Source organism: Citrobacter sp. Cpo142, assembly GCF_030332425.1.
GTDB classification, from domain to species: domain Bacteria; phylum Pseudomonadota; class Gammaproteobacteria; order Enterobacterales; family Enterobacteriaceae; genus Citrobacter; species Citrobacter portucalensis.
The window spans coordinates 403,701-447,514 of record NZ_JAOWHW010000126.1; the positions used below are offsets into that span (position 1 = coordinate 403,701).

At 50.6% G+C, this 43,814-nt stretch carries 39 protein-coding genes, 1 tRNA gene and 2 pseudogenes (1 of these 42 only partly in view); 22 read left to right on the top strand and 20 right to left on the bottom strand.

The annotated features are described in order from the left end of the window. The 4 genes from OGY18_RS16830 to OGY18_RS16845 all read left to right on the top strand — a co-directional run. Positions 1-634 carry the 3' portion of a Cu(+)/Ag(+) sensor histidine kinase gene (locus tag OGY18_RS16830; protein ID WP_063941362.1) on the top strand. Its footprint begins 818 nt before the window's first position, so 634 of the gene's 1,452 nt are visible here — the last part of the coding sequence; its start codon lies off the left edge, out of view; its stop codon occupies positions 632-634. A 125-nt stretch (positions 635-759) separates the two neighbouring features. Beyond that, positions 760-1,086, top strand: a complete 327-nt coding sequence (locus OGY18_RS16835) for a PcoE/SilE family metal-binding protein (RefSeq protein WP_063941361.1) — start codon at positions 760-762, stop codon at positions 1,084-1,086. A gap of 373 nt (positions 1,087-1,459) precedes the next feature. Beyond that, the gene (locus tag OGY18_RS16840; RefSeq protein WP_286553703.1) at positions 1,460-1,963 is read left to right on the top strand and encodes a hypothetical protein; all 504 of its coding nucleotides are present in this window, start codon (positions 1,460-1,462) and stop codon (positions 1,961-1,963) included. Between the two features lie 83 nt (positions 1,964-2,046). Next, positions 2,047-2,850, top strand: coding sequence for an MBL fold metallo-hydrolase (locus OGY18_RS16845; RefSeq protein WP_286553704.1), 804 nt, complete (start codon positions 2,047-2,049; stop codon positions 2,848-2,850). Between the two features lie 69 nt (positions 2,851-2,919). On the opposite strand, the gene OGY18_RS16850 is transcribed toward OGY18_RS16845, so the two are convergent. After that, positions 2,920-5,364, bottom strand: a complete 2,445-nt coding sequence (locus OGY18_RS16850; protein WP_286553706.1) for a trimethylamine-N-oxide reductase 2 — start codon at positions 5,362-5,364, stop codon at positions 2,920-2,922. Positions 5,365-5,384: 20 nt separating this feature from the next. Continuing rightward, positions 5,385-6,479 carry a NapC/NirT family cytochrome c gene (locus OGY18_RS16855; protein ID WP_286553707.1) on the bottom strand — a complete coding sequence of 365 codons (1,095 nt, stop codon included), beginning with the start codon at positions 6,477-6,479 and terminating at the stop codon, positions 5,385-5,387. A 530-nt stretch (positions 6,480-7,009) separates the two neighbouring features. Here OGY18_RS16855 and uspF point away from each other — a divergent pair. After that, on the top strand, positions 7,010-7,438 hold the full coding sequence (uspF, locus tag OGY18_RS16860) for a universal stress protein UspF (RefSeq protein WP_079938314.1): 429 nt from the start codon (positions 7,010-7,012) through the stop codon (positions 7,436-7,438). 55 nt (positions 7,439-7,493) lie between these two features. On the opposite strand, the gene torD is transcribed toward uspF, so the two are convergent. From torD to torC, 3 genes are read right to left on the bottom strand one after another with little or no spacing between them, the layout of a single operon-like run. Beyond that, the gene (torD, locus tag OGY18_RS16865) at positions 7,494-8,108 is read right to left on the bottom strand and encodes a molecular chaperone TorD (RefSeq protein WP_286553709.1); all 615 of its coding nucleotides are present in this window, start codon (positions 8,106-8,108) and stop codon (positions 7,494-7,496) included. Then, the gene (gene torA, locus OGY18_RS16870) at positions 8,105-10,645 is read right to left on the bottom strand and encodes a trimethylamine-N-oxide reductase TorA (protein ID WP_286553711.1); all 2,541 of its coding nucleotides are present in this window, start codon (positions 10,643-10,645) and stop codon (positions 8,105-8,107) included. Before torA ends, torD begins: the two co-directional genes overlap by 4 nt. Further along, positions 10,635-11,813 carry a pentaheme c-type cytochrome TorC gene (gene torC, locus OGY18_RS16875; RefSeq protein WP_003831126.1) on the bottom strand — a complete coding sequence of 393 codons (1,179 nt, stop codon included), beginning with the start codon at positions 11,811-11,813 and terminating at the stop codon, positions 10,635-10,637. The genes torA and torC overlap by 11 nt, the downstream gene beginning before the upstream one ends. A gap of 131 nt (positions 11,814-11,944) precedes the next feature. Between torC and torR the strand changes: the two genes are divergently transcribed. Next, positions 11,945-12,637, top strand: a complete 693-nt coding sequence (gene torR / locus OGY18_RS16880; protein WP_286553744.1) for a two-component system response regulator TorR — start codon at positions 11,945-11,947, stop codon at positions 12,635-12,637. Here the strand turns inward: torR and torT are convergent. Then, a complete protein-coding gene (gene torT, locus OGY18_RS16885; protein ID WP_286553713.1) occupies positions 12,610-13,641 on the bottom strand; it encodes a TMAO reductase system periplasmic protein TorT in 1,032 nt (343 codons plus the stop codon). The genes torR and torT overlap by 28 nt on opposite strands. Before the next feature lie 82 nt (positions 13,642-13,723). Between torT and torS the strand changes: the two genes are divergently transcribed. The 4 genes and pseudogenes from torS to OGY18_RS16905 all read left to right on the top strand — a co-directional run bounded on the left by torS (position 13,724) and on the right by OGY18_RS16905 (position 19,698). After that, positions 13,724-16,489: a TMAO reductase system sensor histidine kinase/response regulator TorS gene (gene torS / locus OGY18_RS16890; RefSeq protein WP_286553715.1), complete on the top strand. Its 2,766-nt coding sequence runs from the start codon at positions 13,724-13,726 to the stop codon at positions 16,487-16,489. Positions 16,490-16,774: 285 nt separating this feature from the next. Further along, positions 16,775-17,137 (top strand): GtrA family protein, encoded by a 363-nt coding sequence (locus OGY18_RS16895; RefSeq protein WP_286553717.1) that lies wholly within the window; start codon positions 16,775-16,777, stop codon positions 17,135-17,137. Continuing rightward, positions 17,134-18,066 (top strand): glycosyltransferase family 2 protein, encoded by a 933-nt coding sequence (locus tag OGY18_RS16900; protein ID WP_286553719.1) that lies wholly within the window; start codon positions 17,134-17,136, stop codon positions 18,064-18,066. The genes OGY18_RS16895 and OGY18_RS16900 overlap by 4 nt, the downstream gene beginning before the upstream one ends. 20 nt (positions 18,067-18,086) lie before the next feature. Beyond that, positions 18,087-19,698: pseudogene (locus OGY18_RS16905) on the top strand (DUF6056 family protein). A 272-nt stretch (positions 19,699-19,970) separates the two neighbouring features. Here the strand turns inward: OGY18_RS16905 and OGY18_RS16910 are convergent. After that, positions 19,971-21,070 (bottom strand): IS3 family transposase gene (locus OGY18_RS16910; RefSeq protein WP_286553721.1). Its coding sequence is split into 2 segments (ribosomal slippage): positions 19,971-20,815 and positions 20,815-21,070, totalling 1,101 coding nucleotides; the frame shifts between segments, so codons are not numbered across the junction. Positions 21,071-21,305: 235 nt separating this feature from the next. On the opposite strand from OGY18_RS16910, the pseudogene OGY18_RS16915 reads away from it, so the two are divergent. Continuing rightward, positions 21,306-22,469 (top strand): annotated as a pseudogene (locus tag OGY18_RS16915) (integrase). Positions 22,470-22,484: 15 nt separating this feature from the next. Here OGY18_RS16915 and OGY18_RS16920 read toward each other — a convergent pair. Together OGY18_RS16920 and OGY18_RS16925 are read right to left on the bottom strand one after the other, a co-directional pair. Further along, positions 22,485-22,561, bottom strand: a tRNA-Arg gene (locus OGY18_RS16920). Positions 22,562-22,600: 39 nt separating this feature from the next. Then, positions 22,601-22,780 (bottom strand): hypothetical protein, encoded by a 180-nt coding sequence (locus OGY18_RS16925; RefSeq protein ID WP_149384093.1) that lies wholly within the window; start codon positions 22,778-22,780, stop codon positions 22,601-22,603. Between the two features lie 34 nt (positions 22,781-22,814). Between OGY18_RS16925 and fimW the strand changes: the two genes are divergently transcribed. The 3 genes from fimW to fimZ all read left to right on the top strand — a co-directional run bounded on the left by fimW (position 22,815) and on the right by fimZ (position 25,736). Further along, positions 22,815-23,408 (top strand): fimbria biosynthesis transcriptional regulator FimW, encoded by a 594-nt coding sequence (gene fimW / locus OGY18_RS16930; protein WP_008784010.1) that lies wholly within the window; start codon positions 22,815-22,817, stop codon positions 23,406-23,408. Positions 23,409-23,794: 386 nt separating this feature from the next. Beyond that, on the top strand, positions 23,795-24,517 hold the full coding sequence (gene fimY / locus OGY18_RS16935; protein WP_126955890.1) for a fimbria biosynthesis regulator FimY: 723 nt from the start codon (positions 23,795-23,797) through the stop codon (positions 24,515-24,517). A 586-nt stretch (positions 24,518-25,103) separates the two neighbouring features. After that, positions 25,104-25,736 (top strand): fimbria biosynthesis transcriptional regulator FimZ, encoded by a 633-nt coding sequence (gene fimZ, locus OGY18_RS16940; protein ID WP_003831119.1) that lies wholly within the window; start codon positions 25,104-25,106, stop codon positions 25,734-25,736. 49 nt (positions 25,737-25,785) lie between these two features. On the opposite strand, the gene sfmF is transcribed toward fimZ, so the two are convergent. The 6 genes from sfmF to fimA all read right to left on the bottom strand — a co-directional run bounded on the left by sfmF (position 25,786) and on the right by fimA (position 31,855). Beyond that, entirely contained in the window at positions 25,786-26,280 is a 495-nt protein-coding gene (gene sfmF / locus OGY18_RS16945) for a fimbria assembly protein (RefSeq protein ID WP_187392937.1), read from the bottom strand. A 34-nt stretch (positions 26,281-26,314) separates the two neighbouring features. Continuing rightward, positions 26,315-27,322 (bottom strand): type 1 fimbria D-mannose specific adhesin FimH, encoded by a 1,008-nt coding sequence (fimH, locus tag OGY18_RS16950; protein ID WP_126318946.1) that lies wholly within the window; start codon positions 27,320-27,322, stop codon positions 26,315-26,317. Between the two features lie 4 nt (positions 27,323-27,326). Continuing rightward, a complete protein-coding gene (locus tag OGY18_RS16955) occupies positions 27,327-29,948 on the bottom strand; it encodes a fimbrial biogenesis usher protein (protein ID WP_279275085.1) in 2,622 nt (873 codons plus the stop codon). A 7-nt stretch (positions 29,949-29,955) separates the two neighbouring features. Beyond that, positions 29,956-30,648, bottom strand: a complete 693-nt coding sequence (fimC, locus tag OGY18_RS16960; RefSeq protein ID WP_003831115.1) for a type 1 fimbria chaperone FimC — start codon at positions 30,646-30,648, stop codon at positions 29,956-29,958. A gap of 41 nt (positions 30,649-30,689) precedes the next feature. Continuing rightward, positions 30,690-31,223, bottom strand: coding sequence for a type 1 fimbrial protein subunit FimI (gene fimI, locus OGY18_RS16965; protein WP_003831114.1), 534 nt, complete (start codon positions 31,221-31,223; stop codon positions 30,690-30,692). Positions 31,224-31,300: 77 nt separating this feature from the next. After that, positions 31,301-31,855, bottom strand: coding sequence for a type 1 fimbrial major subunit FimA (gene fimA, locus OGY18_RS16970; protein WP_032934356.1), 555 nt, complete (start codon positions 31,853-31,855; stop codon positions 31,301-31,303). A gap of 575 nt (positions 31,856-32,430) precedes the next feature. Here fimA and folD point away from each other — a divergent pair. The 3 genes from folD to OGY18_RS16985 all read left to right on the top strand — a co-directional run bounded on the left by folD (position 32,431) and on the right by OGY18_RS16985 (position 34,161). Further along, positions 32,431-33,297, top strand: coding sequence for a bifunctional methylenetetrahydrofolate dehydrogenase/methenyltetrahydrofolate cyclohydrolase FolD (folD, locus tag OGY18_RS16975; protein ID WP_003831112.1), 867 nt, complete (start codon positions 32,431-32,433; stop codon positions 33,295-33,297). A gap of 1 nt (position 33,298) precedes the next feature. Beyond that, positions 33,299-33,511: a ribosome-associated protein YbcJ gene (gene ybcJ, locus OGY18_RS16980; protein WP_003831111.1), complete on the top strand. Its 213-nt coding sequence runs from the start codon at positions 33,299-33,301 to the stop codon at positions 33,509-33,511. Between the two features lie 125 nt (positions 33,512-33,636). Continuing rightward, the gene (locus OGY18_RS16985) at positions 33,637-34,161 is read left to right on the top strand and encodes a metal-dependent hydrolase (protein WP_003831110.1); all 525 of its coding nucleotides are present in this window, start codon (positions 33,637-33,639) and stop codon (positions 34,159-34,161) included. A gap of 77 nt (positions 34,162-34,238) precedes the next feature. Here the strand turns inward: OGY18_RS16985 and cysS are convergent, their stop codons facing one another. Further along, complete coding sequence (gene cysS / locus OGY18_RS16990) at positions 34,239-35,624, bottom strand: cysteine--tRNA ligase (RefSeq protein WP_003831109.1); 1,386 nt, start codon at positions 35,622-35,624, stop codon at positions 34,239-34,241. Positions 35,625-35,797: 173 nt separating this feature from the next. Between cysS and ppiB the strand changes: the two genes are divergently transcribed. The 4 genes from ppiB (at position 35,798) to purK (ending at position 38,829) form a co-directional block, all read left to right on the top strand. Further along, entirely contained in the window at positions 35,798-36,292 is a 495-nt protein-coding gene (ppiB, locus tag OGY18_RS16995) for a peptidylprolyl isomerase B (RefSeq protein WP_003021875.1), read from the top strand. A 2-nt stretch (positions 36,293-36,294) separates the two neighbouring features. Continuing rightward, complete coding sequence (gene lpxH / locus OGY18_RS17000) at positions 36,295-37,017, top strand: UDP-2,3-diacylglucosamine diphosphatase (RefSeq protein WP_003831108.1); 723 nt, start codon at positions 36,295-36,297, stop codon at positions 37,015-37,017. Positions 37,018-37,255: 238 nt separating this feature from the next. After that, positions 37,256-37,765 carry a 5-(carboxyamino)imidazole ribonucleotide mutase gene (gene purE / locus OGY18_RS17005; RefSeq protein WP_008784000.1) on the top strand — a complete coding sequence of 170 codons (510 nt, stop codon included), beginning with the start codon at positions 37,256-37,258 and terminating at the stop codon, positions 37,763-37,765. Beyond that, on the top strand, positions 37,762-38,829 hold the full coding sequence (purK, locus tag OGY18_RS17010; RefSeq protein WP_286553728.1) for a 5-(carboxyamino)imidazole ribonucleotide synthase: 1,068 nt from the start codon (positions 37,762-37,764) through the stop codon (positions 38,827-38,829). The genes purE and purK overlap by 4 nt, the downstream gene beginning before the upstream one ends. Before the next feature lie 35 nt (positions 38,830-38,864). Here the strand turns inward: purK and OGY18_RS17015 are convergent, their stop codons facing one another. From OGY18_RS17015 to OGY18_RS17030, 4 genes are read right to left on the bottom strand one after another with little or no spacing between them, the layout of a single operon-like run. Beyond that, the gene (locus OGY18_RS17015) at positions 38,865-39,758 is read right to left on the bottom strand and encodes a carbamate kinase (RefSeq protein ID WP_286553731.1); all 894 of its coding nucleotides are present in this window, start codon (positions 39,756-39,758) and stop codon (positions 38,865-38,867) included. A 3-nt stretch (positions 39,759-39,761) separates the two neighbouring features. Further along, positions 39,762-40,571 (bottom strand): oxamate carbamoyltransferase subunit AllH family protein, encoded by an 810-nt coding sequence (locus tag OGY18_RS17020; protein ID WP_286553733.1) that lies wholly within the window; start codon positions 40,569-40,571, stop codon positions 39,762-39,764. Between the two features lie 11 nt (positions 40,572-40,582). After that, positions 40,583-41,842, bottom strand: a complete 1,260-nt coding sequence (locus OGY18_RS17025; protein WP_003831103.1) for a YlbE family protein — start codon at positions 41,840-41,842, stop codon at positions 40,583-40,585. A gap of 9 nt (positions 41,843-41,851) precedes the next feature. Continuing rightward, the gene (locus tag OGY18_RS17030; RefSeq protein WP_286553736.1) at positions 41,852-43,513 is read right to left on the bottom strand and encodes an acyl-CoA synthetase FdrA; all 1,662 of its coding nucleotides are present in this window, start codon (positions 43,511-43,513) and stop codon (positions 41,852-41,854) included. Positions 43,514-43,544: 31 nt separating this feature from the next. Here OGY18_RS17030 and OGY18_RS17035 point away from each other — a divergent pair. Next, positions 43,545-43,814: IS5/IS1182 family transposase (locus OGY18_RS17035; protein WP_032256280.1), on the top strand; the 270-nt coding region annotated here is incomplete at its 3' end.

The following is a 43,814-nucleotide window of genomic DNA, read 5'->3' on the forward strand; positions in this document are numbered from 1 at the left end:
CCGCACGCCAATAACTAATCTCGTCACCCAAACGGAAATTGCGCTCAGCCAGACCCGCAGCCAAAAAGAACTCGAAGATGTGCTGTATTCTAATCTCGAAGAGTTTGGCCGTATGTCGAAGATGGTGAGTGATATGCTGTTTCTGGCGCAGGCGGATAACAATCAGCTGATCCCAGAAAAAAAAGCGCTCAATCTGGCTGATGAGGTCGGTAAAGTATTCGACTTTTTCGAAGCCTGGGCTGAAGAGCGTGAGGTTGGTTTACGTTTTGAAGGACGTGCATGCTGGGTTTCTGGCGACCCATTAATGTTACGCCGGGCAATGAGTAATCTGCTGTCAAATGCCATGCGCTATACGCCAAAAGGCGAGTCGGTAACCGTGCGGGTGAAAGAGGCGGATGGCCAGGTGCAGATAGTCGTTGAGAATCCCGGAAACCCCATTCCCCCGCAACATCTTCCGCGACTCTTTGACCGCTTTTATCGAGTGGACCCTTCACGACAACGTAAGGGCGAAGGCAGCGGCATTGGTCTGGCGATTGTGAAATCGATTGTGACTGCCCATCAAGGAAAAGTCTCGGTGACTTCCGACCCTCATGCCACTCGCTTTATTCTGACGCTGCCCAAGCACGCGATGTAATTTATGGTGATGACGCTTATACCCGTCATCACCTGTTGTCTGACACAACCGTCATAATCCTGTCACGCCACTGACAGCCCCTATTAATTATACTTTCTTCCATAAACCCAAACAGGAGAAATATGATGAATAAGATGTCCTCTTTTTTAGCTATCGCGTTTTTTATTTCAGCTGGCGTTAATGCGGCAGAAACACCCAAAATGCATCAGCAGGCCGCAATGGCTCATGAAATGATGAATAACAGCGATGCCCCTGCACATCAACAAATGGCACAAGCACATGCCGCGCAGGCAAATAATTCATCGTCAACATCAACCAATGCGAAATCATTTTCACAAATGAATGAACATGAAAAAGCGATGGTTGTTCACCAATCGGTAAACAACGGCCATTCATTTGCTCATGAGGTACAGGCCGAGCAGCACCGCGCGCAGATTTCCACTCAGGGGTAAAGACGAACTATATTGACAACGACATCCATAAATACGCGAAGTTTGAATATTGTGGACTATTCTCCCCACGCGGGCCTGTTTATATACAAGCCCGCGACCTACTTCATCGTTAATGTCAATATTAATAATTCATTAAATCCTTCTTCTAAAAGTAAATACATCTTAGTTCTCTACCCGGATTGTATAAAATAAGTAAATAAACAGCTTATTATGTTGCGTATTACAGCATTGATCACCCCACCCTAATTATAAATTAGGATTCCCCCTGGTATGCTTCATTAATATTTAATGGGAGACTGCCGTCGTCGTAAACATGACAATCCAAAAGTTCGCATTCCTATAAATAAATTTAATGATGATAGTGAGTAAAAAAATGAATAAACGTCTGTTAACCCTCCTGGTCCTTGGTCTGACAACTGCCACAACAGCATGTGCAATTACCCCGGCAATGCAGAAAAAGTATGAACATTCAGGTTGTACGCAGATGAGTGAACTCAATGGCTGCGATGTGAATAAATCCTATCAGTGGAACCGCGATCATGGCTTTATTGAGAACAGCAACGGCCAGCAGAATCGTCATCATCATGGTGAAAAACAGCAAAATACCACTAACACGGATAACCACGATAATGCCGGTATTGATGGCAAATTCAGCGGAAATTACGTAGCCAAATTTGCCAATGGTCAACGCAGCGTTGATATTCACGTGGAAGATTCCGGCGTTTACGTCAATGGTAATGAAGTGCGTGACGTAAATACCTATAAGGATACGATGACCTTCCGTGTCGGCTATGCCACCTATACGATTAAAACAAATGGTCACGGTAGCTGGAATGACAGCGATGCAGGAAACGCAGGCAAAATTGTGCGTGAATGACGGATAACGTTAAAGAGCGCTGAGATCACAGCGCTCTCAAAACCGATGCATTACAATATGCCGTTTTAATACGGGAGTCAGGCATGGCTTTAACCCTCACGGTGCTGCTTGAAAACCGACGCGCTGCTGGCGCTGGAAAATCATTACTGGCCAAGCCTGGATTAAGTCTGTTAGTTCAGGATGAAACAACCACAATATTGTTTGATACCGGGCCGGATGGCAGCTTCATGCACAACGCTACGCAAATGGGCGTAGACCTGACCCAATTAACCGCCGTAGTACTTTCGCACGGTCATTATGATCACTGCGGCGGCGTGCCGTGGCTTGCGGATAACAGCCGTATCATTTGCCATCCTCAACTGGCCTGCGAGCGTTACGCATCGATAACGGTTGCGGGAATACCACGAAAAATTAAAAAACTCTCGCGAGATAACAACTACTCTCGATTCATAATGGAATACACCCGCGAGCCGCTGGCTATCAGCGATCGCTTTTTGTGGTCCGGAGAAATTAGCGTCCCCACGCCACAGTCCTATGGCGTGATTAGCGAGAAAAAACTCCAGCCAGATTACATCAGTGACGAAGGCGTATTGATCTATAAATCTGCACGCGGGTTAGTCATCATTACCGGTTGCGGGCATCGGGGAATAGAAAACATCGTACGCCATTGCCAGAAAATCACCGGGGTTAACAAAATTTATGCCCTCGTCGGTGGGTTTCATTTACGTGCAGCCTCCCCCGCTAAGCTATGGCGGACCCGACAATTTATTAAGCAACAACACCCCGAAAAACTGCTTGGCTGTCATTGCACCGGTTCGTGGGGGCGATTGTGGCTACCGCGAACTGACGCCCCGGCAACGGGAGATGTGATTGAGCTGGCTGAGTAACAACAGTAAAGCGTTGCCCAAACAGCAATAAAAAACGGGAGCCTTACGGCCCCCGTTTATCAGTCATCATTACATGGTGACAATTGCTGGTTCATCAAAGACGGTGAGTTTTGGCGCTTCACCGGTGTATTTTTCTGCGTATACCAGGCTGGTATTCCCGGCACAACCATTCGCCAGTCTTGAAGTCGGGATATCCGCCGTCAGCACGTTCGCACCGCCATTTTTACAGATACCGTTTTCAATATCCGGCCATGCGCCTTCATGAATACAGATGATGCCCGGTTTGATGCCGTCGCTGACATGCGCCCCAACCAGAACCTGTCCGCGAGCATTCCATACGCGGACCAGATCGCCCTCGGCAATCCCTCTGGCTTTCGCGTCATCCGGATGAATCGTCACCGGTTCACGATTGGCAATCGCGTACTCTTTACGCAGCGACGCGTAGTTCAGCTGGCTGTGCAGACGATGTGCCGGGTGCGCCGTCAGTAGCTGCAGCTGATCTTTATCCGCCGTTCCTTTCCATTCATCCGGTTCAATCCAGGACGCATGCGGCGGACAGTCTTTATACTGATAGCCTTCAATCGTTTTCGAATAGATTTCTATCTTGCCGCTCGGCGTTCCGAGTGCGTTCATCACCGGATCGCTGCGGAAATCCGCGTAGCGCACATATTTGTTATTCTTTTCATTCTCACGCATTTCGATCAGTTTATTCTGCTGCCAGAACGCGTTGAACTGAGGCATGGCAACGCGCTGGGCGCGGGCGGCTTTTTGCGCGGCATCGTAGAACTGCTTCAGCCACGCCATTTCGTCTTTGCCTTCGGTGTAGACAGCTTTCCCCCCCGGCTTGATCATCTCGGCCAGATCGGCAAATACATCAAAGTCACTACGCGCTTCAAACTGCGGCTCAATGACCTGCTTCATCGGCACCAAATGCTGGTTACTGTAATCACCGGTCATGGTCAGATCGTTACGCTCAAACGAGGTGGTGATTGGCAGAACGATATCGGCGTGTTTGGCCGCTGCGGTCCAGTAGCACTCAGAGATGACAACCAGCTCAGGCTTCTGCCAGGCTTTGATTAAGCGGTTGGTATCCTGATGATGGGTAAAGTTAGCGCCGCCCGCCCACCAGATCATTTTGATATCCGGGAAGGTTTGCTCTTTACCGTTATGCTGATATTTGCCGCCAGGGTTTTCCAGCGCTTCAACAATTCGCGCTACCGGCAGGCTGGTCACCGCATCGGAAACCGCCCAGTCATTACCTGCCGATGACCCACCCTCAATTTTGGCGGAGATCGCCGGTAAGACTCCACCGGTGCGCGTTGGGTTACCGCCGTTGGAATAGTGATAAGAGAACCCGAAGCCGCCGCCTTCGGTACCAATTTGCCCCAGCATCGCCGCCAGAGTCACCAGCATCCAGTGTTTTTGCTCACCGTATTGCTGGCGCTGAATCCCCCAACCTGCCATGAGCATGGTTTTGTTGCTGGAGAAAATTTCCGCCAGCTTTTCCAGTTGCTCAGCAGGCACGCCACACACGCCAGATGCCCACTCGGCGGTTTTCTCTACTTTATCGCTCTTGCCGAGCAGGTACTCTTCAAACTGCGGATATCCGGTGGTGTATTTTTCCAGGAAGGCTTTGTCGTGAAGGTTTTTCTTCACCAGCGTATGGGCTATCCCTAACATCATTGCCACATCGGTCCCCATATGTGGCGCAATCCAGGTCGCGTTATCACCAAAGAACTCGATAGTTTCAGAACGCATCGGATCGATGGCGATGACGCTTTTCCCTGATTTCTTCAGCAGATTAAAGTATTCAATCCCTTGTTCATCCGTGCTGCTCCAGGCAATCTTAAGGGTGTTGAGCGGATTCATCCCCCACAGCACCACGACCTGACTGTGCTCAAGCACCATCGGCCAGGTGGTTTGCTGCTCATAAACCTCAACCGATCCCACAACGTATGGCATGATCACCTGCGCGGCACCGGTTGAATAATCTCCGGTATGCCCGGCGTAGCCACCGGCCATGCTCATATAGCGTTGCAGTAAGGTTTGCGCCTTATGCAGAACGCCGCTGGATCGCCAGCCATAAGAACCGGCAAATATCGAAGCGGGACCATAGCTGCTGCGGATCCGGCTGTGCTGTTCATGAATGAGCTTCAGCGCTTGCTCCCAGCTAACCCGCACGAAAGGATCGTTACCGCGTTTGCCATCCGCTTTACCCGGGTTTTCCAGATAGCTTTTGCGCACCATCGGATACTTAACGCGGATATTGGTATGAACCTGATCTGGCGCGGTTTGCTGTAATGAGTTCGGCACCGTTTTCGGCAACGCACCTTTTGAGGAAACCACTTTTCCGTCTTTTACTTCCACGTATACCGCACCCCAACGTGCTGCCGTCAGGATTGCCCCGCCATTCTGGCCTTCGGCCCAGGCTGGCATTGGGATCACCGAAGAAATCGCCATTGTCCCGGTTGCCGCGCCAGCCGTCTTAATAAAGTCACGTCTTGTGAGTTTCATGATTTCTCCTGATTGATCGCTTATTTATTCATGTCTTTAGCGTTGTACTGGAAGTAACGGCTCAGGATATCCAGTTCGGTTTCACTGATATTGGTGCGAGCCCCCATCCCTTTGGCTACTGAAGGCCAGGCGTTGAGCGTGAAATGATTCGCCGGAATTGGCGCATGACAGCCTGCGCAGTACACATTGTCGAGTTTGCGCGCGTAATCCCACATAGGTTCACGGCTGGCGAGAGCGGAACCACTCCATTCCCCTTGCAGCACGACATCTCGCCACGCATTGCCGTAATCATCCTTTTTCCAGTCGGAGAGGATCTTCAGCGACTGTTGACCTTTTTCACTCAGGCTGGCGAGAATCAAACGCTGCCCTGCTGCGTAGTAAATAACCTGTTCACTTCCCTGCATCTGGCTACCGCGAATCTCGACCAGTCGCGTGTTGTCCGTTGTTTTCAGGACCTGCATTTTGGTTGCCGGGTAAACGGTTCCCAGATCGCCCAACGCGGTGTTGCTTACAGCATAAAGTTCAGTTGCTGAAGCTGGGGTGGAGGCTGACTGCGCTTCAAGCCCTTTAAGCGCGCTGTCATCCATTTTTATTTCAGGTGGGAAATGGGCGACGCCTTTATGGCAATCAATACAGGTTTGCTTTTCCGCGATGCCCATTTTGTGCATCTTCTGAGCATCCGGGCTTTGTGCGGCAAGATCCATGGCGTCCATACTGTGGCAGCTACGGCAGGTCGCAGAATCATTAGCCTTGAGCTGTGCCCAAACGGTTTGCGCCATCTCCAGACGGTGTTCTTCAAATTTTTCCGGGGTATCGATTTTTTTGGTTATGAACTGATGATAAACATCTTTTGAGGCCCGCAGCTTAGCCACCAGAAAATCCAGACCGCCCTCCGGGATATGACAGTCCGCGCATTCTGCGCGAATGCCTTTCTGATTCTGGAAGTGAACCGAGCCGGTATATTCCTCATAAGGTGCCTGCATCGTATGGCACGACAAACAAAATTCCGTGCTCGAGGTTTTGTGCAATGTCCATTGCCCAGCCAACACAATAATAGCCCCAAGAGCAATGCACAGCAGCATCGTCCATAGGATAGTTTTATTTATTTTTCTCATCTTTTATTTCCATCAGACGAATACCCTTTTAGGGGTAGACAATAAATATACTAAAGCAGCTACTTATTGATATTCATCAAGCGAAGAGAGAAATAAGAATCAGCTAACGGGTAAGTTTGAAGGGGCTCGCATAATTAATGAGAACGAAATGTAAATATCAAATTCCGTTTAAAATCAGAATTTTAATCTCAACCTATGGTTTTATTAACTATTAATTATGGAAATATAAGAATAAAAATCCAATGATTACTGAGGTGCGTTAAAATTCATCTCGTAGCGACACCCGTTATATAATTAAATATACAATGAAAAGACATGAAAATGAATCCTTTTCTATTTCGAGATGACAAGCATTTACGAAGAGACTTCTCTTTTAGTTTTTGCTCAGATATATATTCACGATAAGACTTGCGGCGCACACCTTTCATTGACGTACATTTTATGCATGCAATCTTGATCTGGTCACTTATTATACAGAGACGACTTTCGCTACACTCAGAGTAGAGGTAAACAAACAGGAGGTAGTGAATATGTATCGCTCAATTCTGGTGCCCATTGATATCTCTGAAACCGATTTAACTCGTCATGTTGTTCCGCAGGTCCAGGCGCATGCCAAAACCGCGAAGGTTCACTTTTTAGCCGTTATTCCTACCGTTCCGTTCTATGCCTCGCTGGGGTTGGCCTACTCTACCGAATTTCCGGACAGAAGTGGTTTGCAGGCCAAGGCCAGCGAAAAACTCGAAGAGATTATTAAGCAGTTCAATATTCCTGCGGGCAGGAGTCAGACTCACGTCGTTTACGGCCCACCAAAAGATCAGATCCTCAAGGTGGCGGAAGCGGTGGACGCCGAGCTTATTGTCATTGCCTCACATAAGCCCGGTTTTAGCACGTATTTGCTGGGGTCAACGGCGGCAGCCGTAGTCCGCCACGCGAAATGCCCGGTGCTGGTTGTGCGGTGATAGGGTTAAAACGGGAGCGAATGTGCTCCCGTTTTTCTGTGGCTCAGGCCATCACTCAGTTCTGATGATCCAGCCTGACAAATGCCAGCAGCAGCTGGCTCAACGCACCGTAGAAACCAAAGTCATCATATCTGCGGCATTTAGTGGTGAACTCCGGTAACCAGCGTAACAGCCCCGCCAGCGTTTCTCTGCGCAACACATCAATACGCTGACGGCTAACCCCTGGCTCACCAAGAGAAAAATGCAGATGACTCAGCAGTTCGATAAAAATCGCCAGATGATCGGCTGATTCGCTAAACGTATCGCTTACCTGCATGCCCGCATCAGATAACAGTTGTTTAATGACCCCGTAGTTTGGCCCTTCTTCAAGATGAGCCGATGCGTAGGGTAACGCTGCGTGTTTATCCGACATCAGGAACAGGCTGCAAAAATCAGCCGCCAGTTCCAGAGTAGCGTCTTCACGGACCTTGAGCGCGGCAATTTTCGCTTCCAGTTGAAGAACCTGCGCCTCAAGCAGCGGCTCGCCTTTGAGCACCGCGAACCACTCAGCCATTTCGCTGGACTGCAATTGCGCTAATCCTTCACCGTCACGCTCCTGGGAAAACATTTGCGCCAGCCAGGCATAAACGCAGGCCATCTGTTCTGTTGTCAGGGAGGTGTCTTTTATCATGACTTCACCTGCTCAGCCGGGACATATTCACACTGCGCCACCATTTTTATCGGGCCGCTGAACGCCGTCACGTTATCCACCTTACCGGCATATTTCTCAATTTCCACCAGCGTAGTATGCGCACTGGTCGCCTGCGCCAGCTGAGACGTGCCGATATCCAGGGTTAACACGTTCGGATTGCCATATTTACACAGCGCTCCGGTTTCGCCACCGTTATCAGGATCGTACCAGGCACCTTCATGGATGCGCGCCACGCCCGGCGAGTAGAGATCGGAGACAACCGCGCAGGCCAGCACTTGTCCACGCGCGTTAAATACACGAACTATATCGCCGTTGCGGATCCCCCTGGCGCTGGCATCCTGCGGGTTAATAAACACCGGCTCTTTGCCACCTACCGCGTAATGCTTACGCAGCGCTTCGGACTCGCAGAGCTGTGAATGCAAACGGAAATCCGGGTGGACGGATTGCAGATGCAGCGGCCAACGTTGCGATCCAGGCCCACCGTGTGAACGTTCGATTTTCTCAAACCACATCGGATGTCCCTGGCAATCGTCATATTGCATATCGGCAATAGTTTTCGAATAGATCTCGATCAAACCGCTCGGCGTCCCCAGAGGTTCAAGGTCAGGATCTTCGCGGAAGGCCTGATGGCGGACAAACATCTGCGGATGTTCGAATTCAACGTACTCTTGCTGATTCCAGAAAACGTCGAAAGCCGGAAGATGAACACCGCGTCCCTTCCCTTGCTGGCTTCCTTCCTGCCAGATGCGCTTCAACCAGCCCATCTCATCCAGCCCTTCTGTGAACGCTTCTTCACGGTTAAAGCGGCGGCAAAGATCGCGGAAAATATCGAAATCATTACGCGCTTCAAACTGCGGCTGCACCAGCTGCTTCATAGCGATAATGCCGCGGTTGGAGTGGTTGCCATACTGGTCAAGATCGTTACGTTCAAACTGGGTCGTCGCCGGCAATACGATGTCAGCGAACCGACAGGTCGACGTCCACTGATTGTCGATGGCGATAACGGTTTCCAGCTTACGCCAGCCCTCAATAATACGGTTGATCTGCTGGTGACGATGGAACGGGTTGGTCCCGGCAAAAACGCACATCTTCAACGGTGGCAGCTTGACGGTTTTACCGTTCCAGTTAATGCTCTTGCCCGGCTCCAGAATCGCATCGATAAAACGCGCGATCGGGATGGTACTGCTGTAGCCCTTATAATCGGTGCTGTCATGTACCGGTGGAACGGTGGTGGAACCAGAAAATCCGCTCAGGATAACGCCTTTACGCCCTGGGGTGCCCGCGCCGTTGTAGTGCCAGCCAAAGCCAAATCCCCCCCCGGGTAAGCCAATTTGCCCGAGCATTGAGGCCAGCACCACGATCATCCACGCCCACTGTTCCCCGTGCTGCATACGCTGCACGCACCAGCCGGCAATAATCTGCGTTCTGCCGCCCGCCATCTGCCGTGCCAGTTCACGGATTGTCTCAGCATCAATCCCGCAGATTTTTTCCGCCCACTGGGCATCTTTAGGCTGTCCGTCACTTTCTCCCAGCAGATAAGGCAGAAATTGCTCAAACCCAACGCAGTAGTTCTCGAGGAAATGCTTATCGTAGAGCTTCTCGGTATACAGCGTGTGTGCCAGCGCCAGCTGTAGCGGTACATCAGCCTGCGGATTCACGGCGATGTGCTTAACCTTGTCGCGGCCCAGGTAGTCATGAGTCGAGGTGACGACCGGGTCAACGCTGATGACCGAAATCTCGCCCCGTGCCACTTTTTCCTTCAGTTGCTCGTAGTATTCGTAGACATCATGATCCGGACACCACCAGTTCGCTTGCTGGTTTTTGATGAGATCAGAACCCCACAGCACAATGGTTTTGCTGTTTTCGAGTACCAGTGGCCAGGAGGTTTGCTGCTCATAGACCTCCATTGATCCCACCACACGTGGCAGAATGACCTGAGCGGCACCGGTGGAATAGTCGCCCCCCGTACTCACGCTGTTGCCATGCAGCGCAATGGCACGCGCCAGCATCCCGGAAGCATTGTGGAACATCCCGGTCGATTGCCAGCCGCTGGCCGTTAGCAGCGCGCTCGGACCATAAGTCTTCTGAATGCGCTCCAGTTCCTGATAGAAGAAATCCAGCGCTTCATCCCACGAAACGCGCACAAAGCGGTTATCTCCACGTTGCGAGGTATCGCTCTGATGGCGTTTACGCAACCAGTCCACGCGGACCATCGGGTAGCGAATACGCGCTCCACCATGTACGTGATCCGGGAGTCCGGCGATCATTTTTGACGGGTATTTATCGCGCTCGAACGGCCTGGCCTCAATGAAACGACCGTCAACCACGGTGGCACGAATGGCCCCCCAGTGAGAACCGGTCAGAATCCCCTCTTTGACGCCTGCCCCCTGCACCTCTGCGGCATTAGCGCTACGCGGCGTGAGCAGCGAAGGCCCTAACATACCTGCTACGGTCAAGCCGCCCAGTTGCAGCAAAAAACGTCGGCGCGATGCCTGAAAGAGATCGTTATTTTTCATTGCTTTCTCCCTTATCGCCATGCGGCTTATCCGTAGTGTCAGAGGCATTCATTTGCAGATATTTCAGCAAGGTACGTTCTTCACGTTTATCCAGACTGGTAAATCCAATCATGCCGTTCAACGTGCCAATCCAACCGTTAGCATCAAAGTGTTCTTTCTCTGGTGCGCCGTGGCATTGGTTACAGGTTCCGTTATAGAGTGAGTCGGCATAAGCCCAGATCGGTTTGATGTCGTTGACCATATCGCCCTTCTGCATCCAGGCAGTGGCCTGCAATTTACTCCATGGCGTATTCGTTTCCGCAACGGTGGTTTGCTCCAGCGTCTTCACGTGCTGCTGGATGTCGCCACGAATGGAAGCCACAAAAATGCGCTTGCCCGGCAGTTGCGCCAACACGCGCTGACGCCCATTACTCTCGGTCCAGCCGACAATTTCAATTTGCAGCCAGTCACCATCACGCTTTAACACTTTCACTTCAGAAGCGGGCAGCAGTGAGCCTGCAGGTTCTTTATCACCTTTGGCGGCATAAATAGGTTTGATGTCCAGAGAGTAGAGCGTCTCGCCATCGTCGTTCGCCCTGGCGCGTAACTCATCAAACTGCTTGCGGAAACCGCTGCTCATATCGGGAAGCTGGTGTGCAATACCTTTATGGCAGTCGATACAGGATTGGTTGTCCTTGGCCGCAATCTTCATCTGGCGCGCAGCTTCAGGATGTTGTTTAGCGTGGTCCATCGCATCATAGTCATGACAAGAACGACAGGTCGCGGAATTGTTCTCCTTCATTCGCGCCCATTCGCGTTCCGCCAGCTCAGCGCGTTTGGCTTCGAATTTCTCTGGAGTATCAATAGAGTGGGCAACAAAGGTTTGGTAAATATCGTTGCTGGCCTCCAGCTTACGTTTCACCATGCCTGGAATATCGGATGGAATGTGGCAGTCATGACACTCTGCGCGTACCCCGGAGGCATTCTGAAAATGTGCAGACTGTTTATATTCTTCGTAAACCGGCTGCATACTGTGGCAGCTCACGCAAAACTCGGTAGAACTGGTTAATTTAATACCAACGTGCGGCAAGACGATCAGCGCAATACCGACCACAATCCCGATAACGACCAGCGCCAACACTGACCAACGTGCGCTCGGTCTGAGCAGCGCCCTCCATAGTTTCCGCATAATAGCCCCTGTAATCTTATGGTTTAGTTACAGAGGATCTTATTTCTCAAATGTGAACAGTAACACTGGTCAGGATGAATGGCTTACGGCACAATGTGAACAGATATGAACAGAAAGAGAACGCCATCAGGATGCCGCATCACATTGTCATTGTTGAAGATGAACCGGTCACCCAGGCACGGTTACAGGCTTATTTTGAACAGGAAGGTCATCATGTCTCTGTTACCGCCAGCGGAGCTGGTCTGCGTGAAATCATGTCACAACATCCTGTCGATCTCATTCTGTTGGATATCAACCTCCCGGACGAAAATGGCTTAATGCTGACCCGCGCCCTGCGCGAACGCTCAACGGTGGGGATAATTCTGGTGACAGGTCGTAGCGATCAAATTGACCGGATCGTTGGCCTGGAAATGGGCGCTGATGATTATGTCACCAAGCCGCTGGAGCTACGTGAACTGGTGGTTCGGGTTAAAAATTTGCTCTGGCGTATCGATCTTGCCCGCCAGGCACAGCCGGAGACCAAAGATAACTGCTATCAGTTTGCCGGATACTGTCTGAATGTCTCCCGGCATACCCTGGAGCTGGGCGATGAGACGATCAAACTCACCCGCGCCGAGTATGAAATGCTGGTCGCCTTTGTCACCAATCCGGGGGAAATTCTCAGCCGCGAACGTTTACTGCGTATGCTTTCGGCACGACGGGTAGACAATCCAGACTTACGCACCGTGGATGTGCTGATCCGCCGTTTGCGCCACAAGCTACGGGCTGATTTACTGGTGACGCAGCACGGCGAAGGTTATTTTTTAGCGGCCGACGTGTACTGATACAGATAAACCGGACGGAACCCGCCGGGAGACAGCGAGCGCTGAACATGCTCGCTGTCGGCATTTTTCGGGGTGAGCACCAGGATCGGCGGACTGATATTTTCCGGTACCGGTTGCCCTTGTAATACTCTGATAGCCTGTTGAATCGCCAGTTCACCTTGCCAGACCATCTGATCGCTAGCAGCCATAATGATTCTTTCGCGTTTAAGTCCGCGATATACCTGATGCGACAGGTAAAAAGAGACCACGGTTAGCGGCGTCCCCGGATTCCGCTTCTCTCCCATCGCCGCTTCCGCAGCAATTGCCGTACCGGCAACCACATCGACATCCGGGTGACGCTCAAGCATCTCCTGTAACAGGTTGCGCTGAACTTCAATATCATTATCCCCCAACGCCACATCCACGATGTGCACCTGACTACCGGCAATCGCCTGACGGAATCCTGCCACCATTTCGCGACTGCCTCCGGCGTCATCAGGTCCTGGCAATAGCAGAACCTTTAACGGTTTGCCGCCGCTCCACTTGACCAGATAGCGGCCCGGCTGATACCCCATCTGGAACCACGGAACGCCAACCCGTGCTTTCACCGTCGGATCGTGTATCGCATTCACTACCTCAATGACCGGCAACGCGCCTACCTGCGCGGAAAGATCCGGGAAGGTCGTCGTGCTACTACCCAGCAATATGGCATCTGCTCCCCATTGCTGGCACTGGGCGATTTGTGTTTTTTGCGTGGAGAACTGACGATACCCTCCCGCCTCTAACACCTTCAGACTTACTCCGTATTTTCTCGCCGCCTCAAGCATGCCGTAATTCACTGAAAGCCAATAGGAGTCTTTCAGGCTGGGATACAGCGCGCACAGTTTCCAGACTTTGTTTGCAGTAACGTCCGATTGCAGTTCCGGGACTGCCTGCTGCGTATCCTGCCAGCGCAGCAATGCGGCTCCAGCCGCATGACTCAAACCGGGAAAAATCGTGATTAACAGGAAAACCAATACGCGCATGATAGCCTCAACATTGATAAGGCTTTATCCTAGTTGCTTTCCTCTTTTGGACTCAACCTTTTTAAACTGTGGCGACCAGACAGTGAATTTATCTCTGACTAAACGACTGTGGATAGGCTTTGCGCTGATGGCGGCACTGACTCTCATCAGTACGCTGACAGGCTGGTATAACCTGCGTTTTGTCAGCCAGGTTGAGCAGGCCAATACCCAGGCGCTAATTCCAACCATGGATATGGCGCGCCAGCTCAGCGAAGCCAGCGCCTGGGAACTGTTTTCCGCACAAAATCTGACCACCGCAGACAATGAAAATATGTGGCTGGCTCAGGGGAGAATGTTAACCGCCCAGAGCCTGAAAATAACCACATTACTCAAAACCCTTCGTGAACAGGGCTTTGATACTTCTGCTATTGAACAGCAGGAGAAAGAAATCGCCCGATCGTTAAGCCACCAGGGGGAGATGGTTGGCGAACGCCTGAAATTACGCGCTCAACAGCAACAACTCAGCCAGCAAATTATTGAGGCCACCGCTGACGTTGCCGAAATGGCACGCGGACAGGCCAGTAATGCCGCCACGTCGGCAGGTGCGACACAGGCCAGCATTTACGATTTGATTGAGAGCCATCAGGGGCAGGCGGCTGAACACGCGCTGGACAGGCTCATCGATATCGATCTGGAATATTATAACCAGATGAATGAACTGCGCCTGAGTGCGCTACGCGTGCAGCAAATGGTCATGAACCTAGGGAATAACCAGGCGCAGAATAACCTCGCTGCGCTGGAAAACCAGTTGAATGCCGCCGTCAGAGTACTTCAGCGCCGACAAATACGTATTGAAGATCCCGTGGTGCGCACTCAGGTGGCCAACACCGTCAATACGATTAGCCGTTATGTTGAGCTACTGTCCCTGTATCGCCAGGATAATGACATCACGACCCAATTGCAGATCTTATCGCAGAATAATATCGAGCAATTTACCCGTTTCAGTAGCGAAGTCAGCCAGTTGGTGGAAACCATCGGCCAGCGTAATCAAAGTGGACTGGCGTATCTCAAACAGACCAGCCAGCGCGGGCAACACTTGCTGCTACTGTTAGGTGGCGTGTCATTATGTTTGCTGATTCTTATACTTTGGCGTGTGGTTTATCGCTCAGTCACTCGACCACTGGCACAGCAAACCCAGGCGTTACAGCGTCTGCTGGAGGGGGATATTGACTCCCCATTCCCGGAAACCGCAGGCGTTCGTGAACTGGATACCATCGGGCGGTTGATGGATGCCTTTCGCAGCAGCGTTCACGCCCTCAATAGCCATCGTGAACATCTGGCCGCACAGGTTAAAGCTCGCACCGCCGAGCTGCATTCTATGGTATCTGAACACCGACAGGCCCGTGCAGAAGCTGAAAAAGCTAACCAGGCAAAATCGGCGTTTCTTGCCGCCATGAGCCATGAAATACGCACCCCGCTGTATGGTATCCTCGGCACTGCGCAGTTGCTCTCAGACAATCCCATCCTGGCACAGCATCGGGAAAATCTACGCGCAATCACCGACTCGGGCGAGTCTTTGCTGACCATCCTCAACGATATCCTCGACTATTCTGCCATCGAAGCGGGCGGTAAGAATGTGGCGATAGGCGATGAGCCTTTTGAACCCAAACCCTTGCTGGAAAGTACGCTTCAACTCATGAACAGCCGCGTTGCCGGTCGCCCGGTCGTGCTGGTTGCTGATTTTGCCGATAACGTTCCCGCTTCCCTCCGTGGCGATCCTCGCCGCATCCGGCAAATCATTACTAATTTATTAAACAATGCACTACGCTTTACCGATCGGGGACACATTATCCTGCATAGCCGATGTGAGGGCAAAAACTGGTACATCGAGGTTGAAGATACGGGATGTGGAATTGACCCTGCCCGCCAGCACGATATTTTTCAGCCGTTTGTTCAGGTAAGCAGTAAACGAGGTGGAACCGGACTCGGACTAACCATCAGCGCCAGTCTCGCCCAGGCAATGCAGGGAGAGCTGAGCGTCACCAGCACGCCCGGCGTCGGGAGCTGTTTCCAGCTGCGTCTGCCATTGCGGGCAACCACGATGCCCATCATGAAACCCGCACAACGTTCCATATCGTTACAGGGCTTACGCTTATTGCTGATCGAGGATAATCCTCTTACACAACGTATCAGTACTGAAATGCTCATCCTCAATGGCGCACAGGTTACTGCTGCCAGCAGTGCCGCTGAGGCGCTAAAAATATTGCAGGAAGATACACGCTACGATGCTGCTCTGGTTGATTTCGATCTTCCTGATATCAACGGGATCACGCTGGCACAGCAGTTAGCCCACGACTATCCGGCACTTAGCCTGATCGGCTTTAGCGCGCACGTCATCGACGAAACGCTAAGCCAAAGAACCAGCACCCTGTTCCTTGGCATTATTCAAAAACCAGTCCCCCGGGATGAACTCAGTCGACTTATTACGCATTATCTGCATGGTAGTGCGACTCCCCCGCTTGCATCAGAAAATGACAACAAACGGTTAGATTTTCAGCAGCTGGCTGGAGATATCCAGGTTATGGGATGGCAAAAGGTGCACGAATGGTTAGCGCTCTTTAAGCAACACACTCTTCCTGTATTAGATGAGATTGACGCTGCCCGCGCAGCACATGACGATGAGCGGATAAAACGTCTGACGCATCAGCTAAAAAGCAGCTGCGCCAGCATGGGAATGCGCTCAGCCAGCACGATGTGTGCAGCACTTGAACAGCAGCCGTTGGGTGATTTTTCACTCAGAGAGGAGATCCAACAAAGTCTTTATGAGGTAGAACGTTGGCTGGAAAAAGAAAAATTGTCCCGCGCGTAACGGTACGTTGAAGCTGAGTATAGGGACTGATTTTGAATGGTACGCCCTGTAGGATTCGAACCTACGACCTACGGCTTAGAAGTTCCTAGAACTATCTTCTAAGTCAATAACATACCCCGCCAACACTGCGCTCACACGTCCCATCTTCGAAAAACATGCAAAGCCTTGCAAACCGATGCAAAGCTTTGTGTGTTCCGTTTTTGTCTCACCATCCAACATCATAGGTCGATCGTTCCGCTTTCAAATGCTAAACTTTCGGCCTCTAAGAATTCACTGATTTTTATAATGTTAAAGCTATTCGCCAGGTACACATCAATAGGCGTTATCAATACGCTCATACATTGGGTAGTGTTCGCTACTTGCATATACGCATTTCATACTGGACAGGCTCTCGGTAACTTTGTTGGGTTCGTTGTCGCGGTATCGTTCAGCTTCTTTGCTAATGCAAAATTCACCTTCAAAGCATCAACCTCAACTATGCGATACATGCTCTACGTCGGGTTCATGGGAATACTGAGCGCAATTGTTGGTTGGGCTGCTGATAAATCAGGAATGGCACCTATCATCACTCTAATCGTATTCTCTGCCATCAGTCTGATATGCGGATTTATCTATTCAAAATTCATTGTCTTTAGGGATGCGAAATGAAAATTTCTTTAGTCGTTCCGGTCTTTAACGAAGAGGCCACGATACCTATTTTTTATAAAACTGTACGCGAGTTTGAAGGCCTAAAAGATCACGAGGTTGAGATAATCTTCATCAATGATGGAAGCAGCGACTCAACCGAAGCTATGATTAATGCACTGGCAGTGTCTGATAAGCTGGTAACCCCACTTTCATTTACAAGAAACTTCGGAAAAGAGCCCGCTTTGTTTGCTGGGCTAGACAATGCTACTGGTGAAGCCATCATCCCTATTGATGTCGACCTGCAGGACCCCATCGAGGTCATACCCCATCTCATAGAAAAATGGCAGTCTGGTGCAGATATGGTTCTTGCTAAACGAATAGATAGATCAACAGATGGCAGACTAAAGCGCAAGACAGCTGAATGGTTTTATAAACTACACAACAAAATCAGCACACCAAAAATCGAAGAAAACGTTGGTGATTTTAGATTAATGTCACGTGAAGTTGTTGAAAATATAAAACTAATGCCTGAGCGAAACCTGTTCATGAAGGGGGTTTTATCTTGGGTTGGTGGCAAGGCTGATGTGGTTGAATATGCCCGCGCTGAACGCGTGGCAGGCGATTCAAAATTCAATGGATGGAAATTATGGAACCTTGCACTAGAAGGAATTACCAGTTTTTCAACATTCCCACTTCGTATCTGGACATATATAGGGATGGCTGTTGCAGGAATAGCATTTTTATATGGATTATGGATGATATTTGACACTATTGTGTTTGGCAATGCAGTGCGTGGATATCCATCGCTTCTGGTATCAATTCTTTTTCTTGGCGGCGTGCAGCTAATTGGCATTGGTGTTCTTGGAGAGTATATTGGAAGGATATACACGGAAACTAAGGCTAGGCCTAGATATTTAATCAAGAGTAACAATACAAAGGGACCAAAATGAAGATTAAGACAAATGTAAATATGATTTATATCATAGCATTTGCTTTAGTATATGCAATTGCAGTATATACTCCTTTGCATTCAGATGATTTTAGCTATGCACTATTGAGTTTGGATATAAAAAGCCATGTTGCTCACTATATGTCATGGAGTGGTAGATTTATTGCTGATTACATCTCAAACATTTTATTGCATATTAATGATTTCTATTTAAGATCTGCGATTAACTCTCTACTTATAATCGTTATAATTTATTTTATATCGGCACTCCCATATGCCGCAACTGGAATCAATAACACAAAAAAAAATATTCCCTGTTATTTTTTTGATATTTTGGTGCTTTAACCCTAATCTAGGTCAGTCTGTTTTTTGGATAGTTGGAAGTTCCAACTACTCTTTAACTGTATTGTTTATAGTTTCATTTTTATATTTATTTTTAAAATGGCGAAATGGTCTAAATGTCTATAAAATAGCAATTATTTCACTACTAGGATTTATTGCTGGGTGGTCTAATGAAAGCGCATCTATTGCCTTATCGTTTTTCTGTATTTTAATGATTTTTATTCAGGCATTGACAGATCGTGAAAAAATATTAAACACTTTATTTTTATGCTCTAGCGTTTTTATAGGCAGTGCATTGTTGATATTGTCTCCAGGGAATTTCAATAGAGCACAGGATGTTTCTTTTCAGCAATGGTACAGTTGGCCTATATTTACAAGAGTTTTATACCACCTTGAAGATAGGATGATTTACCCGATCATTACATTTGGGGTAGTGATTGCTATAGCATTTATTTTTTCAGTAATAATGGCATTGCGTGATGCTAAGAATAAATTCTTGAACAATGACACATTATATTGCGCATCTTTTTTAGCATGTTCAGCAATCGCATTATTGTCGCTTGTTGGCTCTCCTTACACGCCACCAAGATCGTGGACAGGTGGTTTTTATTTTTCATTAATGTCATTGGCATTCGTAATTAATTATCTGTCGCAAAATAAATCTATTTTAATAAAGATTATATATTCAGCTTTTATTGCTTCACTAGTATTGTTATTTATTGCATCATACCATCTTGTTTATAATTCATACAAAAACATCTCTGAACAAAACAAAATAAGAGATGCTATTGTGTTAAAGTCAAAACAGGAATCATTAAATGAGATTACTTTGCCAGATTATTATTTCATTAAGTTACTAAATGTAAATGACAGATTTGACGAATTTTTCAATCCTGGTGCATTCGCAAAATACTATAGTGTAGATAAAGTGAATATTGAAAAAATTAATTTCGACTTCTCACCAATAATTTCAGGCAGCACTGAGAACAATAAAATAAGTGGGAGCAGACTACTTTCTTTATATCATTCAAAACCAAGTTTTTTTATACCAAGCACATTTATTTTTGCCGTTGACAAAAATGCTAAAGAATTTGGCATCGACGATAATTTATCATTGACTATCAAGTTCAATGACGGATCAAGTCATGATTTAGTCATCAAGTACAACCCAGTAAGCATAAATAATAGTTTATATATCGGTGTTGAGGTTGATAGCAAAATCGCAAGAAAGGCTAGCAATATATACGTTAGTCATGGCTCTGAAATAATTGGCGAATATTCTATAAATTAACTTACCACAAGCTAAAAATTAATAATAGGCGGCTTGCCGCCTATTTAATCACATACTTCCAGCAGCCAACCAAACACCTCCACTAGTATAAATCCATTTATAAATATTTCCTGCGGTAGGCTTTGCCAACTCCCATCTAGAACCCTCTCCAAATTGTATAACAGATGAATCTGGAGGGACCCCTGGGTATGTAAATAGACCCGTTTTAGTTCCAGGCATTTTTTGAGATCCCGGCCAAATTGATCCTGGCCCAAAATCAATGCAGTGCTAAATCAGAGATCTTCGTCTTTTTGCAGGCTCCGGATAAATTCAGCCGGAGTCATGTCATTTAATGATGAATGTGTCCTCTCATGATTATATTCTCTGCGCCACTTCTCGAGTTTATCCTGCGCATCTTCCAGCGACAGGAACCAGTGAATATTCAGGCATTCATCCCGCAGGCTTCCGTTAAACGATTCAATAAACGGGTTATCTGTCGGTTTTCCGGGGCGGGAGAAGTCCATCGTCACACCGTGTTCATACGCCCATTTATCCAGACTTTTCGAGATAAACTCGCTACCGTTATCTGTTTGAATACGTACCGGCAGACGATTATCCAGCCCCCGCAGTGCTTCCATTACCCGGACCACATCTTCACCCTTCAATGATTTTCCGGCATGGATCGCCAGGCATTCCCGACTAAAATTATCCACTACAGCCAGCGCCCGGAAGCGCCGTCCATTAAACAGACTATCCGACACGAAATCCATACTCCAGCACTGATCGATGTACGTCAGGGACGGACGCTGCTGACGGTGTGCCGCACTGATATGCCTGCGGGGACGTTTCCTGCGCAAATTCAGGCCTTCCAGACAATAAATCCGGTGTATTTTCTTATAGTTAATTAGCCAACCTTCTCGTCGCAGCAGAACGTGAATGCGCGGACAACCGTAGCGTATTCGTGTTTCCGCAATTTCCTTGATGCGCAGCGTTATTGCCCGATCGTCACGCCGACTCTGCCAGTGGTAGACAGTTCTGCTCTGCATCAGCAATCCGCATCCCCGACGGACGCTGATACGGTATGCCTCTCGCAGGAAATGTACTGCCTGGCGCTTCTGAGCCGGCCTCAGAACTTTTGCTTCAGTACCTCCTGCAGCATCTCCTTGTCCAGACTCAGATCAGCCACCAGTTTCTTCAGCCGCTGATTTTCATCCTCCAACTGCCGCAGACGCCGCAGCTCGGTCACGCCCAGACCGGCAAATTTTTTCTTCCAGTTATAAAAAGTGGCCTCAGAAATACCCATCTTTCTGCAGACTTCCCCGACACGGGTGCCGGTTTCGGCCTGTTTCATTGCAAACGCAATCTGTTCTTCGGTATAACGGGTCTTTTTCATGGCAATGCGCCTCTCAGTGAGATGGAAGAAAGACCGAAGATTTCAGTTTAGCCTGGTACTGTTTTCAGGGAGAAGATCAAGTAGACATGAGAAATTCCATTTACGATATAGCCAGTAGCAGTCCAGGAACTAGTACCCCATACCTCACCACACAACAGGCCTGCATTGCGGCTCTTAACTCTCCGCTGCATACTGTCTCCGTGAGCGCGGGTGATGGCATAACAGAGGAAAAACAATGTCACTCTTCCGCAGAGGTGAAATATGGTACACGTCCTACTCGACACCGGGCGGGAAGCGAATTAAGGAAAGCCTTGGGACTTCCGACAAGCGGCTCGCTACTGAGCTACATGACAAGCGCAAAGCTGAATTGTGGCGAGTAGACCGGCTTGGGGATTTCCCTGATGTAACGTTTGACGATGCCTGTCTGCGATGGCTGGAGGAAAAGGCAGAGAAGAAATCACTGAAGGATGACCGCAGTCGTATGGCTTTCTGGCTGGCGCATTTTGAGGGGATCCGGTTAAAGGATGTGACCGAGCAAAAGATTTACTCAGCAGTGAACAGGATGAGCAACTGCAAGCAGCTTGAGATATAGAAAATCAAAGCTGCAGCGGCGCAGAAGAATGGAGAACCAGCGCCAGTCTATTCAGCTAAACCGGTCACCACCTCCACCAAGGCCAAGCATCTGGCGTTGATGAAGGCAATTCTGCGGGCAGCAGAACGTGACTGGAAATGGCTGGAGAAAGCGCCGGTGATCAAGGTTCCATCGGTACGCAATAAGCGCGTCAGGTGGCTTGAGGCTGATGAGGCGAAAAGGCTGATTGATGAGTGTCCAGAGCCGTTAAAGTCGGTTGTTAAGTTTGCGCTGGCTACCGGCCTGCGTCGTTCGAACATTATCAACATGGAATGGCAGCAGATCGACATGCAGCGTCGTGTTGCCTGGGTAAACCCCGAAGACAGCAAGTCAAACCGCGCTATTGGCGTAGCGCTGAATGACACCGCTTGTAAGGTATTGCGTGACCAGATTGGTAAGCATCATAAATGGGTGTTCGTGCATACGAAAGAAGGCCCCCGGCCTGATGGTTCAAAGACGCCAACCGTGAGAAAGATGCGCGTAGATGATCAGCGGGCATGGAATGCAGCTTGCCGCCGGGCCGGGATTGAGGATTTCCGCTTCCACGATCTGAGGCACACATGGGCCAGTTGGCTAATTCAGTCCGGAGTACCGCTTTCTGTTCTGCAGGAAATGGGAGGATGGGAGAGCATCGAGATGGTGCGCCGATACGCTCACCTTGCGCCGAACCATTTAACGGAACACGCGAAGCAAATTGACTCTATTTTCAGTGATGATGTCCCAAATATGTCCCATCTGGAAAATAAGGAACTTGCAGAAAATGGGTAAGTTACTGAAATATAATGGTACGCCCTGTAGGATTCGAACCTACGACCTACGGCTTAGAAGGCCGTTGCTCTATCCAACTGAGCTAAGGGCGCATTGCGAAGTGATTACTTCATGCAGATGAAACGCGTGAATTATACGGTCAGCGCCTGCTGAGTCAATGCCTTTTGTTTCAGTTGCTGGCGAAGTGTACGAATGTTGATTTTTTCTGCTTGTTCAAGGGTATCCAGGAAATCGCCTGGTAACAACTCAGCCCACGAAACGCCAGATTTAGGGATACATGTATTTAGAATATTTATGATTTTGCTTAACATTCCCTTACCCCTCCAGCGGTTCAGGAACTCTTTAATGTTAAGTATCGCCATCAAGGAAGAAAACAGTCACTTCGAACATGGACTAAAAATTATCATCTCCCATTTGGCAAATCAGTGGCATCAGGAGATTTGCTTTTTGCCTGTCGAGGATATCGATCGCGCTGACATCGCGTTTATTTCCCTGGATGAAGATTGGCTCAGCGCCGATTGCTATCAGATTCCGGTCCATACCCGCCGCCAACACCGGGTTGTCATCTGCAACAGAAACGATAAAGATAAGCTGATGTTCCGGCCCTGCCTGTACATGTTGCCACTGATCTATCGGGAAGATGACGTTGAGGAAATGACTAAAAAATTAGTCCTCATCCTGCAAAAACGTGCGCTGCGCAACAACGTGCCCGCAACTATCTGCCATTACTGCACCACTCGCAACTTTTCTATCGAAGAACGTCAGTTCTTAATGTTTCTCGCCAGCGGCTATACCTTAGCCGAAACGGCTCACCTGCTCTCGGTAAGCGAAATTCAGGCCAAAGCCACCCGTCGCAGCATTATGAAAAAGCTGCATGTGAAAAACGATCAGCAATTCTTAAGATACATCCGGGCGCATCTGAACTTTCTACAAAATTAGGTGGCATCTCTCTGCCTGATTTTTTATTGAGAAAAATCTCATCACCAATTAAGTATCGACACCTACTGTACCTGGCTTCAGGCTGCCAGAATAATCCTGGCTTACTATTTCCGGGGTAACAGAAAGACACACCCGGTAATATTTTATCTAATCCCATAGAGAGGTTGAACTGGATAAAACGACTTTTTGGGCATTGAGTAAGACATCAGAAAACTTCCGGCAGATTATTCTGATGGGATACGCAATTGCCAGTCTGATGATTGCTGAAGCATTGAAACCCAACAGCACAAGGAAACTCGCCTTTACGCTGGAGAAAATTTGGGTCAGGGATGTTTATAGTCGGCAATTTATCCAGACCTGCCGCAACAGAAATGGAATGGAAAAGGATGCACAGCGCAAAACGCCGGGATCGACATCGCCGTATACGAAACACTAACTGTACCTGGCAATATCCTCACTACACATCACAGGTATTTGACCAACTTGAGTATCTGACGCAAAAACTCGAATACGCATTACCGAGTGACACTATATCTCAGGCGATTATTACGACAGATTACTATCTGGCCTATGCGCTGGGTCGACATTTATTTTCAGGAGCACGTACCGCGATCTTCCAGACCATTGAATCGGCCAAAGTCAGCCTGCGAGAGTCGGTAATTAGTCAGTTAGTGGTTGATATGGAAGGTTTAACAATCTCTTATTTTGATGTTCTGGAGTATCTGCGCCAGCTAATTAAACCGCGGAATAACATCCAAATCTTCATATTGCTTTCCCGCCACGATGAAGACCTAATCCCTTTTATTTCTCTGTCCGGTCCATTTTATATCTTGTCACGTAGCCTGCGCCTCCCGGAGATGCGCCGCGCTTTCTTGTCGCCAGTCCTTAACTATATTCACTCCAGGCACATAAACCAGCTCGATTGGGAGATGGTGGAATTACTTTTACAAGGTAACTCCTTAAAAGAGATTGCTTTGTTACAAGCTCGCCCCTACCACCGTATCATCTATCGCCTGAACCAGCTGATTGCGCGTCTGGGCTTAGCAAACCGGCAGCGTTTTTTGCACCTGATACATCGCCTCAGCGTTACCTCTGCTCATTTAATTTAACACCCTAACCCTATGTGCCATAAGATTTTTTAGGAAATTACTTATTTTTATATGAGATAAAAGATCTAAATTTCACAACTATTTAATATTTACAACTATTCCTGGTATTATGCTAACTTCCACCACCCCAGTAAACCATACTGATTCTGTGCATATCAGCACAAATAGCGTCATTCCCACCTTAACAAATCCTAAACAATTAGTTTATTGTATTGTTTTTACCATTTAAAAATTTTTTTCAGTCTGCCATAATTCAAACAGCAGTAAAATAATGCCAATAGTCATTAACACATCTGGATCTTTTAGAACATCCTAACTGACATTAACAACCTGAATGTTGTAAGCCTTTTCCGAAAGAACAGAGCAGGTATAATCCCCATAGTTTTCTGATTAATTGTTAGTTTTCCCAGTGTGAAATGGATTTTCCACAAATTCATTGTTCTGTAGAAGAGCAACCGAATAAACAAGGATGAAATAATATTTATTCGACTCTCCCTCAGAACAACCCTTGGCTATTTGACAATATTATAACGCCTGATGTTTTATAAAATTATCAAGATACGCATACAGTTTGAGGCATACAACAATGAAACCAGCATCCGTTATCATTATGGACGAACACCCTATTGTCAGAATGTCGATAGAAGTACTACTTGAAAAAAACAGTAATATCCAGGTTGTGTTGAAGACCGATGACAGCCGTACGGCAATAGAGCACCTGCGCACTTACCCTGTCGATCTTGTCATTCTGGATATTGAACTACCTGGTTCAGATGGATTTACATTACTCAAGAGAATAAAGTCTCTGCAGGAGAATACTCGGGTGCTGTTTCTCTCCTCCAAATCGGAGTCCTTTTATGCCGGGCGTGCTATCCGGGCCGGTGCAAATGGTTTTGTCAGTAAACGAAAGGATTTGAATGATATCTACAATGCGGTAAAAATGATTTTATCGGGATATTCTTTTTTCCCTTCAGACACCCTAAACTTCATTAACAATATAAATATGAAAAAAGGTGTATTGAATGACATGCCGCTCTCTAATCGCGAAGTTACGGTTTTGCGTTATCTGGCAAATGGCCTCTCTAATAAGGAAATTGCTGAGCAGCTGTTACTCAGCAATAAAACGATTAGTGCTCACAAAGCTAACATCTACGCCAAACTCGGCTTACATACTATCGTTGAGCTGATCGATTACGCAAAAATGCATGAATTAATGTAATAGCACTCCCGGCGAGACTTCGTTCGGGAGCATTTTATCCGCGCATTGATTAGTTATAGTTAATCATAAATGTGGCATCGGCCCTGGCGAGGCCTGGCTGAACCCCGTCTGCTAACGCGATATAGTTGGCGAAAAAGGTCAACGTGGCATTACCGTTTTCATCAATCCCTACGGTTTGGCTGGCCTGTTCGAGCGGTAATCGCGTACGGTCACTGTCATGAAGTTCAATCGCCACCTTTTGCGCCATCACCGCATCGTCAAGTGCGAGCAACGTCGTGCCTGGGGCCGGAGTACCCGAAAACGTTATCGAGGCGGATCCTGGCGGGCAGCCTTCCAGCTTCAGCGTAAACGCGACTGGTTGGGTAGTATCCCCGCTGGTCTGTAACTGCTTTGTTGGCCAGGTGCCCAATTCAACCGACTTATTGCTGTCACTGGCAATCACCGCACAGGTAAAGTCCACCACGTTTCCGCGCAGTTCAATATTGATTTCGCCCAGCGATGAGGCCGCATGGCACAACGAGCTGAATGTCAGTATGGGCAGCATCACCAAAAGCGCCCATGAAGTTGGCGTTTGCTTGTTAGTCATAATCTACTCGCAGATAGCCACGGGCAGTAAAAGGCCCTTCGGTAGGTTTATTCCCTGTCACGCTGACCGGCCATGTCCGAATACTCACGTTTGCCGCGGCGTTATCATCCAGTTGAAATGGGATCGTGCTGGACAGATTATTGGGCGTCAGCGGTCTACCGGTTTTGTCGGCGACAATGAACCCTAAGTCAGGATTGTCCGATACCATCATTTGCCCGGAGGCTTTCTCGGCCTCTACCCGCATGGTTAAGTAGGCTTGTGCAGCGACGTTGGTGCATTTTATCGCCACCGTTTTGGTCTGCGGATTAATGCCTTCGGGCCGGTTTCCTGCGCCCGCCTTGCTAAACAACGATGCGCCAATATCGCCAAAATCAAACTCGACAATCTGCCCGGCGTTCACCTCACAGTTTTGTGGAACCTCCACCTTACCGCTGTAGCTGATGGTATAAACCGGTGTGCTTAGCGCATCTCCGGTACTGGTCGTGACATAGACTCTGAACATTGTCTGTTGCGGGATCGGCACCATGTTAATAAACGAGCGGATCACTTTTAATTTAAACACCAGCTTTGAGTCCATTACGCCAAATGGCTGCTGCTTAGGTACGTTGGGGTGAGTTCCCATACGGATATAATTACGCGGGGGATAAAACAACCCAGCAGAGCTATCAGTGATGCTCATGGCCCCCAGCAGGTAGTCATTGAGTTTCAGGTACTGAAAACCATTTTCTGTACTTTGCACAGGGAGTTCCGTAACGTAGCTTCGATAGGTGTAATTCACCGTCGTCCCGGCCGGACAGGTAGCATTAACGCCAATCCAGCCCGATTTTTCCGGTAACGTCACCACCTGTCCCGGCCGGTTATTGCTGCTGTTAAAGACGTTCGACAGATCGTAAAAAACATCCGTTGGTGTGCCATTCGAGTTTTGGCAGACTGTCGCCCATGACGAATGGGCCATCAGCAGTAAAGCGCATCCCAGTAACAAACCCGTTTGTCGTTTCATCGTATTATTCCTGTCGTGCCGTTGGAGATTCGCACGTCACATTCGTGAGCGTCACCGCCTGTTTCAGACTCTCCTCAGGCAAGGCATAGTGCGCCACGCAGCGAGCGTTAGCGCTTTCCCCCCATTGGATCAGTAATTCACCTTTTAGCGGCAAGCCGCTCAGGTAGATTTGCCCGTCTTCGCCCACCATACTGGTCACGCCGCTGGCGTTTTCACGCACAACGGAGCCAAATGGCACAGGTTTACCTGCATATTTCGCGGTTATCAGCGCCCGCACACCGATACGTGTATCAAACGCCGCTCGCACTAATGCCCCTTGCGTTGGCACGACGCTGCTAACGTTATTTTCCACATCGGTATTGTTGTTCATTGAATTGGTATCTAATGCGACGCGGTTATAGCGATAAACGGTGGCATACGGCATCACCGCGTATCCACGCCAGTCGGTTTGCACGCCGGTCTGGTTTTCTACTCGTACGCCCTGCGCGCCAGGCGCTTTAACCAGCACGTTGGTGTCCCCCAGCGGCTGACTGAGCGTAATACCGTCCGCATGCCCCACCACGCCGCCGGAAAGCTGCCAGTTGTAGTCATGCTGATCGCGATCGTAGTTGTATCCCACGCCCAGCGTGCCATAGGCCGCCTGCCAGTTGGCGCTGGCGTTTCCGCTGTAGCCGTTGGTGCTGCTGTGCCCCTGATTCACGCTGTAGCTCAGGTTGCGCCCATCCAGTAACGTCCCGCCGATCCCGCTCTGCCAGCTGTTTTGTCCGTTGCTGTTGCGGTTGGCATTAAAGGTGGCGTAGGTGCGATCGAGCGCGTTATCACGCGAGTAGCGCCGTCCGCTTAGCAGGCTGAACGGCACTGACATATTGAATGCCAGAATACGGTCGGTGTCGGAGATGCCTACCGATTCATTCCACGACCAGGAGAGTGAATAGCTAATCCCCTGCCAGCCGCTGGCATAGCCCACCTGATACCAGGTATTGGTGTCTGAGGTATTCCAGTACGTTTGCTGACTCCCCGAAACATACAGCGAGCCGTAGTCTCCCAGGTTCTGCGAAATGTTAATCTGAAAGCGGCCCTTTTTGCTGTAACTCAGATTGTGATAGCTCTTCACATCGGGCACGTCGTGGCGATTACCTTCGCTGTCGTATTCATACTCATAGCCTTCCATGCTGCGATACGCGACGTCATCAAGGGTATAGAAGCCGCGCGTTGAGTAGCGATATCCCAACAGCTGGAAGTTTGTGCCAAAGTTGTTCAGCGATTTTGCATACAGAAAACGCAAAGACTGCCCCTGATGCGTACTGTCATCCGCCAGCTGACTGCGCGCATGGGTTAAATCCACAGAAACCGCCCCCCAGTCCCCCAGGTTTCGGCCAGTGCCTAAAACTACCGCGGTATAACGTGAGGCCAGCTGCGTACCGCCATAAGCGGTGTAGCCTTCTGGTAACCCGGCAATTAATGTTCCCTGGAAAAAGAACGGTGAAGATTGCTGGCTATTGCCGCTGCGAAAATCCCCGGCAACCACGTCGTATTTGAAACGCCCTTCTCGTTGTAACAAGGGAACCGTGGAGTACGGCACCGTATAGCGCTGCTGGCTGCCGTCCTTTTCGTCCACTGTCACCTCAAGGTCACCGCTGGATGACGTCGGGTTGAGATCGGTTATCGAAAAAGCGCCCGGTGAAACATAGCTTTGATAAATCACATAGCCATTCTGACGAATGGTCAGTTTCGCTGCGGTACGCGCAATGCCGCGAACGGTAGGCGCGTAGCCCTGTAAGCTGTCGGGATACATACTGTCTGAGGAATAGAGCCGCGCCCCGCGAAACCCGACGCTGTCAAAAACGTCGTTGCCGGTGTTGCTGTCGCCCATCACCAGTTCACCCTTCAGCGGGATAATCGCGCGCTGAAGCCATGTACCGATATTTTTCCAGCTTTGTGAGTGGTATCCGTCACCTTTGGAATAGCTCCATGCGCCGTTATTTCTCAAGCGCCAGGGGCCATAGTTCAGGCCACTGAGCATACTTAAGAAATAGCTGTCAGTGTCACTGCCGCGGCTGCCGGTAAAGCTGTAGTTGACCAGCGCAGCTGGGATCCCTTCATCCCACTCTTCCGGCGGAATATAGCCACGCGCGCTGTTTAACATTGACGCCTGAGGCAGGCTGACGTTTAAGCGCAGGGTAGAAAAATCAAATGCAATCTCGCTGCCTGGAATCGCCTCAGGTAGATTGATACAGGTATCGTTCGCATCCTTACTGAGTGCCGGAAATGCGGTGATATTGACACCAAGGCGCTTCACCCAGTCGAGTCCAAAACATGGCATCAGCCCACCGGACTTCTCCCCGGCTTTTCCCGCGCTGGTCGTAAAACGTATATCCTGAGTGGCAACAAACTCATCGTTGCGCCAGATATCCACACGATAAACGCCTTCAGGCTGGTGATTGCCTTTTTCAAAACGTGATAAATCCGCCACGGTTGCCGTATCCGCGGATAAAAAGGCCGGATTAAAATAGCTTTCCCCATGGCTTAAAGAGGGAAAGAGCGCCGCCAGCGTGGACAACGCCACCCCCGCCAGCGGTGGCGTAACCCCCGGTAACAGGCCAGGAAAATACGTTGTCTTATTCATCGTTATCTCAACGCACGCTAACCGTTTGGGCCGGAGTCACAGCGCCATAATCATTGACCGTCTGGAACGTGACGTTGCCCTGAACGCCCGTTGGTAGCAGGACCTGCGCATCACTTTTCGGCGCGACCATCACGTTATCAACCTTCGTTTTCCCCACGTTGAGATTGACCAGGGTGACGTAATACGCTGACGGATTGTTGATTTTCAGGTGGTTGCCGGTACGGGAGAATTTCAGCATCCCGGGCGCATCTTCCGGAATTTGCTGCAGATTATTCGGACGTACAAAAAGCTTGATGCGGGACAGAATCGCCAGTTGCAGAACGTTTTTACCCTCGAGGCTGTTTTTATTGACTGACGGAATGGCTTTCACGTTCATCCAGAACAGCGACTCACGATCTTTAGGCAGCGGAACACCTGCATAGATGATACGCAGCGTGTTTTCGCTTTTGGGCTCGCTGACAAACAACGGAGGCGTAACCACAAACGATTTTTCTTTAACGCCTGCGCTATTCTCGATCCATGAATTTACCAGGTAACGTTCTTTGGTATCACTATTGCTAATAGACAGGGACGTTTGTTTGGCATCGGCTGGATAAATAACGCGAGTAGCGCCTAATGCAATACCGCCTGCAGCCTGAACACTGGCAGCAGAAAATAAGGCCAGTAAAAGGATAAAACCTGATTTTAGATAATTAAACATAGCTACAAATACCTTTGATGCGATTATCGTTGGAAAATAAATCAGGGATAAACCAACGTAAACCACACGTCTGAACGAAGCGCTCCCGGCGTTATATTTTCCGAGACAGCCCGATAACGAGCAGTGAAATGAAACGTCATCTCTTGCGTTATAATCGGCGCATAATGAAGCGGCAGCGCATTCGGAATAATTTGCCGTTGGCGCTCATCAAATAACGCCAGACCGATCCCTGAAGCCGCAGACGCATCGCCACTGGCAAGAAAAACCTGCGGATCTTCCGCTGGCGTCACACCTGCAAACGCAATCCCAACATGGTCATAAACATCGGAGCTGCATGACGTTAAGCGCAGTGAAAACGGCACGCTGGTAGAGGCAAAGCTTCCCGTCCCGGAGAAAGCATTGGTGCGATACTGCCCCATTTGCACCCGCAAATTTTGGCTGTCGGTAGCGACCGTACAGGCACCATTGACGAGCTGCCCTCGTAAGTGAAGGCGGCCACTTTCCAGTATTACCGTATGTGCAAACACAGGCAGTACGCACAGCATTCCCGCCAGCGCCACGCCTTTCCCTATCATCTGCCGCATCCTTCATCATCCCCGGAAATTGCCTCATCCAGTGAGGCGAACGTCATCCTTGCGCAAATCAGAACGGCTTATTCGTACTTCATGATGAACGTCGCGTCGGCATTTGCCTGACCCGGCGTAGCGCTGGTGGCTGTGGCTTTGTAACGCGCAGAGAAACGCAGGGTGTTGGTCCCTTCTACCAGCGCCTGAGCGGTAGAGAAGGTGGCTCCATCCGGCTTCAGCGCGGTGGACGTATTGTCCAGAATTTCAATCCCGACACCGCTGGCAGTGGTACCGTTGTCTGCAGAAGTGACGGCCAGCAGGTTGTTGTTGGTGATGTCGGATTGACCAGAGAAAGCCACGGCTGCGGTTGCGGCAACTTTCGGATCACAGTCGTTCAGCACGATTGAGAACGGAATTTGCGCCGTTGTATCGCCAACTGCGGTAAAACTGGCGGTACGATACTGGCCTAAGGTGACAACCTGATCGGATGACTGAGTACTGACTGCACAGGCTGCATTGACCAGTTCACCTTCAAAATGCACAGTACCGCCGCTAACGCTTACCGGATCGGCTGCAACCGCTGCACCTGCAACTAACATCAGGCTGGCAATAACAGAAGAGGTCATTAATTTACGTTTCATGGATTTCCCTTGAATTACACACATCCGGTTCCGGCGTCCTGCGGGATCCGTTTGAATCATTATCGACATTAAATGTCAGGCTAATTATCTCTGCATCCTGTAAAGATATATATCGCAAGAGAATTAGCTAACCTTTTACCCCAACTCTCCTGAGTATTTGATTCACTAATTAATCTTCGCGAATATGACTATTCGTCACAGGGTTAAATTAAACATTTCAATTAATGAAAAATACCTGCAAATCCTTTTATTGACCCTGGCCAATTCTTATTGGGACCTAAGAAAAATCTGGGTGAATATTACTTAAATCCTTCCATAAAGGTACGTAACAGACTGGTTTATGGCGCATTACCCCTGAAAACACCAGGGTGATGAATTGTTTCATTCACGTTAATTTTAATTCGCATGCTCATTAATTATCCGGGGGACTTCAGCCTCTGAACTGACCCCGTTCGCGGACCGCGGTGATCCCTATCGCACGTAAAAACGCAAACGAAAACTGACAGCACGCCCCGCTTCTGACAAAATAGTGGCATCCCCTTCGGTTTAACGTAACAGACGGAATTCTCTCTCTGATGGCAGCAAAGATTATTGACGGTAAAACGATTGCGCAGCAGGTGCGCTCTGAGGTTGCTCAAAAAGTTCAGGCGCGTTTAGCGGCTGGATTACGCGCCCCAGGCCTGGCTGTTGTGCTGGTAGGTAGCAACCCGGCTTCGCAGATTTATGTTGCGAGTAAACGCAAAGCCTGTGACGAAGTGGGGTTTGTCTCCCGCTCCTATGACCTGCCTGAAACCACCAGCGAGGCGGAGCTTCTTGAGCTGATCGATACGCTCAATGCAGATACCACCATCGACGGTATCCTGGTACAGCTGCCGTTGCCGGCGGGTATCGACAACGTGAAAGTGCTGGAACGTATCGCACCAGATAAAGACGTTGACGGTTTCCACCCGTATAACGTCGGTCGTCTGTGCCAGCGCGCGCCGCGCCTGCGCCCATGTACTCCGCGCGGTATTGTTACCCTGCTTGAGCGTTACAACATCGATACCTACGGTCTGAATGCCGTGGTCATTGGCGCCTCGAATATTGTCGGTCGCCCAATGAGTATGGAGCTACTGCTGGCTGGCTGCACCACCACCGTCACCCACCGATTCACCAAAGATCTGCGCCGCCACGTAGAAAATGCTGACCTGCTGATTGTTGCCGTCGGTAAACCGGGCTTTATTCCTGGTGAGTGGATCAAAGAAGGTGCGATTGTGATTGATGTCGGCATCAACCGTCTGGAGAATGGTAAGGTTGTTGGCGATGTGGTCTTTGACGATGCGGCCGCACGAGCGTCATATATCACGCCGGTCCCCGGCGGCGTAGGCCCAATGACGGTCGCCACACTTATCGAAAACACGCTGCAGGCGTGTGTTGAATATCATGATGTAAAGGACGTTTAAGATGGCCACATTTTCACTGGGTAAACACCCACATGTTGAACTCTGCGATTTGCTGAAGCTGGAAGGCTGGAGCGAAAGCGGCGCCCAGGCAAAAATTGCTATTGGCGAAGGGTTAGTGAAGGTCGATGGCGTTGTTGAAACGCGTAAACGCTGCAAAATCGTTGCCGGACAGACCGTCAGCTTTGAAGGCCACAGCATTAACGTCGTGGCGTGACCCTAAGTGCCGGATGAGGTTAACACCGTATCCGGCCACTTCCCCCTCTCGTTTTCAGATAATGACTTCATCCCCACTTCACAGTGAACTGATAGCATGTTGTTTTTCAACACGAAGCGATCATCATGCCCACTATCGTTACCCACGCGGCCGTTCCGCTCTGTTTAGGCTTAGGTCTCGGACTTAAAGTCATCCCCCCACGATTACTGTTTGCTGGCGTCGTTCTGGCCATGCTGCCAGATGCCGACGTGTTGTCATTTAAGTTCGGCGTCGCCTACGGCAATGTGTTTGGCCACCGGGGATTTACCCACTCACTGCTGTTCGCCTTCGTGGTACCGCTGCTCTGCGTCTTGATTGGCCGACGATGGTTTAAGGCGGGATTGATTCGCTGCTGGCTATTCCTGACAGTTTCACTGCTGTCCCACAGTCTGCTGGATTCTGTCACCACCGGCGGCAAAGGCGTCGGCTGGCTGTGGCCGTGGTCGGATGAACGCTTCTTCGCGCCATGGCAGGTGATTAAAGTCGCCCCGTTTGCGTTATCACGCTACGCCACGCCGTACGGGCACCAGGTGATCATGTCGGAGTTGATGTGGGTATGGCTGCCGGGAATCGTAATGATGGGTGTGCTGTGGTGGTATCGGAAACATTAATCTGCCGGATGCGACGCGATGCGTCTTATCCGGCCTACACGGCCCGGTAAGCGTAAGCGCCACCGGGCATTACAGAGTTACTTACGACGCCAGGTGGTACCCTGCGGGCCGTCTTCCAGCACGATGCCCATCTCGTTGAGACGGTCACGCGCGGCGTCAGCTGCCGCCCAGTCTTTCGCCTTACGTGCATCCAGACGCTGTTGGATTAACGCTTCAATTTCAGCAACTTCACCGTCATCCGCCTGCGCACCGCTTTGCAGGAACGCTTCTGGATCCTGTTCCAACAGACCCAGTACGCTGGACAGCTTACGCAGATGCGCAGCCATGCCGTTAGCCGCCGCCATATCTTCACCCTTCAGACGGTTAACCTCACGCGCCATATCAAACAGCACGGAGTAGGCTTCCGGGGTGTTGAAGTCGTCGTCCATCGCTTCAATAAAGCGCGCTTCAAAGGCTTCGCCACCGGCTGGCGCAACGGATTTGTCGGTGCCACGCAGCGCGGTATACAGACGCTCCAGCGCAGAACGCGCCTGCTTGAGGTTCTCTTCGCTGTAGTTTAACTGGCTACGGTAATGCCCAGACATCAGGAAGTAGCGAATGGTTTCGGCGTCGTAGTATTTCAGCACATCGCGAACGGTAAAGAAGTTGCCCAGCGATTTGGACATTTTCTCGCGGTCAACCATCACCATCCCTGAGTGCATCCAGTAATTAACGTACTCACCGTCATGCGCACAGGTGGACTGAGCGATTTCGTTTTCATGGTGCGGGAACATCAGGTCCGAACCGCCGCCGTGAATATCAAAATGGTTACCCAACTGCTTGCAATTCATCGCCGAACATTCGATGTGCCAGCCCGGACGGCCTGCGCCCCACGGAGACGGCCAGCTCGGCTCGCCTTCTTTGGACATTTTCCACAGCACGAAGTCCATCGGGTTGCGCTTCACATCTACCACGTCAACGCGCGCGCCTGCCTGCAGCTGATCCAGATCCTGGCGCGACAGCTGGCCGTAGTTCGGGTCAGTCGGCACGTCGAACATCACGTCGCCGTTATCAGCAACGTAAGCGTGACCTTTGGCAATCAGCTGTTCAGTGATTTCGATAATTTCAGCAATATGGTGCGTAGCACGCGGCTCCAGATCCGGGCGCAGAATATTCAGCGCATCGAAATCGCTGTGCATTTCCGCGATCATTCTGTCGACCAACGCCACAAAGCTTTCGCCGTTTTCATTCGCGCGCTTGATGATTTTGTCATCAATATCGGTAATGTTGCGCACATACTTCAGCTTATAGCCGAGGAAGCGCAGATAGCGCGCGACGACGTCGAAAGAAACGAAGGTACGTCCGTGGCCAATATGACAGAGATCGTAAACGGTAATACCACACACGTACATGCCGACTTCCCCGGCATGAATAGGTTTGAATTCCTCTTTTTGGCGCGTCAGTGTATTAAAGATTTTTAACATCGAAGATTCCGTGTAGACGTGTGTGGATAGTAAAGTCTGTATAATACCCATAATTTAGACCGGAAGCAGCACACTTTGCGAGGTGATCGCAGCTTGCGGTTATGCTATAACACACCCCTAACTCTGACCCTTGACGGGGTCGAAGCACCAATCTATCGGAACAGGATGCAAAAATGGTTACTTTCCACACTAATCACGGCGATATCGTAATCAAAACGTTTGATGATAAAGCGCCTGAAACAGTTAAAAACTTCCTGGACTACTGCCGCGAAGGTTTTTACAACAACACCATTTTCCACCGTGTTATTAACGGTTTCATGATCCAGGGCGGCGGTTTCGAGCCAGGCATGAAGCAAAAAGCCACGAAAGAAGCGATCAAAAACGAAGCGAACAACGGTCTGAAAAACACCCGTGGTACGCTGGCGATGGCGCGTACTCAGGCTCCGCACTCCGCAACCGCACAGTTCTTCATCAACGTTGCAGACAACGACTTCCTGAACTTCTCCGGCGAAAGCATGCAGGGTTGGGGTTACTGCGTGTTCGCTGAAGTTGTTGAAGGCATGGACGTGGTTGATAAAATCAAAGGCGTTTCCACTGGTCGCAGCGGTATGCATCAGGATGTGCCAAAAGAAGACGTTATCATCGAAAACGTGACCGTCAGCGAGTAATCGTGGCGACACTGTTTATTGCAGATCTTCACCTCTGCACAGAAGAACCGGCGATCACCGCCGGTTTTCTGCGTTTTTTAGCCGGTGATGCGCGAAAGGCCGATGCGCTATACATTCTTGGCGACCTGTTTGAAGCCTGGATTGGCGACGACGATCCTAATCCGCTGCATCGTGAAATGGCCGCGGCGATAAAATCACTGACTGATTCCGGCGTTCCCTGCTTTTTTATTCACGGCAACCGTGATTTTCTGCTCGGTAAACGTTTTGCCCGTGCGAGCGGCATGACCTTGCTTCCCGAAGAAAAAGTGCTCGACCTGTATGGCCGCAAGGTGCTGATCATGCATGGCGACACCTTATGCACCGACGACGCAGGCTATCAGGCATTTCGCGCCAAAGTGCATCAACCCTGGTTACAGAAGCTGTTCCTCGCTCTGCCGCTGTTCGTTCGCCAGCGAATCGCTGCGAAAATGCGTGCCAACAGCAAAGCAGCCAACGACACCAAATCGCTGGAAATCATGGATGTGAATCAGCAGGCCGTGATTAGCGAGATGGAAAAACATCAGGTTCAGTGGTTAATTCACGGCCATACCCACCGCCCTGCCGTCCACGAGCTTACGGCCAATGAGCAACCCGCTTTCCGCGTGGTTTTAGGCGCATGGCACACCGAAGGTTCGATGATCAAAGTCACCCCTGACGACGTTGAACTGATCGCATTTCCGTTTTAATTCTGCAGATACCCAGTTCCTCTTTACACAAAACTATTTGAGTTGCATCGAGGCGGCAAATCTGTGAGTCCCCTGAAGCTTACAAAAGTAAGTGACTGGGGTGAGCAGATGTAGCCAACAAAGAGGCCGCTTGAAGAGTGAAGTGCAAAGCGCGCAATCGTTTTCCTTGGCGGTGAATTATGCTATTCTCTGTGGCCTCAAAAGTCGAGTGTAGTGCACCACAGGAGTTTTCAGACGCATGTCTTCCCGCAATAATCCGGCGCGTGTCGCCATCGTGATGGGGTCCAAAAGCGACTGGGCTACCATGCAGTTCGCCGCCGAAATCTTCGAAATCCTGGACGTTCCGCATCATGTTGAAGTCGTCTCCGCCCACCGCACCCCAGACAAACTGTTCAGCTTCGCCGAAAGCGCTGAAGAGAACGGTTATCAGGTGATTATTGCCGGAGCCGGTGGCGCAGCGCATCTGCCGGGCATGATTGCGGCGAAAACGCTGGTGCCTGTTCTCGGTGTTCCGGTGCAAAGCGCAGCGCTGAGCGGCGTAGATAGCCTCTACTCCATCGTTCAAATGCCGCGCGGTATTCCGGTCGGCACGCTGGCTATCGGCAAAGCGGGCGCGGCAAATGCGGCCCTGCTGGCAGCACAAATTCTGGCTACACACGATAAAGAACTGCATCAGCGTCTGCATGACTGGCGCAAAGCGCAAACCGATGAGGTGCTGGAAAACCCGGACCCGCGAGGTGTCGCATGAAGCAGGTCTGCGTACTCGGCAACGGACAGCTAGGGCGCATGCTGCGTCAGGCCGGTGAGCCGCTGGGCATTGCGGTCTGGCCCGTCGGGCTGGACGCTGAACCGGCTGCGGTCCCTTTTCAGCAAAGCGTGATCACCGCTGAGATTGAGCGCTGGCCGGAAACGGCACTCACCCGCGAACTGGCACGCCACCCGGCGTTTGTTAACCGCGACGTCTTCCCGATTATTGCCGACCGTCTGACGCAAAAGCAGCTTTTTGACAAGCTCCGTCTGGCGACCGCACCGTGGCAGCTGCTGGCAGATAAAAGCGAATGGTCTGCGGTATTCAACAAACTCGGCGAGCTGGCGATTGTGAAACGTCGCGTCGGCGGTTACGACGGACGTGGACAGTGGCGTTTACGCGCAAATGAAACCGAGCAACTGCCGGACGACTGCTACGGCGAGTGCATCGTCGAGCGGGGAATCAACTTCTCCGGTGAAGTCTCCCTGGTTGGCGCTCGTGCGCACGACGGCAGCACCGTGTTCTATCCGCTGACCCATAACCTGCATCAGGACGGTATTCTGCGCACCAGCGTGGTATTCCCACAGGCTAACGCCAGACAGCAGGAACAGGCTGAAGCAATGCTCTCTGCCATCATGCAGGAGCTGGGCTATGTCGGCGTGATGGCGATGGAGTGTTTCATCACCCCGGAAGGTCTGCTGATTAACGAACTGGCTCCGCGCGTGCACAACAGCGGGCACTGGACGCAAAACGGTGCCAGCATCAGCCAGTTTGAGCTGCACCTGCGCGCCATTACCAACCTGCCGTTACCGACGCCGGTGGTGAACCATCCTTCGGTGATGGTAAACCTGATTGGTAGCGACCTGAACTACGACTGGCTGAAGCTACCGCTGGTGCATCTGCACTGGTATGACAAAGAGGTGCGTGAAGGGCGTAAGGTGGGTCACCTGAACCTGAGCGACAGCGATACCGCACGCCTTAGCGCGACGCTGGAAGCGCTTATCCCCCTGCTGCCGCCGGAATATGCCAGCGGTATTATCTGGGCGCAGTCAAAACTGAAATAAGAAGACATGGGGCGTGCATACACACGCCCCTTTTTTTACAGACAAATACAGGTTCCGGCTTTGCCTGCCAGCGTATCTTCAATGCGTGACAGCGCGCCAATCCATGCTGGTTTTCCCCGTCGTTTCACGTATCCGCTTACGGCTGTGACCTTAGGCCCCATCGAACCATCAGCTTTAGCAAACGGCGCCAGTTCATCAGGAGAGGCCTGACGGATCGCGCGTTGCTCCGGCGTCCCCCAGTTTTCATAGACCGCATCGGCATCGGTCAGAATGACCAGACCATCGGCATCGATCTGTTCAGCCAGCAACGCCGCAGCCAGGTCCTTATCAATGACCGCTTCAGACCCTAATCCTTCGCCAGTGACTGGCACGCCGCCGCCCCCGCTACAAATCACCACATGCCCTTCTTTGAGTAAGAGCTTAATGGCATCGCTTTCTACGATCTGGCGAGGTTCTGGCGAAGCGACAACACGCCGCAGGTATTTGCCGTCACGCTTCATATGCCAGCCGTAAGTCGCTTCCAGTTGCGTTTGTTCTTCGGGCGAATACACCGGGCCGATAAATTTTTCCGGTGCCATAAATGCAGGATCGTCCTCGGATACCACAATCCGCGTTAACACCGTGGTCACCGGCGGCATTTCCGGTTCTGCGGTCAGGCTCTGCGCCAACATATAACCGATCATGCCCTGCGTCTCGGCCACCAGCACATCTAATGGATAAGGCTCGACCTCCTTCCAGGCAAGGTTCTGTAACGACAGCAGGCCAACCTGCGGTCCGTTGCCATGTACGATTGCCAGGCGATACGAACGCGCCAGACGCGCCAGAGCGGGTACGGCGCTGGCAATATTACGATATTGATTTTCTGCCGTTAGCGCCTCGCCGCGCTGCAATAATGCGTTGCCACCAAGAGCAACAACCAGCGTTTTCATTCCCTATCCTTCTATGATTTGTTGTCCAAGCCAGAACCCCAACAAGGTGTCTGCGCCGGAGGTATGCCCAAGCGCCAGCAGCGAATTTATCGCCGCATCCAGCCTTTCCTGGCGATGCAGAGCATGGGTGAAGTGGAGTAAAGGTGAAGCGAAGTACCCTAGCGCCGCGTAGCGCAAGTAGCTCACGCTAACCACGGTCGTCGCTTGTTCAAGGTTGCCGGAATAATCAAAGAAACGGTGACCGGAGTCCTTATTCAGCGCACCAAAATACCAGGCGGCCAACAGCATGCCAGTCAACGTGTCATCATGGCTTGGCGTTAAACCAGGTCCCTTGCCCAACCACTGCCGCCAGTCTGTCGACAAACCGGCAAGCGCCGAGAAGAAGCAGTGGCGGAACTGACGCAGCTCGGGACACAAAGGCAGGCTTGCCGCCAGCATTAACGGTCCGAATAATCCCGTTTCCTCGCCGCGCTCCATCCAGCCCGGAGCAAGGCGCGCGGCATGTGGGCGATAGGTTATTTGCAATGAACAGCAGCGCTGAGGTTGACGTAAAAGATACTGTCCCAACACAATCCCCTCGGGGACAGCCAGAGGGGTTTCACTACCACTTAACGACGTACGCAGCGCATCAAAGTCATGTGCGCGGATCACCCATCCTCCTGGGCTAAAGCCGCTTCCCTGGCGGTGCAGCGTTAACAGTGCGCCCCCTTCGGCTACAAGGTTAATCGAGCGTCGCCAGACACCAGACAATTGCCATGACTGGCGAAAATCCGCAGACTGCTGGCTGCCCATCAGAGGATGGATGATCATCATGCGCGCCTCTTTTAGCTAATGCCCATGCTTTCAGCCAGCGCTTCCAGTGCCAGCTCAAAGCAAGCGAGCGGCGCACGGACTGTACCTGCACCGATCTGGCCAATACCGGCCTCTTTATGGGCAATACCAGTATTGATCAGCGGCGTGATCCCCGTTTCGACCACGCGACGGATATCAAGTCCCAGACAGGCCCCCTGGAAATCCCAGCCGGGGATCTGTAGCTGCATATTGCGCTCCAGATAGATTTCCGCCATCTCTTCGGAGACGGATTTTGCGGCTTCCATTCCTCCGGCACCGACAAAACGCGTTACGCCAGGCGCGGCAATCATCGCCGCACCGCCAATACCAAAGGTTTCAGTGATGGCGCTATCACCCATATCCGGGTTAGCCTGTTCCTGCGAAAAACCAGTAAAGAACAGTCCCTGCGGCGTGTTAACAGGTGCGGTAAACCAGCGATCGCCAAGTCCGCTCACGCGAATACCGAACATGTCGCCATTACGGGTCATTGCCGTCACAATACTGCCAGAACGCACCTGCGCCCCGGCGTCCATTGCCGCTTTGCAGTAAGCCATCGCCAGGTTGAGGAAGAACTGGTCGGTTACACTCAGGAAATCCATCACCTCAGCAATCTGCTGCTTATCATGTTCCAGACGGGCAATTTGTGGTGCCAGCGTACGCATCAACAGAGCTGAAGAGGCAATATTGCGCTGATGGAACTCATCGCCCATCGTAATGCCCTGTGCCATCATGGCGGTCAGGTCAATACCCTGCTCCAGTGTGCCCAGCGCTGCGCTTAAGACCGGCATCAGAACATCACGCATCCAACGTAAACGCTGCTGGACATCCTCACCGTACGCGCCGAAGCGCATCACTTTGCCGATGCCTTCATTGAGATTGCAGTAAGCCCTGTTCCCTTCGGTGATATTTTCCACCACCAGCATCGGCATGCTGGCAGAGGTAATTCCACCCATTGGCCCCACGGCATTAACATGATGGCAAGGTACAAAGTTGACTTTCCCCTGCTCCAGTAATGCCAGCGCACTTATCTCATCATCAGCCCACCCTTCAAACAGGCATGCACCAATGCAGGCCCCTTTCATCGGGCCGGTCATCTCTTGCCAACGCATTGGCGGTCCTGCATGAAGCAGTGTTTTCCCCTCATTGAGTTCGCTGATTAACGAGGACGCGGGTTGCACATCCAGCCAGTGTGGACGCGCACGACGAATTTGTTCGATTACTGCAGCATTGGCTTGCGCCACTGATGTAAACATTGGAACCCCTTATTGCAAACGTTCTAATAAACAAGCCAGTTTTTTATTACCGCCAGCGACAGGCGCCCACTGGTAATGCACCACAGGTTTTTCTGCCGCCTGTAAATCCAGTGCAAAACTGCGTAACCCGGCATTAATGACCGCCACTTTTTCCAGTAGCGCAGGTGCGGATTGATGAGATAACGGTTGAACTGTTCGAATCAGTTCAGCGGCAAGTAGTGTTGCCTCAGGCAGTGAATTCACCACGGCGATACCGGCATCTTCCAGCGTGGCAATTTGCAGTGAACGGCACTGCGGATCGCGCTCGGTGCCGGTGACCGTCGCAATGGCAAACAGCGGTTGATCGCTATCTCGCGCAGCACACGCTTTCTGCCAGGCCTGAGCCAGTGATGCAGCCGGGTCGGCTGTCGCACCGTAGCCAATCACAACATCCACCAGCAGCACCCTAACCTGCGGCTGCGAACCCAGATCCGTAATAAGCTGATTACGTAATGCGGGATCGATCATCGGATGCGGACGCCCGACGGTGTAAAAATCATCACCCAGATCGATAATCTGATGCCCGGCGGCATCCAGCATCATCCCGTGGTGGTGTTCTGCATCCGCCGGGACATTCAGGTGACCGGCCAGCAGCCCCGCCGCTTCAGCAGCCAGCGTACCTCCGGTATACAGCCCCCTGATTACGCCATCTCCTGTAGCGAAAAGCGCACTGCGTCGCGCAGTCACTCGCGCCAGTAAACAGGCAAGACGGGCTGCATCATCCAGCGTCGCTGCAAACCAGACGTTCTCGTCTCTGGCAACCGCAGAGACATAACCTAAAAACAGGGCGACAACAGGTTTGCCCGTGGCTTTCATCGCCGTAACCATACGCTGGCGAACAGCCTCCGCTGGTGGTTTAGAGACAAATGCCAACACCTGGCTTTTATCATCTGCACCGAGCATTTCCAGTGCGGTAAGTGCGCTAATTCCGCCCACCTCGGCACTTAGGTCTCGTCCCCCCAGACCAATGGCGTGAGTAATACCTTCACCAGCCAGTGCTATCTGTGAACAGAGCTCCTGAATCCCTGTACCGGATGCACCTATCACACCGATGTTGCCTTCCGGCATCACGTTGGCAAAAGCCAGCGGCGTACCGGCGATCATGGCGGTTCCGCAGTCCGGTCCCATCACCAACAGACCTTTATCTTGTGCGCGGCGCTTGAGATTGATTTCATCTTCCAGCGTGACGTTGTCGGAGAACATCATGACGTTCAGGTTACGATCCAGCGCCTGGTTCGCCAGTTCTGCCGCATATTCGCCCGCAACAGAAATTAACGTCATATTCGCCTCAGGCAGTTTCTGACACGCGCTTTCCCAGCGTCTGACCTGCAGGAGCGCTTGACTCCCCCCGGTGGCCTGCGCCAACTGCTGCAACGACTCATCCAGTTGCTGCAAAATAGCCTGCGTAATACTTTCATCAGCCGTTTCAGTACGAATAGCCACGCAAATATCATTCGGCGTTGCCTGATTAAAATCGTCATGCCAAAACCCGGTCGTTTCCAGCAACGATTTATTCGCCGGCGTACCCATCATGACCGATACATCGTCTACATTTTCGGACTCACTCAGCTTGCGTGAAATAATCATTAAACTGAGGAAGGTGCGAACAAGTTCCTGATATGAGATCATCATATTCATCCGGAGCGCATCCCAGAGGGACATCATGAGCCATCAACTCACCTTCGCCGATAGTGAATTCAGCACTAAGCGCCGTCAGACCCGAAAAGAGATTTTCCTCTCCCGCATGGAGCAGATTCTGCCATGGCAGAATATGACCGCTGTCATCGAGCCGTTTTATCCCAAGGCGGGCAATGGCCGACGGCCCTATCCGCTGGAGACCATGCTGCGTATTCACTGCATGCAGCATTGGTACAACCTGAGCGACGGTGCCATGGAAGATGCCCTGTACGAAATCGCCTCCATGCGCCTGTTT

What these genes read in the sequence shown, in the direction of transcription:
- OGY18_RS16835 (WP_063941361.1), top strand. Translation starts at nt 760, where the DNA reads ATGAATAAGATGTCCTCTTTTTTAGCTATCGCGTTTTTTATTTCAGCT.
- OGY18_RS16840 (WP_286553703.1), top strand. Translation starts at nt 1,460, where the DNA reads ATGAATAAACGTCTGTTAACCCTCCTGGTCCTTGGTCTGACAACTGCC.
- OGY18_RS16845 (WP_286553704.1), top strand. Translation starts at nt 2,047, where the DNA reads ATGGCTTTAACCCTCACGGTGCTGCTTGAAAACCGACGCGCTGCTGGC.
- OGY18_RS16850 (WP_286553706.1), bottom strand. Translation starts at nt 5,364, where the DNA reads ATGAAACTCACAAGACGTGACTTTATTAAGACGGCTGGCGCGGCAACC.
- OGY18_RS16855 (WP_286553707.1), bottom strand. Translation starts at nt 6,479, where the DNA reads ATGAGAAAAATAAATAAAACTATCCTATGGACGATGCTGCTGTGCATT.
- uspF (WP_079938314.1), top strand. Translation starts at nt 7,010, where the DNA reads ATGTATCGCTCAATTCTGGTGCCCATTGATATCTCTGAAACCGATTTA.
- torD (WP_286553709.1), bottom strand. Translation starts at nt 8,108, where the DNA reads ATGATAAAAGACACCTCCCTGACAACAGAACAGATGGCCTGCGTTTAT.
- torA (WP_286553711.1), bottom strand. Translation starts at nt 10,645, where the DNA reads ATGAAAAATAACGATCTCTTTCAGGCATCGCGCCGACGTTTTTTGCTG.
- torC (WP_003831126.1), bottom strand. Translation starts at nt 11,813, where the DNA reads ATGCGGAAACTATGGAGGGCGCTGCTCAGACCGAGCGCACGTTGGTCA.
- torR (WP_286553744.1), top strand. Translation starts at nt 11,945, where the DNA reads ATGCCGCATCACATTGTCATTGTTGAAGATGAACCGGTCACCCAGGCA.
- torT (WP_286553713.1), bottom strand. Translation starts at nt 13,641, where the DNA reads ATGCGCGTATTGGTTTTCCTGTTAATCACGATTTTTCCCGGTTTGAGT.
- OGY18_RS16895 (WP_286553717.1), top strand. Translation starts at nt 16,775, where the DNA reads ATGTTAAAGCTATTCGCCAGGTACACATCAATAGGCGTTATCAATACG.
- OGY18_RS16900 (WP_286553719.1), top strand. Translation starts at nt 17,134, where the DNA reads ATGAAAATTTCTTTAGTCGTTCCGGTCTTTAACGAAGAGGCCACGATA.
- OGY18_RS16925 (WP_149384093.1), bottom strand. Translation starts at nt 22,780, where the DNA reads ATGTTAAGCAAAATCATAAATATTCTAAATACATGTATCCCTAAATCT.
- fimW (WP_008784010.1), top strand. Translation starts at nt 22,815, where the DNA reads ATGTTAAGTATCGCCATCAAGGAAGAAAACAGTCACTTCGAACATGGA.
- fimY (WP_126955890.1), top strand. Translation starts at nt 23,795, where the DNA reads ATGCACAGCGCAAAACGCCGGGATCGACATCGCCGTATACGAAACACT.
- fimZ (WP_003831119.1), top strand. Translation starts at nt 25,104, where the DNA reads ATGAAACCAGCATCCGTTATCATTATGGACGAACACCCTATTGTCAGA.
- sfmF (WP_187392937.1), bottom strand. Translation starts at nt 26,280, where the DNA reads ATGCTGCCCATACTGACATTCAGCTCGTTGTGCCATGCGGCCTCATCG.
- fimH (WP_126318946.1), bottom strand. Translation starts at nt 27,322, where the DNA reads ATGAAACGACAAACGGGTTTGTTACTGGGATGCGCTTTACTGCTGATG.
- OGY18_RS16955 (WP_279275085.1), bottom strand. Translation starts at nt 29,948, where the DNA reads ATGAATAAGACAACGTATTTTCCTGGCCTGTTACCGGGGGTTACGCCA.
- fimC (WP_003831115.1), bottom strand. Translation starts at nt 30,648, where the DNA reads ATGTTTAATTATCTAAAATCAGGTTTTATCCTTTTACTGGCCTTATTT.
- fimI (WP_003831114.1), bottom strand. Translation starts at nt 31,223, where the DNA reads ATGATAGGGAAAGGCGTGGCGCTGGCGGGAATGCTGTGCGTACTGCCT.
- fimA (WP_032934356.1), bottom strand. Translation starts at nt 31,855, where the DNA reads ATGAAACGTAAATTAATGACCTCTTCTGTTATTGCCAGCCTGATGTTA.
- folD (WP_003831112.1), top strand. Translation starts at nt 32,431, where the DNA reads ATGGCAGCAAAGATTATTGACGGTAAAACGATTGCGCAGCAGGTGCGC.
- ybcJ (WP_003831111.1), top strand. Translation starts at nt 33,299, where the DNA reads ATGGCCACATTTTCACTGGGTAAACACCCACATGTTGAACTCTGCGAT.
- OGY18_RS16985 (WP_003831110.1), top strand. Translation starts at nt 33,637, where the DNA reads ATGCCCACTATCGTTACCCACGCGGCCGTTCCGCTCTGTTTAGGCTTA.
- cysS (WP_003831109.1), bottom strand. Translation starts at nt 35,624, where the DNA reads ATGTTAAAAATCTTTAATACACTGACGCGCCAAAAAGAGGAATTCAAA.
- ppiB (WP_003021875.1), top strand. Translation starts at nt 35,798, where the DNA reads ATGGTTACTTTCCACACTAATCACGGCGATATCGTAATCAAAACGTTT.
- purE (WP_008784000.1), top strand. Translation starts at nt 37,256, where the DNA reads ATGTCTTCCCGCAATAATCCGGCGCGTGTCGCCATCGTGATGGGGTCC.
- purK (WP_286553728.1), top strand. Translation starts at nt 37,762, where the DNA reads ATGAAGCAGGTCTGCGTACTCGGCAACGGACAGCTAGGGCGCATGCTG.
- OGY18_RS17015 (WP_286553731.1), bottom strand. Translation starts at nt 39,758, where the DNA reads ATGAAAACGCTGGTTGTTGCTCTTGGTGGCAACGCATTATTGCAGCGC.
- OGY18_RS17020 (WP_286553733.1), bottom strand. Translation starts at nt 40,571, where the DNA reads ATGATGATCATCCATCCTCTGATGGGCAGCCAGCAGTCTGCGGATTTT.
- OGY18_RS17025 (WP_003831103.1), bottom strand. Translation starts at nt 41,842, where the DNA reads ATGTTTACATCAGTGGCGCAAGCCAATGCTGCAGTAATCGAACAAATT.
- OGY18_RS17030 (WP_286553736.1), bottom strand. Translation starts at nt 43,513, where the DNA reads ATGATGATCTCATATCAGGAACTTGTTCGCACCTTCCTCAGTTTAATG.